General features: G+C 39.2%; 58 protein-coding genes and 1 pseudogene (2 of these 59 cut by a window edge). 20 read left to right on the forward strand and 39 right to left on the reverse strand.

The genetic code is table 11. The annotated features are described in order from the left end of the window. The 5 genes from L4F91_RS08615 to ispD form a co-directional block, all read left to right on the forward strand. A protein-coding gene (locus L4F91_RS08615; RefSeq protein WP_395895981.1) for a TRAP transporter large permease subunit crosses the window boundary here: on the forward strand, nucleotides 1-536 show its end. It extends 1,312 nt beyond the left edge of the window; only the last 536 of its 1,848 coding nucleotides appear in the window; its start codon lies beyond the left edge, outside the window; it ends in the stop codon at nucleotides 534-536. Nucleotides 537-905: 369 nt separating this feature from the next. Then, nucleotides 906-1,889, forward strand: a complete 984-nt coding sequence (locus L4F91_RS08620) for a sialic acid TRAP transporter substrate-binding protein SiaP (RefSeq protein ID WP_250363498.1) — start codon at nucleotides 906-908, stop codon at nucleotides 1,887-1,889. A gap of 50 nt (nucleotides 1,890-1,939) precedes the next feature. Beyond that, on the forward strand, nucleotides 1,940-3,085 hold the full coding sequence (locus L4F91_RS08625) for an N-acetylneuraminate epimerase (RefSeq protein ID WP_395895983.1): 1,146 nt from the start codon (nucleotides 1,940-1,942) through the stop codon (nucleotides 3,083-3,085). A gap of 150 nt (nucleotides 3,086-3,235) precedes the next feature. Then, nucleotides 3,236-3,514, forward strand: coding sequence for a cell division protein FtsB (gene ftsB, locus L4F91_RS08630; protein WP_250349600.1), 279 nt, complete (start codon nucleotides 3,236-3,238; stop codon nucleotides 3,512-3,514). Beyond that, the gene (gene ispD / locus L4F91_RS08635) at nucleotides 3,514-4,215 is read left to right on the forward strand and encodes a 2-C-methyl-D-erythritol 4-phosphate cytidylyltransferase (protein WP_395897868.1); all 702 of its coding nucleotides are present in this window, start codon (nucleotides 3,514-3,516) and stop codon (nucleotides 4,213-4,215) included. Before ftsB ends, ispD begins: the two co-directional genes overlap by 1 nt. A gap of 115 nt (nucleotides 4,216-4,330) precedes the next feature. On the opposite strand, the gene L4F91_RS08640 is transcribed toward ispD, so the two are convergent. The 9 genes from L4F91_RS08640 to argC all read right to left on the reverse strand — a co-directional run bounded on the left by L4F91_RS08640 (nucleotide 4,331) and on the right by argC (nucleotide 14,544). Further along, a complete protein-coding gene (locus tag L4F91_RS08640; RefSeq protein WP_395895985.1) occupies nucleotides 4,331-5,764 on the reverse strand; it encodes an anion permease in 1,434 nt (477 codons plus the stop codon). 10 nt (nucleotides 5,765-5,774) lie between these two features. Then, complete coding sequence (gene citG / locus L4F91_RS08645; protein ID WP_395895987.1) at nucleotides 5,775-7,136, reverse strand: triphosphoribosyl-dephospho-CoA synthase CitG; 1,362 nt, start codon at nucleotides 7,134-7,136, stop codon at nucleotides 5,775-5,777. 29 nt (nucleotides 7,137-7,165) lie between these two features. Then, on the reverse strand, nucleotides 7,166-8,641 hold the full coding sequence (citF, locus tag L4F91_RS08650) for a citrate lyase subunit alpha (RefSeq protein WP_395897869.1): 1,476 nt from the start codon (nucleotides 8,639-8,641) through the stop codon (nucleotides 7,166-7,168). Between the two features lie 50 nt (nucleotides 8,642-8,691). Further along, nucleotides 8,692-9,570: a citrate (pro-3S)-lyase subunit beta gene (gene citE, locus L4F91_RS08655; protein WP_395895989.1), complete on the reverse strand. Its 879-nt coding sequence runs from the start codon at nucleotides 9,568-9,570 to the stop codon at nucleotides 8,692-8,694. Then, entirely contained in the window at nucleotides 9,567-9,854 is a 288-nt protein-coding gene (citD, locus tag L4F91_RS08660; protein ID WP_395895991.1) for a citrate lyase acyl carrier protein, read from the reverse strand. The genes citE and citD overlap by 4 nt, the downstream gene beginning before the upstream one ends. 39 nt (nucleotides 9,855-9,893) lie before the next feature. Beyond that, nucleotides 9,894-10,931: a [citrate (pro-3S)-lyase] ligase gene (citC, locus tag L4F91_RS08665; protein WP_395895993.1), complete on the reverse strand. Its 1,038-nt coding sequence runs from the start codon at nucleotides 10,929-10,931 to the stop codon at nucleotides 9,894-9,896. Between the two features lie 364 nt (nucleotides 10,932-11,295). Continuing rightward, nucleotides 11,296-12,669, reverse strand: coding sequence for an argininosuccinate lyase (gene argH / locus L4F91_RS08670; protein WP_395895995.1), 1,374 nt, complete (start codon nucleotides 12,667-12,669; stop codon nucleotides 11,296-11,298). A gap of 82 nt (nucleotides 12,670-12,751) precedes the next feature. Further along, on the reverse strand, nucleotides 12,752-13,525 hold the full coding sequence (gene argB / locus L4F91_RS08675; protein ID WP_265762609.1) for an acetylglutamate kinase: 774 nt from the start codon (nucleotides 13,523-13,525) through the stop codon (nucleotides 12,752-12,754). Nucleotides 13,526-13,536: 11 nt separating this feature from the next. After that, entirely contained in the window at nucleotides 13,537-14,544 is a 1,008-nt protein-coding gene (gene argC / locus L4F91_RS08680) for an N-acetyl-gamma-glutamyl-phosphate reductase (protein ID WP_395895997.1), read from the reverse strand. 100 nt (nucleotides 14,545-14,644) lie between these two features. Here argC and argE point away from each other — a divergent pair, with 100 nt between their 5' ends. The 3 genes from argE to L4F91_RS08695 all read left to right on the forward strand — a co-directional run bounded on the left by argE (nucleotide 14,645) and on the right by L4F91_RS08695 (nucleotide 17,719). Continuing rightward, the gene (argE, locus tag L4F91_RS08685; protein WP_395895999.1) at nucleotides 14,645-15,787 is read left to right on the forward strand and encodes an acetylornithine deacetylase; all 1,143 of its coding nucleotides are present in this window, start codon (nucleotides 14,645-14,647) and stop codon (nucleotides 15,785-15,787) included. Nucleotides 15,788-16,145: 358 nt separating this feature from the next. After that, nucleotides 16,146-17,105, forward strand: coding sequence for a protein-methionine-sulfoxide reductase catalytic subunit MsrP (gene msrP, locus L4F91_RS08690; RefSeq protein ID WP_395896002.1), 960 nt, complete (start codon nucleotides 16,146-16,148; stop codon nucleotides 17,103-17,105). Beyond that, nucleotides 17,105-17,719, forward strand: coding sequence for a sulfite oxidase heme-binding subunit YedZ (locus L4F91_RS08695; RefSeq protein ID WP_250349594.1), 615 nt, complete (start codon nucleotides 17,105-17,107; stop codon nucleotides 17,717-17,719). Before msrP ends, L4F91_RS08695 begins: the two co-directional genes overlap by 1 nt. Nucleotides 17,720-17,760: 41 nt before the next feature. Here the strand turns inward: L4F91_RS08695 and rlmC are convergent, their stop codons facing one another. From rlmC to hinT, 4 genes are read right to left on the reverse strand one after another with little or no spacing between them, the layout of a single operon-like run. Next, on the reverse strand, nucleotides 17,761-18,939 hold the full coding sequence (rlmC, locus tag L4F91_RS08700) for a 23S rRNA (uracil(747)-C(5))-methyltransferase RlmC (protein WP_395897871.1): 1,179 nt from the start codon (nucleotides 18,937-18,939) through the stop codon (nucleotides 17,761-17,763). A gap of 9 nt (nucleotides 18,940-18,948) precedes the next feature. Then, nucleotides 18,949-19,992 (reverse strand): beta-N-acetylhexosaminidase, encoded by a 1,044-nt coding sequence (nagZ, locus tag L4F91_RS08705; RefSeq protein WP_265762607.1) that lies wholly within the window; start codon nucleotides 19,990-19,992, stop codon nucleotides 18,949-18,951. Between the two features lie 8 nt (nucleotides 19,993-20,000). Further along, nucleotides 20,001-20,369, reverse strand: coding sequence for a YcfL family protein (locus tag L4F91_RS08710; RefSeq protein ID WP_395896005.1), 369 nt, complete (start codon nucleotides 20,367-20,369; stop codon nucleotides 20,001-20,003). Continuing rightward, nucleotides 20,369-20,719 carry a purine nucleoside phosphoramidase gene (hinT, locus tag L4F91_RS08715; protein ID WP_250349591.1) on the reverse strand — a complete coding sequence of 117 codons (351 nt, stop codon included), beginning with the start codon at nucleotides 20,717-20,719 and terminating at the stop codon, nucleotides 20,369-20,371. Before hinT ends, L4F91_RS08710 begins: the two co-directional genes overlap by 1 nt. 314 nt (nucleotides 20,720-21,033) lie before the next feature. Between hinT and focA the strand changes: the two genes are divergently transcribed. From focA to pflA, 5 genes are all read left to right on the forward strand, one after another. Beyond that, nucleotides 21,034-21,888: a formate transporter FocA gene (focA, locus tag L4F91_RS08720; protein WP_250363508.1), complete on the forward strand. Its 855-nt coding sequence runs from the start codon at nucleotides 21,034-21,036 to the stop codon at nucleotides 21,886-21,888. Nucleotides 21,889-21,962: 74 nt separating this feature from the next. Continuing rightward, nucleotides 21,963-24,275: a formate C-acetyltransferase gene (gene pflB / locus L4F91_RS08725; RefSeq protein ID WP_395896007.1), complete on the forward strand. Its 2,313-nt coding sequence runs from the start codon at nucleotides 21,963-21,965 to the stop codon at nucleotides 24,273-24,275. A gap of 74 nt (nucleotides 24,276-24,349) precedes the next feature. After that, nucleotides 24,350-25,174 carry a hypothetical protein gene (locus L4F91_RS08730; RefSeq protein ID WP_250349588.1) on the forward strand — a complete coding sequence of 275 codons (825 nt, stop codon included), beginning with the start codon at nucleotides 24,350-24,352 and terminating at the stop codon, nucleotides 25,172-25,174. 104 nt (nucleotides 25,175-25,278) lie between these two features. After that, complete coding sequence (locus L4F91_RS08735; RefSeq protein ID WP_395896009.1) at nucleotides 25,279-26,094, forward strand: 5'-nucleotidase, lipoprotein e(P4) family; 816 nt, start codon at nucleotides 25,279-25,281, stop codon at nucleotides 26,092-26,094. 130 nt (nucleotides 26,095-26,224) lie between these two features. Beyond that, complete coding sequence (pflA, locus tag L4F91_RS08740) at nucleotides 26,225-26,965, forward strand: pyruvate formate lyase 1-activating protein (protein ID WP_395896011.1); 741 nt, start codon at nucleotides 26,225-26,227, stop codon at nucleotides 26,963-26,965. A gap of 465 nt (nucleotides 26,966-27,430) precedes the next feature. On the opposite strand, the gene L4F91_RS08745 is transcribed toward pflA, so the two are convergent. The 7 genes from L4F91_RS08745 to nhaB form a co-directional block, all read right to left on the reverse strand. After that, nucleotides 27,431-28,318 (reverse strand): DMT family transporter, encoded by an 888-nt coding sequence (locus L4F91_RS08745; RefSeq protein ID WP_395896014.1) that lies wholly within the window; start codon nucleotides 28,316-28,318, stop codon nucleotides 27,431-27,433. A 9-nt stretch (nucleotides 28,319-28,327) separates the two neighbouring features. Then, nucleotides 28,328-28,771, reverse strand: a complete 444-nt coding sequence (rimI, locus tag L4F91_RS08750; protein WP_395896016.1) for a ribosomal protein S18-alanine N-acetyltransferase — start codon at nucleotides 28,769-28,771, stop codon at nucleotides 28,328-28,330. Beyond that, on the reverse strand, nucleotides 28,771-29,181 hold the full coding sequence (locus L4F91_RS08755; RefSeq protein ID WP_250363514.1) for a DNA polymerase III subunit psi: 411 nt from the start codon (nucleotides 29,179-29,181) through the stop codon (nucleotides 28,771-28,773). The genes rimI and L4F91_RS08755 overlap by 1 nt, the downstream gene beginning before the upstream one ends. Before the next feature lie 131 nt (nucleotides 29,182-29,312). Next, nucleotides 29,313-29,909: an opacity family porin gene (locus L4F91_RS08760; protein ID WP_395896018.1), complete on the reverse strand. Its 597-nt coding sequence runs from the start codon at nucleotides 29,907-29,909 to the stop codon at nucleotides 29,313-29,315. 54 nt (nucleotides 29,910-29,963) lie between these two features. Then, nucleotides 29,964-30,467 (reverse strand): SprT family zinc-dependent metalloprotease, encoded by a 504-nt coding sequence (locus L4F91_RS08765; protein WP_395896021.1) that lies wholly within the window; start codon nucleotides 30,465-30,467, stop codon nucleotides 29,964-29,966. Nucleotides 30,468-30,684: 217 nt separating this feature from the next. Then, on the reverse strand, nucleotides 30,685-31,218 hold the full coding sequence (dsbB, locus tag L4F91_RS08770) for a disulfide bond formation protein DsbB (protein WP_395896024.1): 534 nt from the start codon (nucleotides 31,216-31,218) through the stop codon (nucleotides 30,685-30,687). Between the two features lie 12 nt (nucleotides 31,219-31,230). Beyond that, complete coding sequence (gene nhaB, locus L4F91_RS08775; protein ID WP_265777774.1) at nucleotides 31,231-32,772, reverse strand: Na(+)/H(+) antiporter NhaB; 1,542 nt, start codon at nucleotides 32,770-32,772, stop codon at nucleotides 31,231-31,233. 132 nt (nucleotides 32,773-32,904) lie between these two features. On the opposite strand from nhaB, the gene fadR reads away from it, so the two are divergent. After that, nucleotides 32,905-33,630, forward strand: coding sequence for a fatty acid metabolism transcriptional regulator FadR (gene fadR, locus L4F91_RS08780; RefSeq protein WP_395896026.1), 726 nt, complete (start codon nucleotides 32,905-32,907; stop codon nucleotides 33,628-33,630). Nucleotides 33,631-33,681: 51 nt separating this feature from the next. Here the strand turns inward: fadR and L4F91_RS08785 are convergent, their stop codons facing one another. Beyond that, nucleotides 33,682-34,896, reverse strand: coding sequence for a pyridoxal phosphate-dependent aminotransferase (locus tag L4F91_RS08785; protein WP_250349578.1), 1,215 nt, complete (start codon nucleotides 34,894-34,896; stop codon nucleotides 33,682-33,684). Nucleotides 34,897-35,105: 209 nt separating this feature from the next. Here L4F91_RS08785 and L4F91_RS08790 point away from each other — a divergent pair, with 209 nt between their 5' ends. The 3 genes from L4F91_RS08790 to menH are packed head-to-tail and all read left to right on the forward strand — an operon-like array spanning nucleotide 35,106 to nucleotide 38,889. Further along, nucleotides 35,106-36,380 carry an isochorismate synthase MenF gene (locus L4F91_RS08790; protein WP_250349577.1) on the forward strand — a complete coding sequence of 425 codons (1,275 nt, stop codon included), beginning with the start codon at nucleotides 35,106-35,108 and terminating at the stop codon, nucleotides 36,378-36,380. A gap of 36 nt (nucleotides 36,381-36,416) precedes the next feature. Next, nucleotides 36,417-38,123 carry a 2-succinyl-5-enolpyruvyl-6-hydroxy-3-cyclohexene-1-carboxylic-acid synthase gene (gene menD / locus L4F91_RS08795; RefSeq protein WP_250349576.1) on the forward strand — a complete coding sequence of 569 codons (1,707 nt, stop codon included), beginning with the start codon at nucleotides 36,417-36,419 and terminating at the stop codon, nucleotides 38,121-38,123. A 16-nt stretch (nucleotides 38,124-38,139) separates the two neighbouring features. Beyond that, nucleotides 38,140-38,889, forward strand: coding sequence for a 2-succinyl-6-hydroxy-2,4-cyclohexadiene-1-carboxylate synthase (gene menH / locus L4F91_RS08800; protein WP_250349575.1), 750 nt, complete (start codon nucleotides 38,140-38,142; stop codon nucleotides 38,887-38,889). A gap of 70 nt (nucleotides 38,890-38,959) precedes the next feature. Here menH and holA read toward each other — a convergent pair whose 3' ends face one another. The 4 genes from holA to L4F91_RS08820 all read right to left on the reverse strand — a co-directional run bounded on the left by holA (nucleotide 38,960) and on the right by L4F91_RS08820 (nucleotide 43,655). Continuing rightward, nucleotides 38,960-39,997, reverse strand: coding sequence for a DNA polymerase III subunit delta (gene holA, locus L4F91_RS08805; protein WP_250349574.1), 1,038 nt, complete (start codon nucleotides 39,995-39,997; stop codon nucleotides 38,960-38,962). Next, the gene (gene lptE / locus L4F91_RS08810; RefSeq protein ID WP_250349573.1) at nucleotides 39,997-40,497 is read right to left on the reverse strand and encodes an LPS assembly lipoprotein LptE; all 501 of its coding nucleotides are present in this window, start codon (nucleotides 40,495-40,497) and stop codon (nucleotides 39,997-39,999) included. Before lptE ends, holA begins: the two co-directional genes overlap by 1 nt. Before the next feature lie 48 nt (nucleotides 40,498-40,545). Beyond that, nucleotides 40,546-43,128 (reverse strand): leucine--tRNA ligase, encoded by a 2,583-nt coding sequence (leuS, locus tag L4F91_RS08815; RefSeq protein WP_395896030.1) that lies wholly within the window; start codon nucleotides 43,126-43,128, stop codon nucleotides 40,546-40,548. Between the two features lie 149 nt (nucleotides 43,129-43,277). After that, nucleotides 43,278-43,655: a helix-turn-helix domain-containing protein gene (locus L4F91_RS08820; protein ID WP_250349571.1), complete on the reverse strand. Its 378-nt coding sequence runs from the start codon at nucleotides 43,653-43,655 to the stop codon at nucleotides 43,278-43,280. A 145-nt stretch (nucleotides 43,656-43,800) separates the two neighbouring features. Here L4F91_RS08820 and L4F91_RS08825 point away from each other — a divergent pair, with 145 nt between their 5' ends. Beyond that, nucleotides 43,801-44,103: a hypothetical protein gene (locus L4F91_RS08825; protein ID WP_250349570.1), complete on the forward strand. Its 303-nt coding sequence runs from the start codon at nucleotides 43,801-43,803 to the stop codon at nucleotides 44,101-44,103. A 77-nt stretch (nucleotides 44,104-44,180) separates the two neighbouring features. Beyond that, nucleotides 44,181-44,891 (forward strand): hypothetical protein, encoded by a 711-nt coding sequence (locus tag L4F91_RS08830; protein ID WP_250349569.1) that lies wholly within the window; start codon nucleotides 44,181-44,183, stop codon nucleotides 44,889-44,891. 124 nt (nucleotides 44,892-45,015) lie between these two features. Here the strand turns inward: L4F91_RS08830 and L4F91_RS08835 are convergent, their stop codons facing one another. The 7 genes from L4F91_RS08835 to purM form a co-directional block, all read right to left on the reverse strand. After that, on the reverse strand, nucleotides 45,016-45,642 hold the full coding sequence (locus L4F91_RS08835) for a glucose-6-phosphate 1-dehydrogenase family protein (RefSeq protein ID WP_250351646.1): 627 nt from the start codon (nucleotides 45,640-45,642) through the stop codon (nucleotides 45,016-45,018). Between the two features lie 15 nt (nucleotides 45,643-45,657). Continuing rightward, entirely contained in the window at nucleotides 45,658-46,479 is an 822-nt protein-coding gene (gene apaH / locus L4F91_RS08840) for a bis(5'-nucleosyl)-tetraphosphatase (symmetrical) ApaH (protein WP_250349568.1), read from the reverse strand. A gap of 3 nt (nucleotides 46,480-46,482) precedes the next feature. Continuing rightward, nucleotides 46,483-47,334 carry a 16S rRNA (adenine(1518)-N(6)/adenine(1519)-N(6))-dimethyltransferase RsmA gene (gene rsmA / locus L4F91_RS08845; RefSeq protein WP_250349567.1) on the reverse strand — a complete coding sequence of 284 codons (852 nt, stop codon included), beginning with the start codon at nucleotides 47,332-47,334 and terminating at the stop codon, nucleotides 46,483-46,485. 77 nt (nucleotides 47,335-47,411) lie between these two features. Next, the gene (locus L4F91_RS08850) at nucleotides 47,412-48,356 is read right to left on the reverse strand and encodes a peptidylprolyl isomerase (protein WP_250349566.1); all 945 of its coding nucleotides are present in this window, start codon (nucleotides 48,354-48,356) and stop codon (nucleotides 47,412-47,414) included. Between the two features lie 106 nt (nucleotides 48,357-48,462). Next, nucleotides 48,463-49,011: a bifunctional pyr operon transcriptional regulator/uracil phosphoribosyltransferase PyrR gene (gene pyrR, locus L4F91_RS08855; protein ID WP_250349565.1), complete on the reverse strand. Its 549-nt coding sequence runs from the start codon at nucleotides 49,009-49,011 to the stop codon at nucleotides 48,463-48,465. 133 nt (nucleotides 49,012-49,144) lie between these two features. Further along, a complete protein-coding gene (gene purN, locus L4F91_RS08860; protein WP_250349564.1) occupies nucleotides 49,145-49,783 on the reverse strand; it encodes a phosphoribosylglycinamide formyltransferase in 639 nt (212 codons plus the stop codon). Further along, the gene (gene purM, locus L4F91_RS08865; protein ID WP_250349563.1) at nucleotides 49,783-50,820 is read right to left on the reverse strand and encodes a phosphoribosylformylglycinamidine cyclo-ligase; all 1,038 of its coding nucleotides are present in this window, start codon (nucleotides 50,818-50,820) and stop codon (nucleotides 49,783-49,785) included. Before purM ends, purN begins: the two co-directional genes overlap by 1 nt. A 233-nt stretch (nucleotides 50,821-51,053) precedes the next feature. Here purM and L4F91_RS08870 point away from each other — a divergent pair, with 233 nt between their 5' ends. Next, nucleotides 51,054-51,521 (forward strand): surface-adhesin E family protein, encoded by a 468-nt coding sequence (locus L4F91_RS08870; RefSeq protein WP_395896035.1) that lies wholly within the window; start codon nucleotides 51,054-51,056, stop codon nucleotides 51,519-51,521. 95 nt (nucleotides 51,522-51,616) lie between these two features. On the opposite strand, the gene L4F91_RS08875 is transcribed toward L4F91_RS08870, so the two are convergent. From L4F91_RS08875 to L4F91_RS08905, 7 genes and pseudogenes are all read right to left on the reverse strand, one after another. Beyond that, a complete protein-coding gene (locus tag L4F91_RS08875) occupies nucleotides 51,617-52,339 on the reverse strand; it encodes a TerC family protein (RefSeq protein WP_250363530.1) in 723 nt (240 codons plus the stop codon). A 72-nt stretch (nucleotides 52,340-52,411) separates the two neighbouring features. Further along, on the reverse strand, nucleotides 52,412-53,089 hold the full coding sequence (mutH, locus tag L4F91_RS08880) for a DNA mismatch repair endonuclease MutH (protein WP_395896037.1): 678 nt from the start codon (nucleotides 53,087-53,089) through the stop codon (nucleotides 52,412-52,414). 31 nt (nucleotides 53,090-53,120) lie between these two features. Beyond that, nucleotides 53,121-53,660, reverse strand: a complete 540-nt coding sequence (locus tag L4F91_RS08885) for a methylated-DNA--[protein]-cysteine S-methyltransferase (protein ID WP_395896039.1) — start codon at nucleotides 53,658-53,660, stop codon at nucleotides 53,121-53,123. 46 nt (nucleotides 53,661-53,706) lie between these two features. After that, nucleotides 53,707-54,027 (reverse strand): HigA family addiction module antitoxin, encoded by a 321-nt coding sequence (locus L4F91_RS08890; protein WP_395897873.1) that lies wholly within the window; start codon nucleotides 54,025-54,027, stop codon nucleotides 53,707-53,709. Nucleotides 54,028-54,036: 9 nt separating this feature from the next. After that, nucleotides 54,037-54,343 (reverse strand): annotated as a pseudogene (locus L4F91_RS08895) (type II toxin-antitoxin system RelE/ParE family toxin). A gap of 143 nt (nucleotides 54,344-54,486) precedes the next feature. Further along, nucleotides 54,487-55,875, reverse strand: coding sequence for an outer membrane protein transport protein (locus L4F91_RS08900; RefSeq protein WP_395896041.1), 1,389 nt, complete (start codon nucleotides 55,873-55,875; stop codon nucleotides 54,487-54,489). 239 nt (nucleotides 55,876-56,114) lie between these two features. Next, nucleotides 56,115-57,671 carry the 3' portion of a putative transporter gene (locus L4F91_RS08905; protein WP_250349556.1) on the reverse strand. 102 nt of this gene lie beyond the right edge of the window, so the window shows 1,557 of its 1,659 coding nt (coding positions 103-1,659); the start codon falls outside the window, past its right edge; the stop codon is at nucleotides 56,115-56,117.

Consider the following 57,671-nt stretch of genomic DNA (forward strand, 5'->3'; position numbering starts at 1 on the left):
TTATTATTGGAATGTTTGTTTACCGTGAACTCACATTAAAAATGGTGTTCAAAAGTTGCGTTGAAGCAATGGCAATCACAGGAGTGACTGCCTTAATGGTAATGACGGTAACTTTCTTTGGCGATATGATCGCCCGTGAACAAGTGGCAATGCGCATTGCCGATCTCTTTATGGCAGTGGCAGACACACCAACAATGGTGCTAATTATGATCAACTTGCTACTATTATTCTTGGGAATGTTTATTGATGCCCTTGCACTGCAATTCTTAGTGCTACCAATGCTCATTCCAATTGCCGTACATTTTGGTATTGATCTCGTGTTCTTTGGGGTAATGACCACATTAAATATGATGGTGGGGATTTTAACACCACCAATGGGAATGGCATTATTCGTGGTCGCTCGTGTGGGTAATATGCCAGTGAGTACGGTAACCAAAGGGGTATTACCGTTCTTAATCCCCGTGTTTACCACCTTGGTGCTTATCACCATCTTCCCACAAATTATCACCTTTATTCCAAATCTGTTAATGCCATAACAGAAAGGAAAAAACAAAGTGCGGGTGAAAATTCACCCGCTTTTTTATCACAAAAAATGTCTTAAAAAACCACCGTACATTAATTTCTAGAAAATCTTTTTACAAAAAAATGGAGTATCATTTCATACCCCAACATATTCCAACACATTTAAACTTAAGTGAATTCAAGATAAAAGCGGTTAAAAAGTTTTTTTAATCTTTTTTCAATTTTGTGATATAGCTCTCAGTAATGAAATATTACTTCATTTATTATATAGCCATTAGGTCGTTCCCTCCGTTATTTGGTCTCGTCGTATCCCCAAAGAGAATACGCCCTAACCATTTAGATTGAAATGTTCTACTCTGCAAATCAATGAAAGGAGAATTGCAATGAAATTAAATAAACTTGCTCTTGCTACATTATGTTTAGGTCTATCTACTTCGGTGTTTGCCGCAGACTATAACCTAAAATTTGGTATGGTTGCTGGTACAAGCTCCAATGAATACAAAGCGGTTGAGTTCTTTGCGAAAGAAGTAAAAGACAAATCTCAAGGTAAAATTGAAGTAGCAATTTTCCCAAGCGCTCAACTCGGTGATGACCGTGTAATGCTTAAGCAACTTAAAGATGGCGCATTAGACTTCACGCTCGCAGAATCTGCACGTTTCCAAATTTTCTACCCAGAAGCAGAGGTATTCGCACTGCCTTATATGTTGAAAAACTTTGATGTGGCGAAAAAAGCGGTGTTAGAAACCAACTTTGGTAAAAACTTATTCGCTAAAATTAATAAAGAATTAGGCGTAAGTGTACTTTCTATCGGTTATAACGGTACGCGTCAAACCACGTCAAACCGCCCAATTAATAGCATTGCAGATATGAAAGGCTTAAAACTGCGCGTACCAAATGCCGCAACAAACCTTGCTTTCGCTAAATATGTCGGTGCAACGCCAACACCAATGGCGTTCTCTGAGGTGTATCTTGCGCTACAAACTAATGCGGTAGATGGGCAAGAAAACCCATTACCAACCATTCAAGCGCAAAAATTCTATGAAGTGCAAAAATACTTAGCATTAACTAACCACATTTTAAACGATCAACTTTACGTTATCAGTAATGAAACCCTTGATGAATTACCTGATGATTTAAAAGCGGTAGTAAAAGAAGCCGCACTTAAAGCAGCCGATTATCACACTAAATTATTTGTGGACGGTGAAAATGAATTAATTGCTTTCTTCAAAGAAAAAGGCGTAACGGTAACACAACCCGATCTTGCCCCCTTCAAAGCGGCATTACAACCGTACTATGATGAATATTTGAAAAAGAATGGTGAAGTTGGAAAACAAGCTGTAAAAGAAATCTCTGAGTTAGCTAAATAAGCGGTTTGCTTGCTCACTTTAAGCAATAACCTTAACGACAAGAGGTCAATATGAAAAAAACAGCATTACACAGTGCATTATTTGCAGCAATTGCAATGACAGCTTTTGCTACACAAGCAAGCCAATATCCTGATTTGCCAGTCGGGATTAAAAGCGGAACAGGGGCATTAATTGGCGATACCGTTTATGTTGGTTTAGGAACAGGGGGAGATAAATTTTATTCTCTTAACCTAAAAGAGAAAGATGCTAAATGGCAAGAATTACCTGCTTTCCCCGGTGGAAAACGTAATCAACCCGTTTCTGCGGGCGTAGAGGGCAAGCTCTATGTATTTGGCGGTTTTCAAGATACGGATGTAGCAAAAAATCAAGTGATTAATGATGCTTATCGCTATGATCCAGAAACAAACTCGTGGACAAAATTGCAAACCCGTTCCCCACGCTCTGCAGTAGGGGCAAGTGTTGCTGAAACTAACGGTAAAATTTATTTTGTCGGCGGCATTAACCAAGAAATTTGGAATGGGCTTTTCCAAGATATTGCTGCCGCAGGTGGCGATAAAGAGAAAGAAAAAGCCATTTTTGATCCTTATTTCAATTTACGCGTACAAGATTTCTTCTTCTCACCAGAAATTGTCAGCTATGAGCCAGCTACTAACACGTGGCGTAATGAAGGCATTTTCCCCTACTCAGGACGAGCAGGGGCTGCGGTGGCAATTAAGGATAACAAACTTCTTGTTGTAAACGGAGAAGTAAAAGCAGGATTGCGAACCCAAACCACGGAGCTTGGTACGATCGGTAAAAATGGAGTGACTTGGAAAAAATTGGGTGATTTACCAACACCGAAAGGGCAAAAACAACAAGAAGGGATTGCAGGCGCAATGGGGGGCTACAGTTACGGTAACTATATTGTAACAGGTGGAGCCAACTTCCCGGGCGCGCGTACAAATTATCAAAATGGTATCAACGATGCACACCGCACTGGTGGGTTGAAAAAAACGTGGCATAGTGATATTTATGCACTCAATGCCAAAAAAGGGACTTGGAAAATCATTGGTAACTTGCCAGAACCAATTGGTTATGGCGTGAGTGTAAGCTATGACAACAAAGTGCTATTAATCGGTGGTGAAGGTCAAGGAGGAAAAGCCCTCACCTCAGTTCAAACAATGAGTTATGATGGAAAAAAACTGGTTGTTGAATAACACAGACCGATAAATGTAAGACAAGGCCCCGCTTGCGGGGCTTTTTTCATAAAATTTGAAAAAATTACACCGCACTTAATCCTATGCATTTCTACAAATTTTACGCATTTCAAGGTAAACTATGGCTATTTTTACTTAACGAGAAAAATTATGCGTTTATTAATTTTTATTTTGGCGGGGTTTGCCTTACTTTTTCAATACGATTTTTGGTTTGGAAAAAACGGCTATGTAGATTATAAAAATACAGAAAAAGAAATTGCCTTGCGCCAACAAGAAAATGAAAAACTATCCCAACGTAATCAAGCGATTGCGGCCGAAATTAAAGATCTCAAAGAAGGCGTGGATGCCATTGAAGAGCGTGCCAGATTACAACACGAGATGGTAAAACATAACGAAACCTTTTATCGTATAGTAAAAGAGCATAAATGATGAAATCATTACCACGTGAAATTATCGCTGTTGTCCCTGCTGCAGGGATCGGCAGCCGTATGCAGGCAGATAAACCAAAGCAATATTTAACCATTCAGGGAAAAACGATTCTCGAACATACGCTTGATGTATTAATTCACTACCCTGCAATTAACCACATTATTGTTGCGGTAACTCCAAGTGATCCGTATTTAGCGGAAATTGATTTACTCAATCATTCAAAGATTCAGCTTGTTGAGGGAGGAAAAACACGCGCAGAGTCGGTACTAAATGGTTTGCAACACATTGAAAGCAAAGCAAACACTTGGGTTATGGTACACGATGCGGCACGTCCTTGTCTTACTCATCAGGATCTGGATAAATTATTACAAATCAATGATAACAATGGGGCAATTTTAGCGATTCCTGCCGTGGATACGATCAAACGCACAAATTCAACCTTACAAATTCAACAAACGGAAGATCGCTCACAACTTTGGCTTGCGCAAACGCCTCAATTTTTTCCTGCTCAAACACTCAAACACGCCTTGCAACAAGCCTTAGCCAATCATCTCTCTATTACTGATGAAGCCTCTGCGATGGAATTAATGGGCTTTCAGCCTCATCTTGTAGCAGGCAGAAGTGATAATCTCAAAATCACTCGCCCTGAAGATTTAGCACTGGCGGAATTTTATCTTTCTCGGCTAAACCACACGACATAATACTTTTTATTGTATGAGAAATGCAAGATTACAATGGTAAGTAAACTAACTAAAAAGGTTTGACTATCAATGCCAAACCTTTTGATGCGATAATCTTTAATGCGTTACAACGCAATTATAACCAACCTAGATTTAACAAAAAATTCCACCAAGCTACGCCAATAGTGCAATGGATGATTAGACTTCCGAAGGCAACAATAGCACCAGCGATCCACCAAGATTTAATATCATTATAACCTGCACCAAAGGTGATTGGCCCCGGTCCACCGCCATAGTGAGTAACGCTACCACCATAAGCATTCGCAAAGAGTAAACCAATGGTTAATAATTCAACAGGAGCTCCTGCAACTTTACCAACTGTTGCAAATACGGGAACCATTGCTGCAACATAAGCTCCACCAGAAGCGAAAAGATAACGAACTGCAACGCTCGTAAATAAAATGACAACAAGGGCCAATGTACTGCTATCGCCAAAATTCAAATGTTGCTCAAAAACGCTCGCTAACCATTTGAAAAAGCCTGCTTTGTCAAGAATCGTTGACATACCAATAATGCCACCATACCAAATTAAGGTATTCCAGCCTGCTTTATTTTTAAGAATATCGTCCCAAGAAACAATGCTTAATACAACACATAGCACCATAACACTTAACGCGACAGTGGTTGCATTCACTCCAAGGGTATCGGCAAAAATCCAGCAGAGCAAAGCTAACACAAATAAAGCAGCTAATGCCTTTTCTCTAAAACTCATTGGGCCTAGTTCTGCTAATCCTTTTTCAGCAATCGCTTTATTGTTCACTTGCTTTAATTCCGGTGGGGCAGTGAAATAACAAACCACAGGGATTAAAAATAAACATAGCAATCCAGGAATAGAAGCGGCTAAGAACCATTGCAACCAATCCATTTTAAACCCTAAAATAGGTGCCATTAAAGAAAGGGCTAACGCATTTGGTGCCATTGCTGTTAAGAATATATAACTTGTTGATTTTACAACCATATATACATTCATTAAAAGAAAACGCCCCGCACGTTTTGGGCTTTCATTAGGTGTAGAACCTAAAGCAACAGCAACACTATTAATAATAGGGAAAATAATTCCTCCAGCTCGAGCCGTGTTGGATGGTGTTGCCGGTGAAAGTAATAAATCCAGAAACATGGTAACGTAGCCTAAACGCAATGTAGTGTTTCCTAACCAACCAATAAGATGATAAGCAATACGCTTTCCTAAACCGGTGATAACAAAAGCCGAACTTAACGTAAAGGCAGTAAAAATCAACCAAGTTGTACCTGATTGATAACCGCTCAATGCCTGAGAAACCTTAACAAGTTTACTTGCACCTTCCGTATTTCCAATCACGATTGATGAGAGTGCTACCGCTGCTAACAAGATAACAGGTTCGCCATAAGGCTTCAACACAAGCCCTACAATCGTTGCGAGATAAATACCAAATAATCGCCACGCAATCAAAGGTAACCCATCAGGGGCTGGTAAAATCCAAACCAAAATAGGAATGGCTGCCAATATTAATGTTTTATGAAGTTTTGTCATAATTTCCTCATTAATTAAAAAAAATAAAAAAGAAATAGGTCAGAGCAAGTAAATCAGCACAACCACCCGCACTAATATTTTTTTCAATACATTCTTGATTAAAAGAAGTTAACTCACTCATTAAGCGCTCTGGATACATAGATACATATGAAAGTGTTTGCTTAGCTCGCCCTTGAAACCACGCAAGCCCTTCTATTCCACCACGATGGATCACATTACTATCTTGATTATTAACAAATAACATTAATAATGTTTTCAATAATGCTTGATTTAAAGGAATATGTTGATTTAGCTGCTCTTTAAGATAAGGAAGAGAACAATCACGAACAAGAGGAAAACCTAATTCCGCTTCTCCCCTTGCACCTTTTATACCATAATGCTGAAAAATTCTTATTCCAGCGGTAAGCACATTGCTTTCATTGAGTTCTTGACTAATTCCACAACAAAAGTCAGACACAGTTGTGCAAATTTGAATACTATTCATGGCTTGCTCTAATGTCCAACACCGCCCAATCGCCGCACAAGTTAAGCCAAATGCAAAAATGCCACCTTTATGCGTGTTCACACCTTGCGTTGCTTTAAACATGGCTTGCTCTGCTTCTAAACCTAATTTTCTTAGCTCAGGCAAAACCTGTTGAGGGGGAGATAAAGCAGTACGACAACCTAGCCAAACAAACCGTTGCCAAAATGATGTTAACACCTTGATACTTTTAATAAAAGTATGTAAATCCATATCCTGATGCGCCCCATTATTATCCCGATCAACAAGCCCCGGTTTTGGTGTCAAGCTGGCTTCTTTCCATAAAGCACGCCTTACTTTTTTGGCGGTAAAAAGACCTAATTGATGCTGTGCTACACGTTGGAACATGGCATTCTGTAATTCAGATAAGGAATGTTGCCTGCTTCTTGCACAAGATTTAGCATTATCTCCACAAATCAAACAATCACGTGGTGAATAACCTAAATTATTACGCCCAACCAAATCACCATTAGGAGTAAAAATGTCAAAGTCCCATAATCGCCCAATGGGTGAAGTTTCTTCTAAAATGATTGCTTCTTGTTTTAAACGTTTAGCATCAATAGGTAAAACAAAAAAGGCTTCATCTCCACTTTCTGTACTGCAAACAATAGATTTAGTCGGTTTTACATTAAGTTGCTTAAACAAGCTATTTAATCTACACAATGCCTGTTTAAATACATAACTTAACAATGGATTACGTTTTACCGCACCGGGAGCTATCACCGTCACACTGAGTAATGTTTGGTGATACTGCTGGCATAATTCACGCTGTAATTTCGCACGTTGCTCTTTTCCATCAAGCAAAGCCATCAATGAAACAGAATCTCCTTGCTGGCTGAATACGTTTGTCAAAGAAGCCTGAAACCGACTAACCCCATACATTATTCAGTCACCATCTCCGATTTAATTTGATAAACAACATCTATCACGGAACCATCTCGATAGCGAACAACAGCAACGGGCTTTTCTGTAAACTGAAGGGCTTTTGGCTTGCCTGTCAGTTGATAAGCTCTTTCACACAACTGCTCAATCGTAAAGAGCTGAATACCAAGTGCGGTCAATTTTTCAATTAAATCTGGTCGTTTAGGATTTACTGCAACACCGTGATCGGTGACCAAAATATCAATATTTTCTCCTGGGGTAACGCAAGTAATGACATTTTCTACAACAGTTGGAATACGACCACGTACAAGTGGTGCTACAATAATCGCCACTTTTGCACAAGCTGCTGTATCGCAATGCCCACCCGATGCCCCTCGAATAATTCCATCAGAACCCGTTAAAACATTTACGTTAAATTGAGTGTCAATTTCTAAAGCACTTAAGATCACAATATCAAGACGTTCAACTGACGCCCCCTTAGATCCAAAATTCGCATATTGATTAGCACTAATTTCAATATGATTTGGATTACGAGCAAGGGAATCAGCGGCACCTTTATCAAAACTTTGTACATCTAACAATGTCTTAATTAATCCCGCTTCGTGTAACGCCACCATACTAGAAGTTATTCCGCCTAAAGCGAAATCGGCACAAATATTTTTCCGCCGCATTTTATCTTCTAAGAATCGAGTTACCGCAAGTGATGCCCCGCCGCTTCCTGTTTGAAGCGAAAAACCATCTTTAAAATAACCACTGGCGAAAATTACTTCTGCTGTTTTGCGTGCAATAAGTAGCTCTCGTGGATTTTTTGTCATTCTGGTCGCTCCGCCACCAATTTTTTTAGGATCGCCAACCTGATCGACTTTTACGATAAAATCAACGCGATCTTGGGCAATACTGATAGGATGATGAGGATAATTTGCAATTTCTTCTGTCAATAATACAACCTTATCCGCATAATCTGCATCAACTCGAGCATAACCCAGTGAACCGCAATTATTTTTTCCACTAAATCCATTTGCATTACCAAAACCATCACAAATCGGCACACCAAGAAAGGCAATATCAATGTGTAATTCACCACTTTGAATAAGGTGAACCCGACCTCCATGAGAATGAATAACAACGGGTTCTTCCATTAATCCATTAGAAATTTGATCAGCAAGTTCACCGCGTAATCCCGATGTATAAATTTTACGGATCACACCATTTTTAATATGTTCAATAAGGGGGAAATGAATATCGGTTAAGGAACTAGAGGCAAGAGTCAGATTTTTAAATCCCATTTCAGCAATTTTGTTCATCACCATATTCACAATATAATCACCTGCTCGGAAAGCATGATGAAAAGACACTGTCATTCCATCTTGTAATCCACTGCGTATAATCATAGTTTCTAAACTATCGCATAGCTTACGATCTCGATGAATTCGTTCTAATGCTGTTACTTTAGGCTCTTGCTGATAAATAGCCATTGTCTGATATGAATGAAAGTTTCCAATACGTTTTTCTCTATTATTCATAATTATTCCTCACGAATCCCTGATAAAGCTGCTCGCTGTAAAACAAGTTTTGCACGTTCAATAATAGGCGAATCCACCATTTTTCCATTCAAAGAGACCACGCCTAGCCCTTCTTTTTCGGCTTGTTCTGCCGCACTAATTACCCGTTGTGCAAAATCAACATCTTTCTGTGAGGGAGCATAGAGATTATGAATCAATTCAATTTGGCGTGGGTTAATTAAGGATTTACCATCAAAACCAAGTTGTTTAATCAATGAGGCTTCTCGCAAGAAACCTTCTTCATCATCAGCATTAGAGAATACCGTATCAAATGCCATAATTCCGGCAGCTCGGGCGGCTTGCAAAATCGTACAACGGGCAAATAATAATTCCACACCATCAGGTGAACGTTCTGTTTTCAAATTCCGAACATAATCTTCCGCCCCCAACGCAATTCCAATCAAACGAGATGAGGCTTTTGCTATCTCATTTGCTTGTGTTACCCCTAATGGAGATTCAATCGCGGCTAATAGCTTCGTACTACCAACAACTCGTCCACACTGACTTTCAATTTCAGCAATCGCATTATCCATATCAATCACATCTTGAGCTGTGTCTGTCTTGGGTAAACGAACAATATCCACTCCAGCTCTAACTACCGCATTTAAATCAGCAAGTCCAAATGCTGAATCTAAGGGATTTACTCGTACAACAGTTTCTATATCTTGATAAAATGGATGTTTCAATGCGTGTGCAACAAGCATTCTTGCACTATCTTTTTCTTTCAAAGCTACGGCATCTTCCAAGTCAAACATAATGGCATCTGGCTTATAGATAAAGCTATTACTTAACATCGCCGCATTAGCCCCTGGAACAAATAACATACTACGTCTTAATTTCATAAGAATGTCTCCCATTGCACGGCTTCTTCACTACCACGTAATAATGCCGTTTTTAATCGAGCTTGTAACACACAGTCCAAAGCACCTTTATCATCAATAATCAACTGAACAGCATTAACACCAAGTTGCCTTAAAACAGTATGGATAGTTTCAAGAATTGCATCACCAAATTGGTTTGCTACCGAGCTATGTAATTCAATATCAATGGTTTCACTCGGTGCAACTCTGATCATCACATCACTAGATTCCAATGTTCCAGCGACGGCTGCTTTTGTTATTCGCATAATTGCTCCTTAAAATAATTATTTCATCTCAATAATAAGTTAATTTTGTGTTTGAACTGCCAGCCCTTGCAAAAAACTGAATGTACTATCAGGCACAAAATGAGGCAGTTCTTGCCAATTCTTCTGCTCTACGAGTTTACGAACAGTAGAAGCTGAAATAGCTTGTCCTTGATATGTTTTACGTTCAATTTCAACAACCTTAATTAATGGCGCTGCCATTTCAGCCTCCTCTAGCCAGTAATGCATATTTTGATTATAGGCTGCAGTTAATTGGCAAAAAGGTTCAGAACCAACAAATCGGTGGGTAATACCAAGAGTTGGAGCTATATATCTACGGAATAATTTCAGATCAATTTCCATATAGCATTTATCTACCAATCCTTGATCTTTTAAAAAATAAGCGGGAAAAGTAGCACGTGAAATAATATAGCTTGAACTAGGATGAATAATCGCAGTTCTCAAATCACCTATTCCTTTCTTTAATAAACGCAAACGATCGGCATAGGCATAACGAGAAGCATCTTCTTCTACTAAAAAAATATGTACGTAATCACATTGAGATACAGCTTGTTCAATTAAATACCTATGTCCCAAAGTAAAAGGATTAGCATTCATTACAATAGCACCTATTTTCTTACCCATTTTTCTTGCATTTCTTAATTGATTGCAATATTTCTGTAAACGCATTTTGCTGTTTTCCATTAAAACAAGATGAGGATATGCAGTAGAAATGGTAAAAAAACCACATTGTGAAAATAAGAACTCATTTTCTGGTTTTGTATAAATAAAAAGGCGTGAATAACCAATATCGTAAGCTAAATTAATTAAATCTGTAGCGAGTTTTAATGCTAATCCTGTACCACGATATTCAGAAGAGATTGCAACACATTTAATAATATTTTTTGCAACTCCTCCACAAGCAATGATTTGATTATCAGACCCTCGGTAAAAAACGACAAATCGTAAAATTTGACTATCTAAATCCAATTCATTATCTGCTAAAAATAAACGAATTTGCTCTAATTTCTGCGTAGAAGAAAAAGGAACTTGTTCACTAAAATAAACATCTTCAGACATAACTACTCACAACTTAAAATCACTTATTTATTCAATGAACTAAAATGACTATTAATCTTATTGGAAGGAAGTATACGGAATATTTACCTAAAAAGGTATATCTGAGATTAAAAATTTATTTTATTTAACAACAATAAAACATTAAAAGCATATTTCATTAACAAACACACAAAAATTTATTATTAATAATAAATTAGACAATGTATAAAAATAATACTGCATTATTCTACGTTACCTTATTATTTGTATTATATGAGGTTCAAAGCCTTTTCTTCTTTTGAACTGAAAAAACTATAAATACATTAACAAAATAAAAAATTCACGCTAATTTTATAGCGTGAATAAGCAATAAAAAATATTTACTTTATTTCAACCGCACTTTTGCCTCTGCAATGGCTTCGGCAACACGCAATGGGGATACCCCACCTTTAGCACAACGTTTATCAAGGCAAGATTGTAACGAGAGGATGTCATACACATCATCACTGATCACATCGCTGAATTGACGGAACTCTGCCAAGCGGAGATCTTCTAAACCTTTGTGAACACTAATTGCATAAACCACGGTTTCGCCTACAATATGGTGAGAATCACGGAATGGTACGCCTTTAGCAACCAGATAATCCGCTAATTCTGTGGCGTTAGAATAGCCTTTCAATGCCGCCTCACGTGTACGTTCAACATTGACTTTAATGTCATCTAATACAAAGGTCGCCATATCTAAGCAATCTTGCCAAGTATCTAACGCATCAAAAATGCCTTCTTTGTCTTCTTGCATATCTTTGTTGTAGGCAAGCGGCAAGCCTTTTAGGGTCATTAACATTCCTGTTAAAGCGCCCATCACGCGCCCCGCTTTACCACGAATTAATTCACAGGCGTCGGGGTTTTTCTTTTGCGGCATTAATGAAGAACCTGAAGTAACGCGATCAGAAAGTTCGACAAAATCCGCTTCACCGCTATTGAAGATAATCATATCTTCAGCAAAGCGAGAAAGATGAGCCATACTTAACGAAGCAGTCGAAAGCAATTCGATAATATGATCACGATCAGACACACTGTCTAGGCTGTTACGAGTAGCACTTGCAAAGCCAAGATCCTGTGCTAATTTTTCACGATCTATGGCATAGGCTGTTCCCGCCAATGCGCCGCTACCAAGTGGGCAAGTATTCATTCGTTGGTAAGCATCAGATAAGCGAGAATAATCACGTTCTAACATTTCCACATAAGCCATACACCAATGTGCAAAGGTAATCGGTTGGGCGCGTTGTAAATGGGTATAACCCGGCATTACTGCGTGTTGATTGTTTTCTGCGGTATCCACTAATTTAGTTTGCAAGGCACGAATAGAATATTGCAGCTCCGTAACACGTTGCTTACACCACATTTTTATATCTAATGCCACTTGATCATTACGGCTACGCCCAGTGTGTAATTTTTTACCTAAATTCCCAACTTTATTGATCAGCTTACTTTCTACCCAACTGTGGATATCTTCCGCATCATCTTGCAAAATACCTTGTAAATTTGACCGCACTTCAATTAAAAGCGCATTTAATGCTTGTTCTAATTGTTGTTGCTCTTGCTGGCTTAATACGCCAACACTGACCAAGGCTTTTGACCAACCAATTGAACCTTCAATATCTTGTTCGGCAAGGCGATAGTCAAAGCGTAATGAATCATTAAAATCTTTAAAACGTTTATCCGCGGCTTGTGTAAAACGTCCACCCCAAAGTGCCATAGTTTATCCTTATCTTTTGATTTTTATCATTAAAAATGTAGAGGCGAACGTAAATGTTCGCCCATACCAAATTGCTTTACGCTTAAGGTAAAATTCTGGTGCCGATTATCTCACCTGCAAAAAGTGCGGTCAATTTTTCTGGATATTTCCAGTTGGCAATATCCACTCCCGTGTTAAGGATTTTTGCTGCCTCCAATGCGGCATTGACCTTAACGATCATTCCGTCTGTAATCACACCTTGCTGAATAAGCTGTTGAATTTGCTCACTATTAAGCTGTGGTAGGCGTTGTTTATTGGCATCTAAAACCCCATCCACATCAGAAAGCATCACCAGATCGCCCCCCATTAATGCCGCAATCGCCGTTGCTGCTTGATCCGCATTCACGTTCATTAAACGCCCTTGCGCATCTACCGCAATAGAACTAATAATAGGTAAAAATGCCTCGCTTAATAATGTATGTAATAATTGCGGATTATTGGGAAATACGTTCGCAACGTGTCCTAATTCAACATCAATTTGTTTCGCGCTTGTTAATTGCCCATCCGCTAAACAAAGCCCAACAGGATTAAGATTAAATTTCGTCGCTTGCGCCAACAATGTTTTATTTGCAATCCCCGCCAGTGCGCCCACAATAATTTCAATTTGATCAGAAGGGGTAACCCTTAACCCATTTTTCTTCTTGACTGGCAATGCAAGACGTTGCATTAATTCATCAACGATACAACCACCACCGTGTACAATAAGCAAAGGACGAGCAAAATTTTGCTGATAATTTGCTAATGCGGTGAATAAATTTTCCATTGCTTGTGGCGTATCTAACAGCACACCACCTAATTTAATTACTAAAGGTTTCATTCTTTTTTCCACTAAATCAAGCCTAAGGTTTCTGTTAAACCATAACGAATATTAGCACATTGTACCGCTTGTGCTGCTGCACCTTTGAGTAAGTTATCTTCTGCGCCAACAATGATGATATAACCGTTTTGAGTGGCAAATCCAATATCACAATAAGGCGTAAACTCTACGGACTTAATACTTGGTAATCCTTGTTTATAAACACGCACCAGTGGTCGATTCGCATAATATTGCTGATAAGCGTCGTGAATTTGAGCGTCTGTTACATTTGCGTTTAATTTTGCGGTGATTGTCGCCAAAATACCGCGTTTAAAATTGCCGAGATGTGGCGTAAAAATGACATTTGTGCCTAAATGCGTGGCAATTTCAGGCTGATGACGATGGTTAAATACGCCATAAGCATTCAGGCTGACTTCGCAAAAACTATTCGTGAGCGATGCTTTGCGTCCAGCGCCGCTTACCCCACTTACTGCATTAATAATAGGTAACTGATTGAGATCTAATAAATTATTTTCAATTAATGGCTTTAAGCTGAGTTGAGAAACTGTTGGATAGCAACCAGCCACCGCCACTAAATCCGTTTGCGTAATGGCACTGTCATTCCATTCCGCTAAACCATAAACCGCTTTTTCTAATAATTCAGGATAACGATGTTCAAAACCATAATATTGTGGATAAAATTCCGCATTATTCACCCGAAATGCGCCAGATAAATCAAACACTTTACATTGATTTTGCAAGAAAATTGGCGCAAGATCGTGGCTAACTTCGTGTGCGGTGGCTAAAAAGACCAGATCATTTTGTTGTGCAAGTGCGGTTAAATTTTCGTCCAAAGGTTGCAACGGTAAATCAACAATCTGCTTCAGTTGCGGATAAATATCAGAAATGGCTTTATGCGCATCTTGGCTTTGCGCTGAAACATATAATCCATTGAGCTGAAATGCAGGGTGCAGGGTTAGAATACGAGCCAATTCAGCCCCTGTATAACCACTTGCCCCAATAATAATGGCTTTTTGCATAGAACACCTTGTAGATAAAAATATAACACTTGATTAATTATGCTATTATTGTGCATAATTAATCATAAATCAACCTTTAATTTAATACAGGATAAACTTAATGAAAAAATTGCCTACTTTTCTTGAAATGTATTCTCAGCTTATTGCCTTGCCTACCATCAGTAGCGTAGAAGCAGAATTTGACCAATCAAATAAAACGTTAATTGAACTTCTTGCCACTTGGCTCAATGAGTTAGGTTTTAAAACGAACATTATTCCCGTGCAGGGCAGCCGAGAAAAATTCAATTTACTAGCCACTTATGGCGAAGGAGAAGGGGGACTGCTACTTGCAGGACATACAGATACCGTGCCTTTCGATGAAGGACGCTGGCATTTTGATCCTTTCAAACTCACCGAAAAAGACGGTAAATTTTACGGCTTAGGCACAGCTGATATGAAAGGATTCTTCGCTTTCGTGTTAGAAACCTTACGCCATATTGATCTCTCTAAACTAAACAAACCATTACGCATTCTCGCCACTGCCGATGAAGAAACTACCCTACTTGGGGCAAGAACGTTCAGCCAACACAGCCATATCCGCCCAGATTGTGCGATTATTGGCGAACCAACATCATTAAAACCCGTTCGCGCGCACAAAGGACATATTGGGCAAGCAGTAAGAATTACAGGTAAAACAGGGCATTCGAGCGATCCAGATAAGGGCATTAACGCCATTGAATTAATGCACGAAGCAACAGGCTATTTAATGGAGATGCGTAACGAGTTAAAGGAAAAATATCATCATTCCGCCTTTGCCATTCCTTATCCGACAATGAATTTTGGTGCAATCCACGGGGGGGATGCAGTAAATCGTATTTGTGCGTGCTGCGAATTGCATTTTGACATCCGCCCCTTACCACAAATGCGTCTAGAAGATCTCAATGAAATGTTACAAGAAAAACTTCGCCCAATGTTTGAAAAATGGGGCGATCTGATTTCACTCCGCACCTTGCATGAACCCACCCCGGGTTATGAATGTGAACACAGCGCCCAAATTGTCCAAGTGGTGGAAAAATTACTTGGTGAAAAATGCGAAGCGGTGAACTACTGCACCGAAGCCCCTTTTATTCAACAACTCTGCCCAACCTTGGTGCTTGGACCGGGTTCAATTGAACAAGCCCACCAGCCAGATGAATATCTCTCCGCCGAATTTATCAAACCTACTCACGAACTGTTGAGTAAGTTGATTGGGCATTTTTGCTAAAACGTTATCTATAATTGGATTAATTTAGAAATGGCGGGCGTTACTTCGCTTTGTCAATGCGAATGATAAAGCGCTTTACCTTAAACAGCTATCCATTTAAGTGATAACGCGTAAAAAAGCATTCCAGTCCTTCTTAGCCACATAGTTGTGGCTATCTGTTAACTCAGTCATCGGATCAGTTCACCCGCAACTATTCAATAAACAACTTGTCTAACAATCAAACAATATATAAATCTTGTCATTTAATTTTAGAATAAAATGACGGCGCCTCCCTCACTTTATTATTTATATTGTCTGCGGTGTGTTGCCTTATCTTAAACATCAAACAGGCTCCCTTTCAGCTTAGGAGGATAATAGCATGAAAAAGCAGATATTAACTGAAAACGATGTAACGCCAGAAGATGTATTTTTAAACCGCAGAAAATTCTTGATTGGCGTTGGTGCAGTAAGTGGGAATATGATACTCCCAAATACAAGTATTGCTAACCCTGTAATAGATAGACGAAAGCCTCTTAATGCGATTAAAGATACACCGAATACATTACCATTGACGCCAGAAAATAAAGTCATCGGTTATAACAACTTCTATGAATTTGGTGTTGATAAAGGCTCCCCTGCGCAATACGCGAAAAATTTTAAAACGGATCCTTGGAAAGTTGAAATTACGGGTGAGGTACAAACTCCATTAACTTTAGATTTGGATGATCTTTATCATCGTTATCCACTACAAGAACGCATTTATCGATTTCGTTGTGTTGAAGCCTGGGCAATGGTGATTCCTTGGATAGGCTTTGAATTAAAAGCCTTACTTAGTGATGTCAATCCCACCAGTAATGCCAAGTATGTTATATTTGAAACCCTATATGATCCTGAACAAATGCCGGGACAAAAAAATTATTTTTTCGGGGGAGGAATTGAATATCCTTATATTGAAGGATTAACCATCGCAGAAGCGATGCACCCTCTAACTTTACTTTCCGTTGGATTATATGGAAAAACGCTTTCTCCCCAAAGTGGTGCGCCAATTCGCCTTGTTGTGCCGTGGAAATACGGCTTTAAGAGTATAAAATCCATTGTAAAAATTCGTCTCAGTGCCACGCGTCCGCTAACAACTTGGAACAAGCTTGCTCCTCAAGAATATGGTTTTTATGCGAATGTTAATCCAAATGTCCCTCATCCCCGTTGGTCACAAGCGAGTGAACGCATTATCGGTCGTGGTGGATTATTTGATAATAAGCGCCAACCTACTTTACTGTTTAATGGCTATGATGAAGTCGCTTCACTTTATAATGGGTTAGATTTAAAGGTGAATTACTAATGAAGCAAATCCATCTTATCGCTCACCTTTGTGCCTCTTCTCCCCTACTATGGTTGGTTTATGAGTTAGGTATCAATAATGGTGAATCTTTTGGCGCAGATCCTACTAAAGAGCTTATTCATTTTCTTGGCTGGATTTCATTAAGTTTATTTCTAGCATTATTTCTTTTCCGTCTTATCATTCAATTATTAGGGAGAAAATCACTTTCTCCCATACATAAAATAATCGGTTTATGGGCTATTGGGTGGGCATTTTTGCATATTCTTGCCTATTTATACCTAGAATTAGGTTTCAATATGGAATTATTCCTCAGCGAGATCCTCACTCATCCTTATTTATGGGTTGGCGTCACTGCGCTTTTATTATTCTGCGTTAGTACTACTGTGATGCTACCTGCACTTCGTCAATACTTAAAACAAAAAACGTTTATCCTTCACCAGTTTAATTATCTTGCATTAGGGTGTGCATCAATCCATTATTACTGGTCAACGAAAAGCTATAACCTCAATGCCATCATTTACTTACTCTTTGCTTTCTCTATTGTGGCTTATTTTCTCTATCAACGAAGACCACTAATAACTATGAGAGAAAAAAATAGGACTGGGAAGAATTAACCTATATGGCTTTCCTCGCCACGACTAACGGCACATTATAGCTATTTAAATTTATCATCAATGCGTTTAAGAAAAATCAACACCTCATAATGCGCAGTATGAGGAAACATATCAAAAAGTTGAATTTTTTGAGCTTGATAGCGAGATAATTCGCGCAAATCTTTGCCCATTGAAACGGCATTGCAACTGGAATACAAAATAAAGTGCGGTTGTAATTTGTTGAGAAATTGCGCTAGTTCTTTGCCGATGCCACGGCGTGGCGGATTGACGATCAGCAAATCTGGTCTTTCATTTTGTACTAAGGCGAAATTTGCCGCGTCTAAGGATTGAAACTTCACTTGGGTTAAGCCCAATTTTTCTGCTGATGAGCTGGCGCTTGCAATGGCTGATGGAGAGATTTCAATGCCCGTTAATTGCACATTTCTCCCTTTTTCTTGCAAGATCGCCGCACAATGTAAGCCAAAGCCACCTACGCCGCAAAACAGATCCCAGATGTTGCTGATGGGAAGATTTTTAATCCATTGTTGTGCCGTGCCGTATAAGCTTTCTGCTACCTTAGGATTGGTTTGGAAAAAGCCTTGTGGACGAATAAATAAGGGAATTTGGTTAAAATTTTCTTCTAATTGTTTTTGTTCTGTGAGAAAAATTTCTTCCTCACCTTCTAAAATTGCCGCGTGTTTGGGTTGAATATTTAAACTCACCACTTTTATTTGCGGTAAATTTGCTAATAAAAGTGGTAATTCTCGTTGAATTAACGCAAGTTTTGCCGTTGAACGTAATACAAAACGCAACATTAATGTACCGTTAATTTGGCTTTCAGTGAGTAAGATGTATTTCAGCTCCCCTTTGCGTTTCGTAATGTGATAAGGCACTAAACCAGCTCGTCCAATAAAGATTTTTAATTGATGAAAAATATGCGCAAAATGAGAAGGATAGAGTAAACAGTCTGATAAATCTACCGCACTTTGTGGATCATTAGGATTGCTAAGAATGCCTAAAATCGGGCGTTCTACTGAGCCACTTACCACCATTTTGGCTTTATTACGAAAACCTTGCTGTGCAGAGGGATAAGTTGGTAGCCATTCAAGCTGTGAAAGATCAAGCCCAACAAGTTGTTGAACTAAATGGGCTTTTTTTTCATCAAGCTGCTGCGAATAGGGCATTTCAAGCCATTGACAAGAACGGCATTGCCCCGCGATAAAGTGCGGACAAACAGGCATTACTGACATTTAAGCTCTCGCTAACCAATCTTGTTGAAGTGCGGTCAATTTTTGCTGATTTTCTTTCCAACGCGTTGAGTTTTCAAGGGTTTTCCAATCTAATTGACTACGTTTAAATAAACTTTGTAAACGTTGTTGGCGAAGTGCATATTGTTCCGTGGTTTCTTGCGGTTGGAAATGATCAAGAACTTGGATTACACCTTCACGTTCATTACATAGTAGTAATAAATCACAACCCGCATTCAATGACTGCTGACAACGTGCAACAAAATCTCCCATAAAACCTGCGCCTTTCATACCTAAATCATCAGAAAAAATCGCACCGTTAAAGCCAAGCTGATGACGTAAAATTGTTTGCAACCAATAAGCTGAACCACTTGCAGGCTGGCTATCGCATTGGCTATAAATCACGTGTGCTGGCATTACGGCATCAAGCAAATTTTGTGCAATAAGCTGTTTAAAGGGTTGAATATCTTGCGCAAAAATTTGCGCTTGTGGACGTTCATCATAAGGGGTTTCTAAATGACTATCAGCGATCACGTGTCCATGACCGGGGAAATGTTTGCCTGTGCTTGCCATACCCGCTTGTTTCATACCTTGAATAAACGCTGTGGCTAGGCGAAGTGTTGGATCGATTTCAGCGTGAAAACTACGATCACCAATAGCACGGCATTGATGACCTAAATCCAGCACCGGGGCAAAACTTAAGTCAATATCCAGTGCGGTCATTTCTGCTGCCATTTGCCAACCCGCTTGGTGCGCGAATTCTTGTTGTTGTGCGGTATGGCTGATAAGTTCGGCAAACGCTTGCATTGCGGGAAGCTGGGTAAAGCCTTCACGAAATCGTTGTACCCGTCCGCCTTCTTGATCTACCGTAATCAATAAGGGTTTCTTCACTTTTTGCCGTAAGGTGGCGACAAGATGTTGAATTTGTTCACGATCATAAAAATTACGCGTAAACAAAATCACGCCAGCAACCAATGGATGTGCAAGTAATTCTAATTCTTCTTGGCTAACTTCTTGTCCAGTAAGATCGATAAGTAAAGCTGACATTGAAATCCTTATTGCAATTTATTCAAACGAAGGTATAAGCGGTAATTAACGCTTTGTTGTGTTGGTGGAACAGGGGTTAAATTGGTTTGTTGGCTTGGTTGTAGAAGCAAGCTAGAAGGCGAATGTAAATTCGGTTCTTCCCCTTGGGTTACGCCATTTTTGTCATACCAAAAGAAATAATAAGCGACATCAAGCTGATGTGGGCTAGTATTCTTTAGCCAAACATTATTATCGCGTAACTTTGTCTCAATCAACGGCGCTAAATTTGCTTCTACATTTAAGATAGGATCATTCTCGCTTACAATATTTTGCGAGGGCGTTGAGCCACAAGCCGCAAGCAGTAGGCTTAATCCGCATAAAACAAATAGTTTTTTCATTATTTTGCCAACATTTTTCCTAAAGATTCACCACCAAGTAAGTGCATATGTAAATGATACACTTCTTGTCCACCGTGTTTGTTACAATTGACGATAAGGCGATACCCATCTTCCGCAATGCCTTCTTGCTGCGCCAATTTAGCCGCCACGGTAAATAAACGCCCTAATGTCAGCTCATCTTGCTCAGTTACTTCGTTCACTGTTGGGATTAATTTATTTGGAATAATCAAAATATGCGTAGGCGCTTGGGGGGAAATATCACGAAATGCCGTTACTCGCTCATCTTGATAGAGGATATTTGCTGGAATTTCTTTACGAATAATTTTGCTGAAAATGGTTTCTTCTGCCATAGCAATTCCTTATATTTTAAAGGGATATTGAGAGATAAATACAATCCTTATTGTACGCTTTTTATCCGCGTATTGATTGATATTTTGCGGTATATAAAGTGCGGTTATTTTTATCAGAAAAGTTCTAAAATAGCAATTTGCAATCCATTTGTTAAATTTATGTTAATGCAAAACTTGTTTTTTATTTCAATATGTTACACAAATGTAAATAAATTTGATCTTGAACAAATTTTATAAAAAATAAACTTTTTTTTAGTTTTAAGTTACAGGTTTATACCTTAGAATAGGGACAGTTAATTTTTGTAGGGTGTGTGATGAAAACAGAAAACTCCGTCAGCTTTATGGCAACGCCAACAGAAATGGCGCAATTGGCCGAAAATATCGCGACCTATAAAGCGACTAAAAATCAATTCTATTCTTTTCTTTCCGCAATTTCTGCAGGCGCATTTATTGCCCTTGCTTTTGTTTTTTATACAACAACACAAACTGGTCTCTCCAACGTGTCTTGGGGCTTAGCCAAGCTTGTAGGTGGTTTAGTTTTCTCTGTTGGGGTGATTATGGTGGTTGTCTGTGGCTCGGAGTTATTTACTTCATCAACAATGACGCTGGTTGCACGTGCAGGGCAACGCATTAATACGATTCAAATGTTACGCAACTGGATTGCCGTTTATGCCGGTAATTTTTTAGGTGCTATCGTCATCGCTGGACTCATTTGGTTTGCTGGGCAAACAATGGCTGTGAATGGACAATGGGGGTTAACCATTCTAAAAACCGCACAGCATAAGATTCATCATAGTTGGTTTGAAGCCTTTAGTTTAGGTATTTTGTGTAACATTATGGTATGTATTGCAGTTTGGATGAGCTATGCCGGAAAGACCTTGACTGATAAAGCATTCATTATGATCTTGCCAATTGGTTTATTTGTTTCTTCTGGTTTTGAACATAGTGTAGCAAATATGTTTATGATTCCACTTGGTATCATTACAGCGCATTGCAGTTCTGCGGAATTTTGGCAAGCTATCGGGTTGAATGCCGAGCAATTTGCTGATTTAGATGTATATCATTTTGTCGTAAAAAATCTTATCCCTGTTACGCTTGGTAATATTGTTGGTGGCGGGGTATGTATTGCATTAATGCAGTGGTTTACTAATAAACCACATTCACATTAGTTTGGCGTAAGAGCGGTTGTTTTTTTCATCGTTTTTACATAATTAAATTTTATTTACGTTAAAGGAAAATAGTAATGACTCAATTAACTGAAGCGCAACAAAAAGCGTGGGAAGGATTTACCCCAGGCGATTGGCAAACAGAAGTCAATGTACGTGACTTTATCCAAAAAAACTATACCCCTTATGAAGGTGATGAATCATTCCTTGCTGGTGCGACTGAAGCAACAACCAAATTATGGAATGAAGTAATGGAAAAAATTAAGGTTGAGAACAAAACTCACGAACCTTATGACATTGATACAGATACTCCATCAACAATTACTTCACATAAACCGGGTTATATCGATCAAAATTTAGAAAAAATTGTGGGTTTACAAACAGATGCGCCATTGAAACGTGCCATTATGCCATTTGGTGGAATTAAAATGGTAAAAGGTTCGTGCCAAGTTTACCGTCGCGAATTAAGGCCTGAAATTGAACATATCTTTACAGAATATCGTAAAACCCATAACCAAGGGGTATTTGATGTTTATACACCAGATATTTTACGTTGCCGTAAATCAGGTGTTATCACTGGATTACCAGATGCTTATGGTCGTGGTCGTATTATCGGGGATTATCGTCGCTTAGCACTTTATGGTGCCGATTTCTTGATGAAAGATAAATTTAAACAATTTAATTCATTACAAGAAAAATTAGAACGTGGTGAAGATATTCAAGCTACTATTCAATTACGTGAAGAAATTGCAGAACAACACCGTGCATTAGGTAAAATTAAAGAAATGGCGGCGTCTTACGGTTTTGATGTATCTAACCCAGCAACAAATGCACAAGAAGCCGTACAATGGACCTATTTTGCCTACCTTGCTGCAGTAAAATCACAAAATGGTGCAGCGATGTCTTTCGGTCGTGTATCAAGCTTCTTAGATATTTATATTGAACGTGATCTAAAAGCAGGAAAAATTACTGAACAAGAAGCGCAAGAATTAATTGATCATCTTGTTATGAAATTACGTATGGTGCGTTTCTTACGTACACCAGAATACGATCAATTATTCTCTGGTGACCCAATGTGGGCAACCGAAACATTGGCTGGTATGGGCTTAGATGGTCGTACATTAGTAACCAAAAACAGCTTCCGTATCTTGCACACACTTTATACAATGGGACCTTCACCAGAACCAAACTTAACCATTCTTTGGTCTGAACAATTACCAGAAGCATTCAAACGCTATTGTGCTAAAGTGTCTATTGATACTTCTTCTGTCCAATACGAAAATGATGATCTGATGCGTCCAGACTTCAATAGTGATGATTATGCGATTGCTTGTTGTGTAAGCCCAATGGTCGTTGGTAAACAAATGCAATTCTTTGGTGCGCGTGCAAACCTTGCAAAAACCTTATTATACGCAATCAATGGTGGTATTGATGAAAAATCAGGTATGCAAGTTGGCCCTAAAACAGCACCAATTACTGATGAAGTGTTAGATTTCGATACCGTAATGGCGCGTATGGACAGCTTTATGGATTGGTTAGCAACGCAATACGTTACCGCATTGAACATTATTCACTTTATGCACGATAAATATGCTTATGAAGCAGCCTTAATGGCGTTCCACGATCGTGATGTATTCCGTACAATGGCTTGTGGTATCGCAGGGCTTTCTGTTGCTGCAGACTCTTTAGCCGCAATTAAATATGCTAAAGTCAAACCAGTGCGTGGGGATATTAAAGATAAAGACGGTAATGTGGTTGCCTCTAATGTGGCGATTGATTTTGAAATTGAAGGCGAATATCCACAATTCGGTAACAACGATAGTCGCGTTGATGATTTAGCGGTTGATCTTGTTGAGCGCTTTATGAAAAAAATTCAAACGCATCATACTTACCGCAATGCAACTCCAACACAATCCGTGCTTACCATTACGTCTAACGTGGTTTATGGTAAGAAAACAGGTAATACACCTGATGGTCGTCGTGCAGGTGCGCCATTTGGACCGGGTGCAAATCCAATGCACGGACGCGATCAAAAAGGTGCAGTAGCGTCATTAACTTCTGTGGCGAAACTTCCATTTGCTTATGCGAAAGATGGTATTTCTTACACCTTCTCAATCGTACCAAATGCATTAGGTAAAGATTACGAAGCACAAAAACGTAATCTTGCAGGCTTAATGGATGGTTACTTCCACCACGAAGCCACTGTTGAAGGGGGACAACATTTAAACGTGAACGTAATGAACCGTGAAATGTTGTTAGACGCAATGGAAAATCCAGAAAAATATCCGCAATTAACCATTCGTGTTTCTGGTTATGCTGTGCGTTTTAACTCTTTAACGAAAGAACAACAACAAGATGTAATTACACGTACATTTACACAATCAATGTAATTTAAATCTTTCTAGGGTAAATGGTCGGTATCAATATATACCGACCATTTTTATGTTTTATTTCATCAAAAACTATGCGTCAATACTTATATTCTTTATATAACGATTTATGCATTGCAATAAAAGAACTGCCAAGAGAACTAAATTGGCTCACCATTAAATATCAATATTATCTCAGAATAGCTATTTTATTTGGCATATTCATTTTTCTAATGACCGCCAAACCTAAAAAGCCTATTGATCTTAGTTTATTACTGCTAACAATTGTGATCTGTCTATCTTATTGCTATTTAGACAATAAGCAATTCGTTGATAAATGTAAAACAACGTTTAATAATAAACCGCTTGTTTTTATTATTTCAACGCCTTACCTCATTTATATTAACTGTGTCGTCTCAGAAGAGGTTTGTGTTAGAACTGGCTTCACAATTAGCTTCTTTCACACCTCTACTCAGGTGTTATTTATCCTGATCAGTGGCATTATCTTATTTTTATTTATTGTATCGGCATTAATGGGGATACTTGCGGTGTACTATCAAATTTCTTTATGGCGAAATCTGATTTGGCTAGATAAAAGTGCGCAGAAAAAACAAAAATTATGCTACCAGTTACTAATGAGTTTGATTGCAATAAAATTTATTTTTGCCGTATCTTGCAACTATAAACCCATTATCGGTCAATTTTATTATTTAACCTTTGAGCAAGCATTGGTAAAAACCAGTTTTAACGCAATACTCAATAAACATTGCTTAAATAATGCAGACTTATACCATAAATATGGTAACAACATTCGGTTTGCTATTATTGATAGCCATATTATTTCTGTCGCAATCCCCAATAACAACGGACGATATGAGTTTAAAACAGATTTTTGTGAAAGAGTGAAATCTTATAACTAATGAGGCTAAATGGCTAAAAATAGTTGTGAGATAAAATTTATTTGCGATAATAAGTGCGGTAGTTTTTTTGGCAAAAATTTATCCCTCACTCATTAGGAGATCTTATGAAAACAATGAAATTGACACTCTCTATGCTTACGCTTTCATCCATACTTGCGCTCACAGCTTGTTCTTCATCGCAACAAAATGCAGAACAACAACTACAAGAGCAAGCCGTATTAGGCTTGAATTGGGTGCAACAATCAGGTGAATATCAAGCACTGACTCACCAAGCTTTCAATATGGCAAAACTGGCCTTTGATCAAGCTAAGGCTGCAAAAGGTAAGAAAAAAGCGGTTGTCGTTGATCTTGATGAAACAATGATGGATAACAGTGCCTATGCAGGCTGGCAGATACAAACAGGTACAGGCTTCAATGGTGATGATTGGACTCGTTGGGTAAATGCACGAGAAACCGCAGCTGTACCGGGAGCGGTAGAATTTAATAACTATGTTAATAGCCACAACGGTAAAGTATTCTACGTTTCTAACCGCAAAGATGCTACAGAAAAAGCGGCAACATTAGATGACCTTAAAACGCTTGGCTTCATCGGTGCGAGTGAAGAGGTTCTCTATTTGAAAAAAGATAAATCTAGCAAATCAGCACGCTTTGCTGAAATTGAAAAATTAGGTTATGACATCGTACTTTATGTTGGTGATAATTTAAATGATTTTGGTGATGCCACTTACCACAAATCTAATGCAGAACGCCGTGCATTTGTACAACAACATAGCAAACAATTTGGTAAAAAATTTATTATGCTACCAAATCCAAACTATGGTGATTGGGAAGGCGGTTTAGCCAAAGATTATTACAAAGGTGATAATCAAAGCCGTGTAAAAATTCGCCATAATGCGATAAAAGCTTGGAGCGGAAAATAACTTTTTTCCTTAATATTACGCTATAATACCCCATCTGCCTCATCGTGAGGCAGATTAATTTCTATTTAATCCTTTTCGCAAAGCCTTAAATAGAAATTAACGATTTTACATTCTCTAACAAAGGAACATTATGTCAGTTTTAGCTCGCTATCATTCTTATGAATCTTGCGGAACCGTTGATGGCCCGGGGATCCGTTTCATCCTGTTTTTGCAAGGGTGCTTAATGCGTTGCAAATATTGCCACAACCGCGACACTTGGGATCTACACGGTGGTAAAGAAATTTCCGTAGAAGAACTGATGAAAGAAGTGGTCACTTATCGCCATTTTATGAATGCTTCTGGTGGTGGTGTTACTGCCTCAGGAGGAGAAGCTGTATTGCAAGCGGAATTTGTACGGGATTGGTTTCGCGCCTGTAAAAAAGAAGGTATTCACACTTGTTTAGACACCAACGGGTTTGTTCGCCATTATGATCATATTATTGATGAATTACTTGATGTGACTGATTTAGTATTGTTAGATCTCAAAGAACTCAATGATCGCGTTCACCAAAATCTTATCGGTGTTCCCAATAAACGTACCCTTGAGTTCGCGAAATACTTGCAAAAACGCAATCAAAAAGTTTGGATTCGCTATGTGGTTGTCCCCGGTTGGACGGATAGCGATGAAGATGTCCATCTACTCGGCAACTTTATCAAAGATATGGATAATATTGAAAAAGTGGAGCTTCTGCCTTACCACCGATTAGGAGCGCATAAATGGGAAGCAATGGGGGAAAAATACGAACTGGAAGAGGTAAAACCACCAACAAAAGAATCACTTGAACACATCAAGCAAATCTTAGAAGGTTATGGGCATAAAGTGAATTATTAATAGGGAAGATTATCCTTCCTCCTCCCCTTGTATTTCTTACCTATGCGGGCGGAATGTATTTTGTTCCTCCCGCTGGATTATTCTCTTTCCCGCCTCTCTTTCTTCTCCCCATAAGGATATTGGCAAGCCTTATTGCCATTTGTAACCTTTGGCAATTTCATCAAGCTAAAACAACCATAAGCATACTGGCAACAGAGAAAACCTCCCGTCTTATCACAAAAGGCATTTACGCGTACAGCCCTAACCCAATGTACCTTAGCTTATGGCTGGTCTTGCTAAGCTAGTTTTTGTGGCTAGGAAAAGGATTGGCAATTTTAGAACCGATTTACTTTATTATAATTATGAATCAGTTCCAAATTAAGCAAGAAGAACAAACATTATTACCACTTTTTGGCAAACCATATCAACAATATTGCCAACGAGTTAGGCTCTCGATATAACTAAAGAAAGTGCGGTGTTTTTTTACTATTTTTTTCTACGCAAAAATTGTTTCAGCTTTTCTTTCGGCAAGCGGTAGAACATTAACGCCAGAAAAATTAACCCACAACCTAATGCCTTATGTGATGTAATCGGTTCGTGAAAAATCATCATACTTAAAAAAAGTGTCCACACTGGCTCAAGCAACATAATTAATGCCGCATTCCCTACACTGGAATACTTCTGACCAAGGGTTTGCAATAAAAAACGAAAATTGGTTGCGATCAGCACACTGGCTGCCAGCCAGCCCCAAGTTTCATTCGGAATATCCTCTGGCCAAGTTTCCATAAAAATCGAATACAAACCACATAAAATACCAACCATTGCTAGCTGAATGGTGGTGAGAGGCAGCACAGGAATATGGCGAACATAATGATGATTAAGCACAAAATAAGTCGCGGCTAGCAGTGAAGTGAGTAAATACAAGCTATTCTCTGAAGAAAGATTAAACCCATTATCACCTAAAGCAAGAAAATACAAGCCTGAAATCGCAATGGGCAAGCTGAGCCAAAAACGCGATTGCGGCTTTTGTTTGAACAGCAGCCAAGCGAGCAACGGCGCAATTAACATTGATAAACTGGTGAGAAACGCCCCTTCACCAAAATTGGTATTATTGGTGATTGCCAAAATCCAAACACCAAGAAAAACCGCAAAAACGCCCCCAATTAGCAAGGCATTAAGCACTTGCCGATGGCTCAAACGGCGTAAATGAGGATAAGCAAAAGGCAAGAAAACCAACGCAGCAAGAAAAAATCGCAAGCCGATAAATCCCACCGAGGGCAAGGCATCAATAGCATATTTTGAAAAGAACCAGCCAATGGCAGCAGAAATGGTTACAAATAAAAGGATAATTTCCCCACGATAACGTTCTAGCATTGTTGTTCCTTATAAATAGCACGCCATTACCACTGCATTTTCTCGTCTGCCGTCTAACGTCGGATAATAATTTTTGCGAATATCTACTTCGTTAAAGCCGCATTGTCGATAAAGCTTTTGCGCGATTTCATTGGATTGACGTACTTCCAACCATAATGTCAAAATGCCCTGCTCGCGCAATTTATCGATTAAAGAATGCAATAATTGCTTTCCTAAGCCTTGCCCTTGATAAGCAGGATCAATGGCAAGATTGAACAAGGTAGCTTCATCAAGCACTTTCTGACAAATGGCAAAGCCGATAATATGCTGCTCTTTCTCTAATTTTAAATTGAAATAGCGTTCACCTTGATTATTTTTTAATGTCCCTAAAGACCAAGGCACAAGATGCGCTTGCTGTTCGATCGAAAATAATCGATCAAAATCTTGTGATTGAATCGGTAAGATCTTTATCATTATGGATTAATTCCTTGAATTTGCTGCCATAATTGACGCTTTTCTTGCGGGCTTGCCATCAAGGTTTCCCAATCTGGTGATAACCATTGGCTCAAGGCTTTTTGACAATACGGCAAAGTGCGGTGGATTTTTTCTGAATTTTCGCTTAATAACCAATAATGCACTTCGTGGCTGACGTGCAAATGCGGGATAAAATCAAAATGAATCGTTAAATATTCATTTTGCTTCACATCTAAGCTACGCAAAATATCCTGTAATAACGCAATAGGGGGATTTTCAGCCTCACTAATGATCACCAACCGTACCCGCTCATCAATAGGAATATTAACTACACCTTGCAAGCTTTCAGGGCGAACCAGTTGCCATTGGGAAAGCCCCATTTCTTGTAACAGAAGTTGATGCCGTTTCATTATGTTACCGTTCATTAAGAAAATTGCTGTATTGTAAACATTTAGAAAGGCTTCATCAAATAAAGCTAAACGATTTCAGCATAAAAAAATGCGGTGGAAAACCACCGCACTGACAATAAAACATTGATTAATTAAAATTCGTAACGAAGACCGACTTTTAAGCCATATTGGTTTACTTTGGTATTTTCAAAAGAAGCTAAACGTTGCAATTGAACACCTGCATCTAAAGCTAAATTATCAGTAATTTGATAAGAAACTCCTGCTAATACACCATAACCAAATTTAGTGTGTGACTCATTATCAAACCCCGTAAAATGCCCATTAGAGTTAACTTCTACCGAAGTTTCATTGAGCTTTACCTTATTTAAGGATAAACGAGCACCAATGTAAGGCTTAAGTGGAATATCTAAATTAAAATCATAAAGGGCAGAAAAACCAAAACCTTGAGCTTTAATTGAACCATTGCCTTTTTCATAATCTGTAGCATTTTCTTGAATATAATAAGAATAGTTTTTCTTACCATAATAAGTGTAATCTAATGCAAAACGTAGTTCATTGATTTTGTATCCAATAGATACGCTTGGGGCAACTTTGCTCATATTCAGCTCATTAAAGCCACCAGTAAATTTAGCTTTTGAATAACCTAAATCCCCTTGCACATACCAATTTGCATTGGCTGTTGCTGAAATAGCTAAAGCACTCATTGCTACTGCTAAGAATTTTTTCATATTATCCTCCAATAAAGGTGTTAAAAACTGCCTGATTGTAGCATAGTTTTTAACTCACGGTAAATGAATTAACGGCTGTTTACATTCTCGACAAAAATACACCGCACTTTGCTTTTGCACTTTGTTATGACGACGTACGCTGAGATTGTGAGTGCGGCAACCGCAGTGATAAGCAAAGGTTTTACCTTGCACGTTTTTAATATCTAAATGATGATAAATTTCAGCAGGTTGCTGAAAAACCGTTTCCATCACAGCTTTCCATTCTTTACCGTGTGGCGCTACTCGCCCAAAAACATGATAAACAATCAAATGTGCCAATTCATGAGGGACAATTTGCTGCAAAAAATATTCGGGATTTTCCAGTAGTAACGTGCGGTTAAAACGGATTTCGTTTTTCTGCAAATATGCCACGCCTGCTTTCACACCTCGTAACTGATAGTTTATTTCAGGCATTGGGAAAGCACGTTGAAAATACCTTTCTGCAAGTAATAGATAATGGCGTAATTGACGCAATATTTGCATATTAAGTATGCGTAATGAAGGATCTGTCTCTGACATAAATCAAAAATCTAATTCTATACTTATTCAGGAGATTAAACTGACATATTTTTTACATTAGGTAATTCATCCATATGCCTAGTAATGACTAGGCAAGCTTATTTTATGAATACTAATTTAAACTACTTTTCTATTAGTTATTCCAAATCACCTGAAACTTTTAGCTGTGCTTATTACAATCATTTAATTTTTAAATGAGATCTTCATTATAATTCAATTATCTAAAGATATTTCTTGTTTGCTCTAAACGTTTAAATTGACTGATTAATAACACCGCTAGTAATAAACTATAAAATGCAAAAATTACGATAATCCATTGCGCCATTGAAAAACCTAAAAATGACCATGTAATATCTGCACAAGATCCGGTTGGGTTAAATATATAAGGCAACCAGCGATCCAAAGGCAATGTCTGTGGAAACTCCGCCATATAAGAACATTGATTCCAAGGCGCAGGATGAAGTTGATAATCAACGTGTTTGATTGCCAGTAATAAGCCTTTTACCGCACTCCCCAAGCCCACTAATAATGCCAATACGCGCAAAATGAGTGAGCGAGGGTAAAGCAAGCCAATTAATGCTGAAAATGTAATGCCAAACAATGCAACACGCTCATAAATACACATCACGCAAGGCGCTAATCCCATTCCGTGTTGAAAATAAAGTGCGGTGCTTTCTAAGGCGATTGTTGAGATCAATAAAAGCAACCAACCGCCACGATTTAGCGATAACTGTTTGAAATATTTCAGCATTTTAAATCCTTCTTATACTGGAGTAACTAATCCTAGTTGAGTTAAAAACTGTGTTAATGTAGGCAATAAAAATTCTACTGCAGCTAATCCAACTAAAGATAGCACAATTGTATAAGGTAGCGCCATATAAACCATTCTTCCGTAAGATAAACGAATTAACGGCGCAAGCGAGGATGTGAGCAAGAATAAAAATGCGGCTTGTCCGTTTGGTGTTGCGACAGATGGCAAGTTTGTCCCCGTGTTAATCGCCACAGCAAGTAATTCAAATTGTTGTGGTGAAATAATATGTTGTTCCAACGCTGCTTTTGCTTCATTAATATAGACCGTTGCGACAAAAACATTATCTGAAATTGCAGACAATACTCCATTAAAAATATAGAACAGCATTAACTGAACATTTTCGGAGGCAGAGAGTACAAAATGAATAATCGGTGCGAAAAGGTGTTGATCAACAATAACAGCCACCACCGAGAAAAATACCACAAGCAAGGCAGTAAAAGGTAACGATTCTTGGAATGCCTTACCCAATGCGTGTTCACTCGTAATACCACAAGCGGAAGTACATAAAATGATGACACTTAAGCCTATTAATCCTACTGCAGCAAGATGGAAAGCCAGCCCAACGACAAGCCAAATTCCCACAAGAGCCTGAATAATAAGTTTAATGCGTTCTTGATTATTCATTTTACGTTGGCGATTACGATCAAATTTTGCCAACACGCCCCAAACTTTGCGTGGAAGTTTTGCACCATAACCAAATAAGTGGAATTTTTCGACAGCAATACAAGTTAATACACCACAGATTAAGATTGGAATCGTAACAGGCGTCATTCTGAAGAAGAATTCACCAAAGCCCCATTTCGCTTGTTCAGCAATAATTAAATTTTGTGGTTCTCCCACCATTGTCATTACACCGCCTAACGCCGTTCCCACCGCTGCGTGCATCATTAAGCTACGTAAAAAGGCACGAAATTCTTCCAAGGTGTCTTTACGATTACCAATATGTTTATCATCATTAATATCATCAGAATCATCAAAGTGTTTCCCTGAAGCCACTTTATGATAAACACCATAAAACCCCATTCCTACACTAATAATCACTGCAACAACAGTTAGCGCATCTAAAAAAGCAGAAAGAAATGCCGCACTTAAGCTAAATGAAAGAGACAAAACCAATTTAGAGCGAATATTGAGTAGCAACTTAGTAAAAATAAAAAGTAGCAGTTGCTTCATAAAATAAATGCCAGCCACCATAAACATTAAGAGCAAAATCACTTCAAAATTTGCCATAATTTCTGCCTTAACGTGTTCAGGGTGAGTCATTCCAATCATTACCGCTTCAATGGCTAATAGCCCGCCGGGTTGTAACGGATAACATTTTAACGCCATTGCAAGGGTTAAAATAAATTCAGCCACTAACACCCAGCCTGCAATAAATGGGCTAACACAAAAAAACAAAATTGGATTTAAAACTAAAAATCCAACGATGGCTAATTTGTACCAGTCAGGACTTGAACCAAGAAAATTTTTTAGAAATGCTTGATAATAGTTCATATTACGACCTTTACCTTAAAATGAAAAAATACAACTGTGCCAATTGTAATATATCCACCTTTCAAGGATAATAACAAATCTCTATTTTGTTATCTATGTCACAAATTTTTCAAAAAATAATTGCGCAAAAGTATGAATAATCATCAGTCGCTTCTTAAAGCCCAAAGCCCAGCGGGATTAGCTGAGGAATATATTGTAAAAAGCATTTGGAATAACCATTTTCCGCCGGGTTCTGATCTACCCGCAGAACGGGAATTAGCAGAAAAAATCGGGGTAACCAGAACGACATTGCGAGAAGTGTTGCAACGCCTTGCCCGTGATGGTTGGCTAAGTATTCAGCACGGCAAACCAACCCGCGTGAATAACGTATGGGAAACCGCCGGGCCAAATATCATCAGCACACTCATTCAACTGGATAAATCCACGATTCCTGTGATTATTACCAATGTTGTTTCATTACGTACAAAAATGGGCGAACAGTATATCCCTGAAGCAATTCAAACCGATCCCGTGGCTTCATTAAAATTATTTGAAAATCTACCGCACTTGGCAGACACGCCACAGGCGTACGCTGAATTTGACTATCATTTATACCGCGCGTTTACCTTTGCCGCAAACAAACCTGTCTATGGTTTAATTTTAAATAGCTTTAAAGATCTCTACCACCAAGTGGCCTCTTTATTCTTTTCTGAAGCAAAATCGCGTCAATTCACGATGCAATTTTACCAAACACTGCGCAAAAGTTGTGAGCAAGGCAATGTTGAACTGGCTATTCAATGCCTCGCTGAAAACCGCGAACGTAGTAGCAGCATTTGGAAAGCAATGCTACACCACTTACCCGAGAATTTTGGCGAATAAAACAATTTAAGGGGAAAACGCCAGCCGCGAACTGGCGTTTAAATTGATAGATTACTGACGATAATTAGCTAGAAAACGTCCTAATCGCCCAAGCGCATCTTCAATTTGATTTACATAAGGCAAGGTAACAATGCGGAAGTGATCCGGGGAATGCCAGTTAAAACCGCGTCCGTGTACTAATAGCACTTTCTCTTGACGCAACAAATCCAGCACCATTTTTTCATCATCGTAAATATTGAATTTTTTCACATCAATTTTGGGGAACATATAAAGCGCGCCCATTGGTTTCACGCAACTCACTCCCGGAATTTGATTAATCAGTTCATAGGCTTTATTGCGTTGTTCTAATAAGCGCCCACCGGGCAGAATAAATTCATTAATGCTTTGATAGCCCCCTAATGCGGTTTGAATGGCGTGTTGCATTGGGTGATTTGCACATAAACGCATTGAAGCGAGCATATCTAGCCCTTCAATATAACCTTTTGCGTGCTGTTTCGGGCCATTTAAAATCATCCAGCCTTGACGGAAACCTGCAACGCGATAAGATTTAGACAACCCATTAAAGGTAATGGTTAATAAATCCGGCGCAAGTGCCGCAATATGATGATGAACCGCATCGTCATACAAAATTTTGTCATAAATTTCATCGGCAAAAATAATCAATTTATGTTCACGAGCAATATCCACAATACCTTGCAATAAGTCTTTGCTATACACCGCCCCCGTTGGATTATTTGGGTTGATAATCACAATAGCCTTAGTTCGAGAGGTAATTTTGCTTTTAATATCAGCTAAATCAGGAAACCAATCTGCCTGTTCATCACATAAATAATGCACCGCTTTTCCGCCCGCTAACGTAGCAGCAGCTGTCCATAATGGGTAATCAGGCATCGGGATCAACACTTCATCATCATTATTCAATAAGGCTTGCATTGACATCATAATCAGCTCAGACACGCCATTACCGATATAAACATCATTCACATTTGCGCCCTGAATGCCTTTTGATTGGTAATATTGCACAATGGCTTTACGTGCAGAATATAACCCTTTGGAATCACAATAACCTTGTGCTGAGGTCAGATTACGCAAAATATCCACCAAAATTTCATCTGGGGCTTCAAAACCAAAAGGCGCAGGATTGCCGATATTTAATTTTAAGATTTTATGTCCATCTTCTTCTAAACGTAGCGCCTCTTTATGCACTGGCCCACGAATATCGTAACAAACGTGTTCTAACTTGCTTGATTTAGGAAAGGTTGTCATTGTTATTATCCTTTTGGTTGCAATATCAATAATGTTGCGTGCGGTTATCATTTGGGGTAAAAAATTGCCGATAAAAATCGGCTTATTTTTTACCGCACTTTACGCTTATTTTACAAAGATGAAAAGATTTTATAAAAAATTTTCATAAAGTGCGGTAGAATTAGCCCTTATTTTTAACTGATTTTTTTGCCAAAAACAACGCTTTTTAAATGGATAATTTACGCACAATAAAACAACAGCTTTTGGCGCAACTCCGCCCTTCTCTGCTTGAACATAAGAAGATCGCTTGTGTGCAGGCAGAAATGGTTACGAACCTCAATTTATTAAGCTGGCTAAAAGCGCAAAAAACCTATCCGCAGTTTTACCTTAATTTCCGTGATAGCAAGCAAGTTGTCGCCGCTATCGGACAAGTGCGGTGCTTTTGGGAATTAAATCTGGCACAAACTTTTATACAAGAAAACCATTATCCCTTAGTGGGCGGTGTGCAATTTTATGGTGACAGCCAATTTTTCTTGCCGCGTTTGTATTTGCAACAGCAAGAAAATAAGCTAAAAATTCAACTATTCATCGATCAAACAAAAGATTTTGCACAAGAATACCAAGCCTGCTTAAACGCATTAGAAACTTTTGAAAAAAGCAACGCACTTTGTCCAATTCAACAATCCATTCATTTTGGGCAAAAACGGGCAGCACAAGCACAATGGTGTGAATGGGTAGAACAAGGTTTACAGCAGATTAAGCAAGGCTTACTAAATAAAATTGTATTGGCGAATGAAACACTTTTCCACTCAGAAGGAAAACTGAACGCCTATGATTTTTTGGCTGAAAGTGAACGCTATAATTTCGGTTGCTATCATTTTCTATTTGCTGAAACGGAAGAATGTATTTTTATTGGCTCAAGCCCTGAACGCCTGTATCAACGGCAAGGCACACAACTGCAAACCGAAGCATTGGCGGGGACAGCCTTAGTGGGCGAAAATGCACAAGAAACCGCACAACAAGCCCAATGGCTTCTGCAAGATAAAAAAAATATTTATGAAAATCAACTCGTTGTTGATGACATTAAGCAACACCTTGCACCTTATAGCCAATATATTGAGGTTTCGCCCTTAGGTCTGAAAACCTTGCGCCAAGTGCAACATTTAAGACGTAAAATTTCTGCACAGATTTCCCCCGAATATGGTGATAACCTTTTCTTAAATGCCATTCATCCTACCGCGGCGGTAGCTGGCTTAGGACGAAATGAAGCCATCGCATTTTTACGTCAAACGGAAACCTTTGACCGCCGTTGGTATGCAGGAACATTAGGCGTAATGCAAAAAGAATGGGCAGAATTCTGCGTGGCGATTCGCTCAGCGTTCATTGAGCAAGAACAAATTCGCGTTTTTGCCGGTGCGGGGATTGTTGAAGGCTCTATTCCCTTGTTAGAATGGCAAGAAATTGAGCGTAAAGCCTTAGGATTAATTTCTTTATTACAAGAATAAACATAGAAAGAACGAACAAAATCAATGGAGAACCCTATGTCAGTGAGTGTATTTAATCGTTGTTGGTCAAAAGTGATCTTGGAAACCCTGATTCGTCAAGGGGTTAGCCATTTTTGCATTGCACCTGGTTCTCGTTCTACCCCACTCACGTTAGAAGCCGCTCGCCTTGAACAAGGTGGCAAAGCCAAATGCCATACCCATTTTGATGAGCGTGGTTTGGGTTTTCTCGCCCTTGGTTTAGCTAAAGCAAATAAAAAGCCTGTGGCGATTATTGTAACTTCTGGCACGGCAGTGGCAAATCTTTATCCCGCGGTGATTGAAGCGCGCCAAAGTGGGGTAAATCTCATTGTATTGAGTGCCGATCGCCCGCCTGAATTATTGGAGTGCGGTGCAAATCAAGCCATTTTACAGCACAACATTTTTGCTGATTATCCTGTCGCAACAATAAATTTACCTCGTCCTAGCCAAGATTATTCACCTAACTGGCTGATTTCGCTTGTGGAACAGGCTTGTTATCGACAAAGCCAGCACGCTGGTGTCGTACATATTAATATGCCATTTGCTGAGCCGTTATATGAAGCCAATGCAGAGCAAATTGATCAACATCCTTGGCTTATGCCAATTCAGCGTTGGTTAAGCCAAAACAAACCGTGGCATAACCATCAAGCCCCACAAAAAGAAGTGGTAATGCACGAACATTGGGATCATTGGCGTACAAAACGTGGGATTATTTTGGTTGGAAAACTCCCCACAGAGCAAGCTATGGGCATTCGCACTTGGGCTGAAACGCAAGGCTGGATTATGCTCACAGATATTCAATCTGGCGTTGAGCCAACCCTACCTTATGCGGATATTTGGCTGGCAAATCAAACCGTTAAACAAAAATTGCTTGAAGCAGATATTGTGTTGCAATTTGGCTCGCACTTTATTAGCAAACGTATAAATCAATTTATGGCGGCCTTTAAAGGGGAATATTGGATCATTGAACCTTCAGATAATTCGGTTGATCCAAACCATCACGCACACACCCGTTTTAATGGAAAAATTCATCATTGGCTACGCGCCCATCCCCCTTTACGCCAGAAACCTTGGCTATTAGAGCCAATCGCACTGGCTAAGTTCTGTGCCAGCTTTGTGGAACAGCAAGTGGGCGGTAATTTGAATGAGGCCTCTTTAGCTCACCATTTAGAGCGTTTATTACCCAATAATGGACTGCTCTTTTTGGGCAACAGCCTCTTTGTACGCTTGGTTGATGCCCTAACTAAATTGCCAGAAGGCTACCCGGTGTACACCAACCGTGGCGCAAGTGGCATTGACGGCTTACTTGCCACCGCAACAGGCTTAAGTTTAGGTTCAAACCAGCCTGTGGTAGCAATGCTTGGAGATACTTCCGCCCTCTATGATCTCAATTCTTTGGCCTTGCTCAAAAAGGTGAATCAGCCAACCATTATTTTTGTGATCAATAATAATGGCGGCGCAATTTTCGATATGCTGCCTGTGGATGCGGAAATGAAAAATAAATTCTATCGTATGCCGCATAATTTAGAATTTTCTCACGCGGCGTCAATGTTTGATCTCAAATATGCACGTCCTTACACTTGGGCGGATCTCAGCTCCGTGCTTAAACAAGCTTATTTCCGCCGCGAAGCCACCTTAATCGAAATTAAGGTGAACAATAGCGATGGCAGTAATATTTATAAACGTCTGATTGAACAAATTAGCCACGCTGTTATTGGCGCTTAAATAAGAAGCTTAAGTAATGGCAAAACCCCATTTAGTTTTTCTGCACGGTTTACTTGGTACAAAGGCGGATTGGCAAAAAATCATCGAAAAACTACCGCACTTTTCCTGTCTCGCTCTTGATCTCCCCTTACACGGGGAGAATAAACATATTAACGTGACAGATTTTGACAACGCAGCAAAAATACTCGCTCAACAAATTCAAAGTGCGGTGCAAAATCAGCCCTATTTTTTAATAGGTTATTCACTAGGTGGACGGCTTGCTCTTTACTATGCCTTACAAGCCGAAGTAGAAAAAGGTGATTTACAAGGGTTGATTTTAGAGGGGGCAAATTTAGGGCTAACCTCCGAGCAAGAACGCCAACAACGCTGGCAAAATGATTGTGATTGGGCTGAACGTTTTGCCACTCAGCCAGCTCATCAGGTATTAGAAGATTGGTATCAACAACCCGTGTTTGCCCACTTAACCGCTGAAAAACGGCAGGCCTTGATCAAACTTCGCCAAGCTAATTGTGGTGAAAATATTGCTCAAATGCTTAAAGCCACTTCTCTTGCCAAACAACCTGATTTTCGCTCACAAGTGCGGTCAAATTCCTTGCCAATTTTTTATCTTTGCGGTGAAAAGGATGTCAAATTCTGTCAAATGGCGGTGGAAAACCAACTCAACTTACATTTCATTCCCAATGCAGGACATAATGCTCATCAAGAAAATCCACAGGCTTTTTCGCAATGTTTGGCACACATTCTCGCTAAAATTCATTCTATTTAAGTGAAAAGCTCAGTATTTATAAGATGTTAAGTAAGCACTAGGTTGGAAAAATGCTGATTAATACGAAAATCTAATGACAAATTTGTATGGATAAATCCGCCAGTTTTTCCCATACATCATCACTAAATTCAAGTTTTACCAAACGTTCTAATTCGGCGAGCTGTTGAATAATTTCATACAGTTTACGATAGTTTAAGCGTTGAATCGCTTGTAAGAAAAGTGGGCGACGTGTTTGCCAAATTTTGAGTTGATCAAATTTTTCACGCAATTTCGCCGTAGAAAGCCCTTGATCAATATTGCTCATTCCTTGTTGTGGTTGAGTGAGTGTCAAAAGGGTTATTAACTCACGTTGCAAGGTACGCAATAAAATTACAGGCTGAATTTCCTCACCACGCAACCCAGCTAAAATTCGTCTGGCACGCTGGCTTTTTCCCTCAAGTAAGGCATCAACCCATTGAAATACGGTAAACACGGAGGATTGTTCCACCACATTTTGCACGCGAGATAAGGTGATTTTATCCTTTGGATAAAGCAATGCCAGTAGCTGCAAGGTCTGTTTTAAGGCAAGAAGATTATTTTCGTAGCTATAACACAAAAGCTGGATTGCCTCTGGCTCAATAAAGATTTCTAAGGTTTTACTACGCCCGACAATCCAACGAGGTAGTTGTTCAATACTTGGTGTTTGACAATTTACGAGAGAAAATTGCGGATCAAACTGACTGGCTTGCACAAACCAATCTTGTTTTTCCATTGGTTTGGTGAGTTTTGCCATTTGCAAAATGAGTAGCACATCTTGATTTAACAAACTTATTAATTCAGCGATACGCTTTTGTAAAAGTGCGGTGAGATTTTCAGGAAAATTTAACACTAAAATTTGACGACTGAAAAATAATCCCATTGATTGCACTTGTTCGTTTAAGGCGATCCAATCGGTGCTATTATCAATAGTCATTTCATTTTTTTCATCAAAGTCTTGCTGTTTTGCCGTTGTGCAAATGAGATCCTTGCTTTCTTGTAAAAGCAAAGGATCTTGCCCCACTAAACAATAAATTGATGCTAACTTTTTATCTAGCGAGGCACTGAGCTGATCGGCAAACAGACGTTGCATTATTGGCTTTTCACCTGCTGTTTTAACGCCACCATTTTGCTGATAAGTTGGCGCGCTGCTTGCTCACGCATATCATTCCAAATTACCTCTTTTTCCGCCGATTTAGCTAATGCTGCACGTGAGTTATCAAAGAAAGTGCGGGTTACTTGCGTATTAATTGGATAACGTTGCTTGTTTTTAAGCTGAATGTTCGCCTCCACTTGTAACACTAATACTTTTTCAGCCTCACGTCCTTGCTTGAAAATAGATGCCACTTCACTGTTCTCACGCACATTATTTAAGCGAAATACCACCACATCGCCTTGCTCAACAAGTTGGATATTATTGGCTCTTAACTGCTTACGCATTGCAATCGTCATCGCATCATAAGGATCACGGCTTTCTAGACGCAATGTTCTTAGTTCTTGCGGAATCAATTCGCCATTTTGGAAATGAAAACCACAAGCCGTGAGTAATGCGACAGCACTGACGAGAGATAATTTTTTAAGTAAGTTCAACATTTGATTTTCTCTTAATAATTCGCCCCACCTAATGCGTGGGGCATAGGATCATTTCGCTACAAAGCTAAATAACTTACCGGGTACATAGATGGTTTTCACAATGTTTAGACCATCTAAGAATTTTTGTACATTCGGATCAGCAAGCGCAATGTCTTTAATCACCTCTTCTGTCATATCCGCAGGCACAGTAATTTTAGCGCGCACTTTACCATTAACTTGCACCACCACCAGTTTTTCGTCATCAATCATTGCTTGCTCATCGGCTTTCACCCAAGGAGCAAAGTCAATCGCCTCTTGATTTCCAAGCTCTTTCCATAATTGGAAACAAATGTGCGGAGTGATCGGATAAAGCATTTTAACGACCGCATTTAACGCTTCAGCCATTACCGTACGATCTTGTTCATCTTCTAATGGGGCTCTGGTTAATTTGTTCATTAACTCCATCACCGCAGCAATCGCCGTGTTAAAGGTTTGACGACGACCGATATCATCGCTCACTTTCGCAATAGTTTTATGCACATCACGGCGTAAGGCTTTTTGAGCGTTAGAAAGTGCGGTTGGATTTAGCGCCGTTTTTGCAGGATTTTTACTGTACTCAAAGACTAAATTCCATAAACGGCGTAAGAAACGGTTTGCCCCTTCCACGCCAGATTCTTGCCATTCTAAGGTCATTTCAGCAGGGGAAGCAAACATCATAAATAAGCGTACGGTATCCGCACCGTATTTTTCCACCATTTCTTGTGGGTCAATACCATTGTTTTTCGATTTTGACATCTTCGTCATTCCGCTATGGACTAACTCGCGTCCTTCATCATCAATGGCACGGATAATACGTCCTTTTTCATCACGCTCAAGCGTAACTTTGGTTGGCGAGACCCAAATGCGTTCGTTGCTGTCGCTGGTGTAATAAAACGCATCAGCTAAGACCATTCCTTGACATAATAATTTATTTGCAGGCTCATCTGTGTTTACTAAACCAGCATCACGCAATAATTTATGGAAGAAACGGAAGTAAAGTAGATGCATTGTGGCGTGTTCAATACCACCGATATATTGATCCACTGGCAGCCAGTAATTTGCCTCTTCAGGGTTCAACATTGCTTGGTGGAAATCTGGGCAAGTGTAACGCGCGTAATACCACGAAGATTCCATAAAGGTGTCGAAGGTATCGGTTTCTTTCAATGCAGGTTGCCCATTGTAAGTGGTTTTTGCCCAATTTGGATCAGCTTTGATTGGGCTACGAACGCCGTCCATCACCACATCTTCAGGTAATACAATTGGCAAATCTGCAAGTGGTGCCGGCACAACTTCACCATTTTCAAGGGTAAGCATAGGGATTGGTGCGCCCCAATAACGTTGGCGTGATACCCCCCAATCGCGTAAGCGATAATTCACTTGACGCTTGCCCACACCCATTTGTTCTAATTTATCCGCAATCCCTTTGAATGCAGCATCAAAACCTAAACCATCAAATTCTGCTGAATTAATCAAAATACCGTGTTCAGTATAAGCCTGCTGTGATAAATCTAACGGGCTACCGTCTTCTGGCGTGATAACAGGGTAAAGCGGTAAATCATATTTTTTAGCAAATTCATAATCACGCTCATCGTGCGCTGGTACGGCCATTACCGCCCCTGTGCCATAGTGCATTAACACAAAATTCGCGACCCAAACAGGCACTAATTTCCCTGTAATCGGGTGAATGGCGTGAATGCCCGTTGCCATTCCTTTTTTCTCCATTGTGGCAAGCTCTGCTTCCGCCACTTTCGTGTTTTTGGCTTCTTGAATAAATTGGGCAAGTGCGGGGGTATTTTGTGCTGCTTTTTCCGCTAATGGGTGTGCTGCGGCAACAGCCAGATACGACACACCATAGAACGTATCTGGACGTGTCGTATAAACCGTTACGGTTTCATCAGAATTTTCAATATTAAAGGTTATTTCTACCCCTTCTGAACGACCGATCCAGTTACGCTGCATCGTTTTCACCATATCAGGCCATTCTGGCAGTTGATCTAAACCGCCCAATAATTGCTCAGCATAGTCAGTAATCTTAATAAACCATTGTGGGATCTCTTTTTGTTCCACAGGGGTATCACAACGCCAGCAACGCCCTTCGTGAACTTGCTCATTAGCAAGCACAGTTTCATCATTCGGACACCAGTTTACGCTAGAGGTTTTTTTATACACTAAGCCTTTGCGGTAAAGCTCCGTGAAGAACCATTGCTCCCATTTATAATATTCAGGTTTACAAGTGGCAATTTCACGATCCCAGTCAAAACCGAAGCCCAAAATTTTGAGCTGATTTTTCATATATTCAATATTTTCGTAGGTCCATTTGGCAGGCGCGGTTTTATTTTTCACCGCTGCTCCTTCCGCAGGTAAACCAAATGCATCCCACCCCATTGGCTGTAACACATTTTTACCGTTCATTCGCTGGTAACGAGAAATGACATCACCAATGGTATAATTACGAACGTGCCCCATATGCAAGCGACCAGATGGATAAGGGAACATTGAAAGGCAATAATATTTCTCTTTACTCGGATCTTGCACCGCTTTAAATGTCTTATTTTCAGCCCAATATTTCTGCACTTCACTCTCAATCAAATCAGGGCGATATTGTTCTTGCATAATGTTACCTTCAAAAAATTATCAAAAAATTGACCGCACTTTTCCCCCTTTACCAGAGGCGATTTTAGCGGTATAGATGAATAAGAAAATGTGGTATAGGATAGCGTAAAATAAGGGAAATTGATAGAACTTTAAATACGCCTATTGCTTTAGGTTTTATGGAGAGAATCAAGAAAATTGATTAAATTGCGTTTTTGATCATTACTCAAATGCCCCCAATGATAATCTAGGCGCATTTTTAGGGCGTCATTCCGAATAGGGACATATTCATCTTGCAAAGAAAAAGTGAGATTTTCTGATTTTACATCTGCAAAGAACCAACTAATCGGGGTATTCAAAATCACGGCAATATTCACAAGATGCGAAACATTAATCTTAGTTACGCCACGTTCATAGCGTGAAAATTGTTGCTGAGAAACGCCAATCTGTTCAGCCAGATTTTCAGCTGTAAAGCCCACTTCTTTCCGTCTTTGTTGAATTTTTCTACCAATCGCGGCATCAACCTCAGCAGCAATAAATTTGCTCATTCTTTTCTCCGTAGCTTAATACTCTTTGAATGATATTTTTTGCCATTTATACGCTTGAGTTTATCTCTTTGATGTTGTATATTTTTACTTACACTCATTAAAAGAGTATTTGAGGATTTAATTTAACTATTAGGAGAACAATATTATGAAAAAAGTTTTAATGACATTAATGATTTTAATGGCAACGAGTTGTGCAATGCATCCCTATCCTCCTATGCCAGAAGAACAATGGTATAAACAAGGAATAAGCCAAGAAGAAGTCAGAACTAGCAAGGCAAAGTGTATTTATGACGTAGGGATGAATAAAGTTGCTCCAACAGAAAAAGATATATTAATCATCAGCTGTATGCAGGCAAAAGGATTCATATGGGGAGTATCTCCAGATGACAAAGAAAAATGGGAACGGAAAGTGGAAATGCTTAAAAAGCAAGGTTATAAGCTATTTTGAGGTAGGAATATCATTAACTAATATGTCCCCAGCATCTTTATTATTTTATTAATAATGATAAATTTTTTGGAGAAAAAATGGATAAACTTATTTTACTGCTATTGGGGTGCACTTTATTAATTACATCTTGTGCAACACAGGATAAAACTCCCCATAGCGAGAAGTTCGTTACTATTGATGGTAGCACCATAAATATCTATTATGGTGTGGGTAAACCAGGATATGAACTACAAAAGCCAACCCCCTCACAAGATAATCTTCGAGTCATAACAAGAGGACATACTGCTGGTAAGGTGGCGATTAATAGTACTCTAGGGGTGATTTTATGCAATCCATTTTCTTTATTGCACTGTAATTGGACAGATCTTGGTTTTTCAAAAGAAGAACTTGAAGGAAGCATAACTAAGATTCCCAATATAAGCCATAGTTATGCCTATCCTAAATATATTGAAGCAATAAAACAAAATATTCGCTTCTCGACTACTCAAGATTATTCACCCACCCCAATTTATTTTTACGTAAAGCCTAATTATCTTGTCTACGATGATCAATACTTTAAATTAAAAGTAGGATTTGAAATTTATTTGAACCATTCTCGAGTTGATGGGGCTTTTAAATGTGAGGAAGAGAAAACAGGTATTACTTATGAAGAATGGATTGCTAATGATTATACTTTAGCAATAAATGAGGGAAAGAAATTGATAGATAAATGTTTCCAACGTCTAGATAAAAATCATTTTGAGCATTTACGCAACTTGATGGAACAAAAGAGAAAAGAGTTTTTATAATATAAAAATAAATTGAACGTTTCTTTTCTGAGAAAATGTATCTAAAAGAGGGAGCGTTCATATTTTATTTAGTGATTTATTCGCTAAAGGTGCTTTCAAAATAATAATATATATTTTGTTAAAGTTATATTGATTTCAAATGACATTTTTCATACAACGGCAGTAAATCTTGAATAGTTTGTACGATAAATTCCACCGCATCAATGTGATCTAATTCAGCTTTTTCAATATTTTTTCCTATACAGAAAAAATCTTCATCATTGTTGAGTAAAAAATCCTGTGCAGAAAGCGACCGCACTTTGCGGAAATCGGCGTATTCGCTTTCATCACCACGCCAAAAATCAAAATCGGCATACTGTGCTTGATCCAACTGTTCAACCCATTGGTTGTATTGTTGCACATTGATTTGCGAGCGATCAGCGCGGTAGCAATGCCAATCAAGACTCACTTGTAAACGGCGACGATTTAAGATAACCGATAAAATCGCTGCAGAATTTTTGTTAAATTCATATTTAAAATAAGCAAAAAAATGCGCCCGCACTTGCCACCCGTTACACCATTTTTCAATATGAGGTTCAGCAAAAGGTGCGCCAAGCTGTTGTGCCACTCGTAAGATGGCGGTCTTCCATAAATTCCAGTCCCGTTTGTAATCCGCTTTAATTTGTGGGATTTGTTCAGGGCAAAATTTTTTCATTTGTGCGAACTGAAAAAAAGGCAAATTAAATAGATCGCAACTGGCAGAGGTAATCAGTTTTGCTTTCATTTTTTAGGTATATTGTTTCATTGCTGGTTGAGTAAAATAACGCTTATCTTCCCAGCGTAGCATTGTCATTCGATTGCCCCACACGCAGCCGGTATCAAGGGCATAAATATTAGCTGGCGTAGGCGTATCCACTAAACTTGCCCAATGGCCAAAGACGATATTTTGTGTTTTAAACAACGGATTATTAAGCCTAAACCAAGGTGTCAGTTCAGCGGGGGCTTCATCAACAGGGGCTTTGCAATCAAAGTCAAGGCGGTGATCATAATAGCAAAAACGCATACGGGTAAACACATTAATAATGTAACGTAAACGGTCGATACCGTGCAAATCAGGCGACCAGCGATCTGGCTGGTTATCATACATTTGCGCGATCATTGCATAATAATCACCGTGACGTAGCACTTGTTCCACTTCGCTAGCACAAGCTTTCGCGGTGTCAAGATCCCAATCAGGTGAAATGCCGGCATGAGTAAGCAAGAAATTGGCTTGCTCATTATGAATAAGTAAGGGTTGCTGGCGAAGCCAGTCAATCAACTCGTGAAAATCAGGGGCGTTGAAAATGGCATCCACACGATCTTTGCGCTTCACTTGCTTAATTCCAAGTGCGGTAGAAATTAAATGCAAATCGTGATTGCCTAGCACAGTGTGAGCCGCCTTGCCAAGCGATTTGACTAAACGCAAACATTCGAGCGATTTATCCCCTCGCGCCACCAAATCACCAACCAAATAAAGGATATCTTGGCTTGGATCAAACTTTACCTTTTCCAGCAAAGCGTGCAGTTCATCATAACAGCCTTGCAGATCGCCGACTAAATAAGTTGCCATTGTCTATTCCACTTCACTCTGTTCATTTTCCAGCACGGGATTATCACACAGCCAGTTTGCCAATCTTACATAATCGGCAATGGAGAGATTTTCCGCTCGTGCGTTCAAATCAATACCAAGTGCGGTGAGATGTTCTGCAGAAAATAATGTAGAGAGCGCATTGCGCAAGGTTTTTCGACGTTGATTGAAGGCTTGCGTACAAACACGGTTGAGCCAATATAAATCCTTCACTGGGTGTGGCAACGTGCTATGCGGAATTAAACGAACCACCGCAGAATCCACTTTTGGTGCAGGCTTAAATGCGCTCGGCGGTACTTCCAATACAGGCATTACTTGGCAAAAATATTGCGCCATAATGGTTAAACGGCCATAAGCCTTGCTATTTGGTGCAGCACAAAGGCGTTTTACTACTTCTTTTTGTAGCATAAAATGCATATCTTGAATTTGTTCGCAATAGTTGAACAAATGGAACATTAATGGCGTTGAAATGTTATAAGGAAGATTGCCGAAAATACGTAATTTCTGATTTTTTTCTGCCAGTTTTTCATCTTGATAAAGCTGAGCAAAATCAAACTGCATTGCATCTGCTTCGATCACATTCAATTTTTGGTGTAAAAAGGGATGATGGCGTAAACGTTCAGCCAGATCGCGATCTAACTCAACCACCGTTAAACGTTCAACACGTTCCGCCACAGGTTCTGTTAATGCCCCTAAACCGGGACCGATTTCCACCAAATATTGATCTGGCTGTGGATAAATAGCTGCCACAATACTTTGAATAATATTATCATCGGATAAAAAGTTTTGCCCAAAACGCTTACGGGCGGTATGACCTAAATGTTTTCTTGAATTCATAATGATTGATACTGTTAAAAAAGACGCACTATTATAAAACAAAAATCCCAGCATGGGGGCTGGGATTTTACGATTGATTAGTTGAAATATTTTATATCTGCTGTTTTTCGTAATGCTTTTACCCAATCTTTAGAAGCAAATTCAATTTGTTGATTAACAAGTTGCTGATAGGCTTTTTGCATATAAGCTGCCTGAGTCCTATCGCCTTTACGAGTATCCGTTACTTCTAAAATATGCCAACCAAATTCAGTTTTAAATGGATTAGAAATAACGCCTTTTTTACTTTTTACAATAGTTTTCGCAAAAGGCTCAACATAGGCTTCGGGAAAAGCAAAGCCTAAATTTCCACCATTTGCACCAGATAAATAATCTTTTGAATAATTAAATGCTGCCTCAGCAAAGCTAGTCTTACCCGATAGGATTTCAGCGCGTACTTGTGCCAATTTAGCTTTAGCTTGTGAATCATTTAAAAGTGGGTTTAATTTCAATAAGATATGACGAACTTGATATTCAGTTCCCATAACTTTCTTTTCAGTACCATTCGCTTTTGCTTGTTCAAGTAATTTTAAGCCAAGAGCTTGAACTTCTTCGCGAGAAACATTAATACTTTTACCAATTGCTTGATTTCTAACTTGCGACATTAATAATTGATCAGCAATTTGACGACGATATTGATCATAATTAATACCCTGATAATCTAGTGCATCTAATAATTGACCAAAAGTTAAGCCATTCTGCGCTGCAATGCTTTCAATGACTTGATCAACTTGTGCATTAGTAATTTTTATCCCTGACTCTTGCACCGCTTGTCTAGTTAAAATCTGATCAATAATCATATCTAACGCATTCTGATAATTTGCTTTATTATTTGCTTTCTTACCAATGACAGATTTGACTTGGCTTTCTAATATTGGTGCGCCATTGACTGTTGCCACAACTCGTTCCACTGCATTCGCATTACTCACAATAGCTAGCATACCTACTACGCTAAATAAAAAAGCTTTTATATTAAATTTTTTCATAGATTTCCAGTATCAAATTAGTTACATAATTATTTTATTACTACTTTAGAGCTTAAATGATAAAAAAGGTTCCATATTTAATAGTAATTAAACAGATAAAATGATTCTACCTATTTTTACCTAATAATGCTACTTCATAACATTGATCAAACTTCATTGTGCGCACTTGCACTTTTTCTGTGCGACTGGTTGGCACATTTTTGCCCACATAATCCGCACGAATGGGTAATTCACGGTGTCCGCGATCAACAAAAATAACTAATTCCACTTTTGCTGCACGTCCAAAATCAATTAACGCATCTAATGCGGCCCGAATGGTTCGCCCGGTAAATAAGACATCATCGACTAAAATCACGATTTTATTTTGAATGCTGACATAATTTGATGCACCGCTATAAACGGGCGATTGACTTTGTGGCTCAACATATTCTAAATCATCGCGATAAAAAGTAATATCCAAATCAAGGGAAGGGACTTCTTTCCCCGTTAAATCATTAATTTTACGCTTAATTAATTCTGCGATCTCTGCCCCACGGCGTTTAATGCCGACGATCACTAAGTCATCAAGATGTTGATGTTTTTCTATGATCTCGTGTGAAATCCGAGAAATGGTTCGCATAAATCGATCTTCATCAATAAGAATTTTTTCTGCCATTTATAAATCCTAGGTTGTGATAAATTTTTTCGCTACTATACCAAAAACTCACAAAAAAATGACCGCACTTAATAAAATTCTTTCTCGCTCAACATAACGAAAAAGCACAAACGGGCGTTTGTGCTTTGTATCGTTAATCGATGGCATACCCTGCATTCGGCAAGCGCTTGCCATCTAAATAAGCCTTGCCAGCCTCAAGCGTTAACCGATCGGTAACAAACCATTTAATCACCAAAGGATAAATTTGTTGCTCTTGATATTTCACTCGCTGCTCAATATCAGCCACTTCATCATCAGGAAAAATCGGCACTTTCGCTTGTAGCACAATTGCCCCGCCATCTACCTCTTCATTGACAAAATGCACCGTTGTGCCGTGTTCTTGTTCGCCCGCCTCTAAAGCTCGCTGATAAGTATGTAAACCGGGGTATTTCGGTAACAATGAAGGATGAATATTGAGAATTTTACCTGCAAAACGTTGGGTAAATTCAGCAGTCAAAATTTTCATATATCCAGCTAGGACAATCAAATCCGCCCCTAATGTGGCGATATAATCACCAATAGCCTGATCCATTTGCTTATTATCTGCATAATCTTTTCGCTCAAAAAGTGCGGTAGGAATTTCAGCCATTTTTGCCCGTTGTAACCCATAAGCCGTTGCTTTATTAGAAATGACAGCACAGATTTGTGCGGGGATATCGCCAACCTTGCAGGCATCAATAATGCTTTGCAAGGTTTGCCCCTCACCAGAAATGAATACAGCGATCTTTTTCATTAACGAATAATAACCTGCTGTTCACCTTCACTTAGGCTTTCAATATGCCCAATCTGCCACGCCGTTTCGCCCGCTTGGTGTAATAATGCTAAAGCGGTTTCCACTTGATCTTGTGGCAAGGCAATGATCATTCCCACACCACAATTGAAAGTGCGGTACATTTCATAACGTTCAATATTGCCCTGTTCTTGTAGCCAGTTGAAAATAGCAGGCCATTGCCAGCTTGATTCATCAATCACCGCTTTCACATTATGTGGTAACACGCGTGGAATATTTTCCCAAAAACCACCGCCTGTTAAGTGAGAAATGGCGTGAACAGACACGTGTTTGATTAATTGCAAAATGGATTTTACATAAATTTTTGTTGGCGCTAACACTTGATCGGCGAAAGGTTTTCCGTCTAATTGTGCCGTAGCTGGCTCAATGCCTGAACGTTCGATTACTTTACGGATTAATGAATAGCCATTGGAATGCGCCCCACTTGAGCCTAATGCGATTAAGGCATCGCCCACTTTCACCCGACTACCGTCAATAATTTCAGATTTTTCTACGACACCGACGCAGAACCCCGCCAAATCATAATCACCTTGATGATACATACCTGGCATTTCAGCAGTTTCACCGCCGACTAAGGCACAACCTGCTTGCTCACAACCATTTGCGATACCTTTAATCACACTCGCTGCCACATCAACGTCTAATTTACCTGTGGCATAATAATCAAGGAAAAATAGTGGTTCAGCGCCTTGCACCACTAAATCATTCACGCACATCGCTACCAAGTCAATGCCAATGGTATCGTGTTTATTCAAATCAATGGCAAGGCGTAATTTTGTCCCAACACCATCTGTGCCAGATACCAAAATTGGCTCTTTATATTTACTTGGTAATGCACAAAGGGCGCCAAAGCCACCCAATCCACCCATCACTTCTGGACGCGTAGTGCGTTTTACATCGGCTTTAATTTTTTCCACTAACGCATTGCCAGCGTTAATATCGACACCTGCATCTTTGTAACTTAATGATTGTTTGCTCACGATTTTTTCCTATATGACTTGAGTTACTAAAAATCGCGCGTATTGTATCACGCCTACGCAATCGTTTGCGATAAATTTTCTCTTGTCCCACTCTTTTCATTCTTTAGACACATTTTGATTTGTGCAACAGCTCACAAAATTGGCTTTTTTTGTTAGAAATTGAACCCCAAATATGCAAGAATAATTTTAACCTAATCAACACGCATTCTTCCTCAGAATGTAAGGAGGTCAAAATGAGAAAATTAGGTTTATCACTGAGTGTAATGCTACTCGCTGCTTGTTCTGCCACCCCAACTTTGCCTCCTCCCGAAGTCAAACTCGTGCTACCAATCTTAACCAAAGCGGGCTATTTCAAGTTAGCACCGAATACCGAATATTATGTGGATACCCAATCGGTTTGGGTGGATAACGAAGACAAACATTTAATTCATTTTGATGTCGTGATTAATTCAGACAAAGGCTTATTCGTGTATAAAAACCGTCCAGAGCTTTACGCGCGATCCGTGCGTCAATATAAAATACTCAACTGCGACACTTATCGTCTGACACAAGTTAGAACAGATTATTACAGTGAATTTTGGGGCGATGGTATCCGCGCAGCGCTACGCAAACAACAACGGCATACGGTAAAATTGCAAAAAAATTCCACCCTTTATGTATTGGGTCAAGTGATGTGCGCCAATATGTATCGAAAATGGTAAATGAAAAAACAGGCTCACTAAAATAGAAAAAACGAGAAGAAAAAAAGTGCGGTGCAAATTTTCAGCATTTTTGCACCGCACTTCTTATTTAAGCATTACGGGCGTTTAATCAAACGCTTACGCATTTTTATATTGATCATTTCAACCACAACAGAAAAGCCCATCGCGAAATAGATATAGCCTTTTGGAATATGGAAATCTAAGCCTTCGCCAATTAATGCTACGCCCACTAAAATCAAGAATGAAAGCGCTAGCACTTTTAGCGTTGGGTGAGCTTCCACAAAATCGCCAATCGGTTTTGCCGCAAGCATCATCACTCCCACAGCAATAATGATCGCTAAAATCATTACGCCAACTTGACTTGCCATTCCCACTGCGGTGATCACGGAATCAAGGGAAAACACAATATCTAAAATGGCAATTTGAATGAGTACGCTGAAAAAATTCACTTTTTTCACCGCACTTTGTTCTTCTTCCTCTTCTGGCGTCATTGCGTGGTGAATTTCGTGGGTACTTTTGGCAACGAGGAACAATCCCCCTAAAATTAAAATGAGATCTCGTCCTGAAATTGATTGTGAAAATACCTCAAATAATGGGGTGGTTAATTTCATCAGCCAAGAAAGGGAAAGCAGTAATAAAATACGCGTTGCCATTGCTAAGCCTAACCCAATCAAGCGTCCAGATTGGCGTTGTTGTGCTGGTAAACGTCCAACTAAAATGCTGATAAAAATGATGTTATCAATGCCTAACACAATTTCTAATGCAGTTAGGGTAAATAAGGCCACCCACGCCTCTGGGCTGGCAATCCAATCAAACATAATCCGTTCCTTAAAGAAAGTAGAGATAAAGCGAGCAATAATATAGATTTCTCACTTTAATGCAAAGGGAAATCAGCTATTTCGCTGAAATTGTTGCAAGATTTCGTGTGTGAAATTTTTGCGTAAATAAAAACCAAGTGGCAAGGTGTCAATCATCTCACCGTTTCGCCCAATGCCTTTCGTGAGCGATTTCCGATTTGCGCCTTTAGGGCGAAGTTGTAACACTTCACCCAGACGTGCGGTAATTTCATCAAGGCGGCCAAATACAATATATTCCATTAATTCTTCCCAATCTTGTTGTAAGCGTTGTTCTTGTTCATAAGAAGGTTGCCACAAAATAGGCTGTCCGATATGACGCTCAGCAAGAGGAATACTGCGTTCACCTTCAATGGGTATCCACAGCACTTTAGATAATTTATGCCGAACGTGGGAAGATTGCCACGTAATGCCACTATTTTGCACTAGTGGGGCAAGGCTGACAAAGGTGGTTTCTAAAGGTTTGCCCTGACGGTCAATGGGAATGGTTTTAAGTTCAATGCCAAGGTGTGCAAAATCTTGTTCTGCTTTGCTTCCTGCGGTTGCGCCTAAGGCACTTTCCAGCAACATACCTACCCAGCCTTTATCCCGTTTCAAATTAGGTGGCACAGCAATATTTAGTCCTTTGGCAACTTCACCAAAGGTGAGACCAGCGAGAGATTGCGCAAGGGAAAGAAGGGCTTGTTCGGAGTGCGAACTATTCGGACTATTCATAAAGTGCGGTGCTTTTTTATCTGGTTTTTGCCTAGCTTTGATACTTTTTCAATAATTTTTGTTTAACGTATTCCACGCCTTTATCCACATAAGCAATATTTTCTAACTGTAATAAATAGCGTTTGGCTGGTAATCCACCACCAAACCCTGTTAGCTGACGTGTTTTACCTAACACACGATGACAAGGAATGATAATGCTAATTGGGTTGCTCCCTACTGCACCGCCTACCGCCCGCACCGCTTTAGGGTTATTAATGTGATGAGCTAACTCGCCATAACTTGAGGTTTCACCATAAGGAATTTGGCACAATTGTTGCCAAATGCGTTGCTGAAAGGGCGTACCTTGTGGATTAAGCGGAATATCCGCAAAGGTTTCTTTTTCGCCATTGAAATAACGTGTTAACGCCGCTGAAACCTGAGTAAAGAGCAGGTGATTTTCTCGCAAAATCCATTTCGGATTTGGGGTAATTTGCTCGGCTTCAAAATCCAAATTGGTCAATTTATTATCTTGGCTAATCATTAATAATCGCCCTATCGGGGAATGATAATAACAATAGTAGATTTCAGGCATTGGTGAGTTCTCTAAAAATCATATAAAAAAAGACCGCACTTGCATTTTATACAGAAAATGTAGGGCGATAGTTAGCAATTTTTACTCTGTCTAAACGTTGCTGAAAACGTGCATTATGCTTCAACTCCCACAAATCTAAGTTATGTTGCAAATTAATCCAAAACTCAGGACTCGTTCCAAAAGCCTTTGCCAATTTAACCGCCATTTCTAAGGTCACTTTAGAATGATTATTTACCAAGCTACTTGCAGTATTACGATGAACATCAAGAATTTCAGCAAGATCACTAATTTTAAGATTAAGTGGATGTAAAAATTCCTCTTGCAAGACTTCCCCTACTGATGTGGGTTTACGCTGTGTTGAGAACATCATTTCTCCTTATAAATCATAACGATGAGGATCAAGATAAAGCTGAGAAAGTTCGCCATTATCAAAATGAAAAATCAGACGATATTGTTTATTAACCCGAATAGAATAGCGTTTATTTTCTTTAGGCTCTAGTAACTCAAGACGATTTGCAGGCGGAACACGTAAATCATTCAAATTTTCTGCCGCATTTATCATATCTAATTTTCTCGCTAATACTTTTGCTAAATTTGGCAGGAATTTTGCTATGCAATTCTCCATACTGAAAAAAACGATAAAGATAATCGTCTTTAAAATGCTTAGCCGTTAAATTAAACACTTTATTTGCTCTGCTTATCCCTTATTATGAAAAATATTCTAAAGAATTAAATTGCACAGCACAAGTATGCAATTTAAGAAAAAGCCTATCCGATTGGATTGGCTTATTATAATGAAATTTGCGTAAATGCCTAGTTTCTCAAATTAGAAGCTATAATTTACGTTTAAACCGTAAAGGTTAGCACTGGATTTTGAAGTATAATTAGCATTTACGCTTGCCTTAACCTCTCCCCCCATTTGTGGCGGTAGCTGAAATTTGGCAATATCTTGTTGTTCAGTGAAACTCACTTTCTTGCCACGTAAGTGAGCAAAACCGAAATCCACAGAAAGATTTGGGGTAAATTTATAGGTTGCCCCTAAGCTGTACCAAGTTCGGTTGGTATCAGGTATGGCTGCTGTCGCTTGCCCTGTTGCTTTATCATAAGCAACGCCAGCGCGCAAAACTAAGGCATCATTAACTTGATATGTTCCACCTAATGAAATGAATGATGTATCGCGATAATTTAAGTCTTTATCAAATGCCTCATTACCATCATCATAAGTCGCGTGTAATTCCTGTAAACGACTCCATTTAGTACGTTTATAACTATAATGCACAGCAAAGGTATCTGTTAATTGATGGAAACCCGAGATCTGCCAATAACTTGGCAAATGCAAAGTTAATCCACCCGGACCAGAACGCTCTTGACCAATCGCTGCATTATCTTTGAAATCAATATCAACTTTTGAATGATAAGATAATCCTAAACGATGGTTTTCATTAAACTCATAAACTAAACCCGCATTCCAACCGAATCCCCAAGCATTTCTATCTTCAAGATGTGTAACAACTGTACCTCGATTAAGCATATTACTTTTCGCCGCTAATCCAGCGATCAATGCTGGCGGCAATGGCATATGCGATGTAAGGGCAACAGCTTCAGATAATGCCTCATCTAACATTCCGGCTCTACGTTCAATCTTAGCTTTTGCATATACAGCATTAACCCCTGCACCAAAGCTAAACCCCTGAGTAACACGATAAGCCCCACTTAAATTAAGATTGATTGTCGTTAAATCAGTTTTCCCACCAAATACGCCACCATCATAATCTTCATTATATTCACTCTTTAAACCAAAATTTACATTCATTCCAGTACCAATAGCGAACTTATCATTAATTGGTGCAACAAAATACATATTAGGAACAAACGCATTTGGCACTACATTATTATTATCAAGATTACCATTCGCTAACTCTTTCTGAAGTACCGCAGATGTCAGTGTTGCTTTAGCCTCACCTGAAACACGAATTTTAGAATCTACATAAACGCCACCAGCACTAAATTGGTTGGTTTTAAATAATGTCATTAACGCTGGGTTGGTCGCTACCACAGAAGCATTATCAGCAATCGCGGCTTCACCCGCATAAGCTCGCCCTAAGCCAGAACTTGACACTTCTGCTAATTGGAATGCTGCTGCTTGTGCGCCGCCTGCAACAGCTAATAATGCAGAAGAAAGTAATGTTCTTGAAAAAATTGTTGTTTTAGTCATTTGTAACCTTTTTTCGATTAAATTGATAAAAATTGATTAAAAAAGCCGTTGGATTGTAAAGAAAGCCCCCCACTAGTGCAAACAAATTTGGGCAAACTAATCAGAGTTCAGACCAGTTGAGAAATCTAAAAAGAAAACAAAGGGATGATAAGTGACAACATCGTAATAAACGTTGAGAGTGTATAGAAAACAGAAATAAAAATACCCAGTTTAACTGGGCATTGCGAAATTTCGGACTATTAGAAAAAAGACCACAACAAAATGGCTAATAACTGCGGCGAGAGTATTCGCAAGAACATTACTAAAGGATAGACCGTTGCATAAGAAAGCGCCGCGACCCCACTATCTTCTTTAATCGCATTGGCAAAGGCTAGCGCTGGCGGATCCGTCATTGAGCCTGCAAGCAAACCGCATAAAGACAAGTAATTCAGTTTTAGATATAAGCGAGCAAATAGCCCTACCGCCATTAATGGGAAAAATGTGATGATAATGCCATACCCCATCCATTCAAGCCCTGAGCCGTTCACTAGGGTATCCACAAAATTACCGCCTGATTTCAGCCCGACTACCGCTAAAAACAGCACAATACCAATTTCTCTTAAGGCAAGGTTTGCACTTGGTGGCATAAACCAGTAAAGTTTTCCAATGCTGCCTATTCTTGCCAAAATCAAGGCAACAACAAGTGGCCCACCTGCAAGCCCAAGTTTTAACGCCACAGAAAGCCCCGGAATATAAAAAGGAATTGACCCCACCAGCACGCCTAAACCAATACCAATAAACACTGGCAGCATTTGTACCTGTTGCAATTTTTGTTGTGCATTCCCAATAAGGGCAATGGCATTATCAATTACATCTGTTCGTCCGACAATATGTAATACGTCCCCAAATTGAAGTGTAGTATCCGCACTAGGAACTAGCTCTACCCCTGCACGGTTTAAGCGAGAAATTACCACGCCATATTTTTGATGAATACCAAGTGATTTTATTTTCTTTCCTAGAACTTTCTCATTTGTTACAACGATACGTTCAGAGCGTAAATCCCCTGTCAGAGTTGAACGTGGCACATCAATGGCTTCACCAATGACTAACTTCATTTTATGCAGGACGTGAACATCACCGACTAAATGCAAAATATCATCAAGAAGAATTTCCGTATCGGCACTTGGCACACTCACATTCTCGCCACGTTTTAAACGAGAACAAACCACATCCTCACTTTCAAATCCGGGAATTTCAATTAAGGTTAAGCCATTTAAATTCTGATTTGTAACCCGAATATTCATTGAGCGTAAACTGTCTTTATCTTGCCCACTTTCACGTTGGAAATTTGCCTCTTCTTCCTCTACTTTTATCTTAAAAAATAACCGCACTAACCACATTGTGAGTAAAATCCCACAAATCCCAAAAGGATAGGCCACTGCATATGCCATCCCCATATTACTTGTGGTATGGCTCATTCCCAATTCAGCAAGAATTTGTTGCCCAGCCCCCAATGATGGCGTATTTGTAACTGCGCCAGAATAGATCCCCAAAATAATATCAAGTGGAACCTCAGCCGCTTTATATAATACAACCACACTGGCTGCCCCAAGCAACACGATCAATACGGCTAATCCATTGAGCTTTAAGCCAGATTCTCGCAATGAAGCAAAAAAACCGGGACCGACTTGAATCCCAATTGTATAAACGAAAAGAATTAACCCAAATTCTTGAATAAAATGTAACGTATGTGCATCTAAGTGCACGCCATATTGGTTGGTAAAATGGGCAACAATAATTCCCCCAAACAAAACACC

The sequence above is a fragment of the Avibacterium sp. 20-126 genome (assembly GCF_044358625.1).
In the GTDB taxonomy this organism is placed as follows: Bacteria; Pseudomonadota; Gammaproteobacteria; order Enterobacterales; family Pasteurellaceae; genus Avibacterium.

What these genes read in the sequence shown, in the direction of transcription:
- L4F91_RS08620 (WP_250363498.1), top strand. Translation starts at nt 906, where the DNA reads ATGAAATTAAATAAACTTGCTCTTGCTACATTATGTTTAGGTCTATCT.
- L4F91_RS08625 (WP_395895983.1), top strand. Translation starts at nt 1,940, where the DNA reads ATGAAAAAAACAGCATTACACAGTGCATTATTTGCAGCAATTGCAATG.
- ftsB (WP_250349600.1), top strand. Translation starts at nt 3,236, where the DNA reads ATGCGTTTATTAATTTTTATTTTGGCGGGGTTTGCCTTACTTTTTCAA.
- ispD (WP_395897868.1), top strand. Translation starts at nt 3,514, where the DNA reads ATGAAATCATTACCACGTGAAATTATCGCTGTTGTCCCTGCTGCAGGG.
- L4F91_RS08640 (WP_395895985.1), bottom strand. Translation starts at nt 5,764, where the DNA reads ATGACAAAACTTCATAAAACATTAATATTGGCAGCCATTCCTATTTTG.
- citF (WP_395897869.1), bottom strand. Translation starts at nt 8,641, where the DNA reads ATGGCTATTTATCAGCAAGAGCCTAAAGTAACAGCATTAGAACGAATT.
- citE (WP_395895989.1), bottom strand. Translation starts at nt 9,570, where the DNA reads ATGAAATTAAGACGTAGTATGTTATTTGTTCCAGGGGCTAATGCGGCG.
- citD (WP_395895991.1), bottom strand. Translation starts at nt 9,854, where the DNA reads ATGCGAATAACAAAAGCAGCCGTCGCTGGAACATTGGAATCTAGTGAT.
- citC (WP_395895993.1), bottom strand. Translation starts at nt 10,931, where the DNA reads ATGTCTGAAGATGTTTATTTTAGTGAACAAGTTCCTTTTTCTTCTACG.
- argH (WP_395895995.1), bottom strand. Translation starts at nt 12,669, where the DNA reads ATGGCACTTTGGGGTGGACGTTTTACACAAGCCGCGGATAAACGTTTT.
- argB (WP_265762609.1), bottom strand. Translation starts at nt 13,525, where the DNA reads ATGAAACCTTTAGTAATTAAATTAGGTGGTGTGCTGTTAGATACGCCA.
- argC (WP_395895997.1), bottom strand. Translation starts at nt 14,544, where the DNA reads ATGCAAAAAGCCATTATTATTGGGGCAAGTGGTTATACAGGGGCTGAA.
- argE (WP_395895999.1), top strand. Translation starts at nt 14,645, where the DNA reads ATGAAAAAATTGCCTACTTTTCTTGAAATGTATTCTCAGCTTATTGCC.
- msrP (WP_395896002.1), top strand. Translation starts at nt 16,146, where the DNA reads ATGAAAAAGCAGATATTAACTGAAAACGATGTAACGCCAGAAGATGTA.
- L4F91_RS08695 (WP_250349594.1), top strand. Translation starts at nt 17,105, where the DNA reads ATGAAGCAAATCCATCTTATCGCTCACCTTTGTGCCTCTTCTCCCCTA.
- rlmC (WP_395897871.1), bottom strand. Translation starts at nt 18,939, where the DNA reads ATGCCTGTTTGTCCGCACTTTATCGCGGGGCAATGCCGTTCTTGTCAA.
- nagZ (WP_265762607.1), bottom strand. Translation starts at nt 19,992, where the DNA reads ATGTCAGCTTTACTTATCGATCTTACTGGACAAGAAGTTAGCCAAGAA.
- L4F91_RS08710 (WP_395896005.1), bottom strand. Translation starts at nt 20,369, where the DNA reads ATGAAAAAACTATTTGTTTTATGCGGATTAAGCCTACTGCTTGCGGCT.
- hinT (WP_250349591.1), bottom strand. Translation starts at nt 20,719, where the DNA reads ATGGCAGAAGAAACCATTTTCAGCAAAATTATTCGTAAAGAAATTCCA.
- focA (WP_250363508.1), top strand. Translation starts at nt 21,034, where the DNA reads ATGAAAACAGAAAACTCCGTCAGCTTTATGGCAACGCCAACAGAAATG.
- pflB (WP_395896007.1), top strand. Translation starts at nt 21,963, where the DNA reads ATGACTCAATTAACTGAAGCGCAACAAAAAGCGTGGGAAGGATTTACC.
- L4F91_RS08730 (WP_250349588.1), top strand. Translation starts at nt 24,350, where the DNA reads ATGCGTCAATACTTATATTCTTTATATAACGATTTATGCATTGCAATA.
- L4F91_RS08735 (WP_395896009.1), top strand. Translation starts at nt 25,279, where the DNA reads ATGAAAACAATGAAATTGACACTCTCTATGCTTACGCTTTCATCCATA.
- pflA (WP_395896011.1), top strand. Translation starts at nt 26,225, where the DNA reads ATGTCAGTTTTAGCTCGCTATCATTCTTATGAATCTTGCGGAACCGTT.
- L4F91_RS08745 (WP_395896014.1), bottom strand. Translation starts at nt 28,318, where the DNA reads ATGCTAGAACGTTATCGTGGGGAAATTATCCTTTTATTTGTAACCATT.
- rimI (WP_395896016.1), bottom strand. Translation starts at nt 28,771, where the DNA reads ATGATAAAGATCTTACCGATTCAATCACAAGATTTTGATCGATTATTT.
- L4F91_RS08755 (WP_250363514.1), bottom strand. Translation starts at nt 29,181, where the DNA reads ATGAAACGGCATCAACTTCTGTTACAAGAAATGGGGCTTTCCCAATGG.
- L4F91_RS08760 (WP_395896018.1), bottom strand. Translation starts at nt 29,909, where the DNA reads ATGAAAAAATTCTTAGCAGTAGCAATGAGTGCTTTAGCTATTTCAGCA.
- L4F91_RS08765 (WP_395896021.1), bottom strand. Translation starts at nt 30,467, where the DNA reads ATGTCAGAGACAGATCCTTCATTACGCATACTTAATATGCAAATATTG.
- dsbB (WP_395896024.1), bottom strand. Translation starts at nt 31,218, where the DNA reads ATGCTGAAATATTTCAAACAGTTATCGCTAAATCGTGGCGGTTGGTTG.
- nhaB (WP_265777774.1), bottom strand. Translation starts at nt 32,772, where the DNA reads ATGAACTATTATCAAGCATTTCTAAAAAATTTTCTTGGTTCAAGTCCT.
- fadR (WP_395896026.1), top strand. Translation starts at nt 32,905, where the DNA reads ATGAATAATCATCAGTCGCTTCTTAAAGCCCAAAGCCCAGCGGGATTA.
- L4F91_RS08785 (WP_250349578.1), bottom strand. Translation starts at nt 34,896, where the DNA reads ATGACAACCTTTCCTAAATCAAGCAAGTTAGAACACGTTTGTTACGAT.
- L4F91_RS08790 (WP_250349577.1), top strand. Translation starts at nt 35,106, where the DNA reads ATGGATAATTTACGCACAATAAAACAACAGCTTTTGGCGCAACTCCGC.
- menD (WP_250349576.1), top strand. Translation starts at nt 36,417, where the DNA reads ATGTCAGTGAGTGTATTTAATCGTTGTTGGTCAAAAGTGATCTTGGAA.
- menH (WP_250349575.1), top strand. Translation starts at nt 38,140, where the DNA reads ATGGCAAAACCCCATTTAGTTTTTCTGCACGGTTTACTTGGTACAAAG.
- holA (WP_250349574.1), bottom strand. Translation starts at nt 39,997, where the DNA reads ATGCAACGTCTGTTTGCCGATCAGCTCAGTGCCTCGCTAGATAAAAAG.
- lptE (WP_250349573.1), bottom strand. Translation starts at nt 40,497, where the DNA reads ATGTTGAACTTACTTAAAAAATTATCTCTCGTCAGTGCTGTCGCATTA.
- leuS (WP_395896030.1), bottom strand. Translation starts at nt 43,128, where the DNA reads ATGCAAGAACAATATCGCCCTGATTTGATTGAGAGTGAAGTGCAGAAA.
- L4F91_RS08820 (WP_250349571.1), bottom strand. Translation starts at nt 43,655, where the DNA reads ATGAGCAAATTTATTGCTGCTGAGGTTGATGCCGCGATTGGTAGAAAA.
- L4F91_RS08825 (WP_250349570.1), top strand. Translation starts at nt 43,801, where the DNA reads ATGAAAAAAGTTTTAATGACATTAATGATTTTAATGGCAACGAGTTGT.
- L4F91_RS08830 (WP_250349569.1), top strand. Translation starts at nt 44,181, where the DNA reads ATGGATAAACTTATTTTACTGCTATTGGGGTGCACTTTATTAATTACA.
- apaH (WP_250349568.1), bottom strand. Translation starts at nt 46,479, where the DNA reads ATGGCAACTTATTTAGTCGGCGATCTGCAAGGCTGTTATGATGAACTG.
- rsmA (WP_250349567.1), bottom strand. Translation starts at nt 47,334, where the DNA reads ATGAATTCAAGAAAACATTTAGGTCATACCGCCCGTAAGCGTTTTGGG.
- L4F91_RS08850 (WP_250349566.1), bottom strand. Translation starts at nt 48,356, where the DNA reads ATGAAAAAATTTAATATAAAAGCTTTTTTATTTAGCGTAGTAGGTATG.
- pyrR (WP_250349565.1), bottom strand. Translation starts at nt 49,011, where the DNA reads ATGGCAGAAAAAATTCTTATTGATGAAGATCGATTTATGCGAACCATT.
- purN (WP_250349564.1), bottom strand. Translation starts at nt 49,783, where the DNA reads ATGAAAAAGATCGCTGTATTCATTTCTGGTGAGGGGCAAACCTTGCAA.
- L4F91_RS08870 (WP_395896035.1), top strand. Translation starts at nt 51,054, where the DNA reads ATGAGAAAATTAGGTTTATCACTGAGTGTAATGCTACTCGCTGCTTGT.
- L4F91_RS08875 (WP_250363530.1), bottom strand. Translation starts at nt 52,339, where the DNA reads ATGTTTGATTGGATTGCCAGCCCAGAGGCGTGGGTGGCCTTATTTACC.
- mutH (WP_395896037.1), bottom strand. Translation starts at nt 53,089, where the DNA reads ATGAATAGTCCGAATAGTTCGCACTCCGAACAAGCCCTTCTTTCCCTT.
- L4F91_RS08885 (WP_395896039.1), bottom strand. Translation starts at nt 53,660, where the DNA reads ATGCCTGAAATCTACTATTGTTATTATCATTCCCCGATAGGGCGATTA.
- L4F91_RS08890 (WP_395897873.1), bottom strand. Translation starts at nt 54,027, where the DNA reads ATGTTCTCAACACAGCGTAAACCCACATCAGTAGGGGAAGTCTTGCAA.
- L4F91_RS08900 (WP_395896041.1), bottom strand. Translation starts at nt 55,875, where the DNA reads ATGACTAAAACAACAATTTTTTCAAGAACATTACTTTCTTCTGCATTA.